Origin of the sequence: Mesorhizobium escarrei, from assembly GCF_935825525.1 — a bacterium.
Classification (GTDB): domain Bacteria; phylum Pseudomonadota; class Alphaproteobacteria; order Rhizobiales; family Rhizobiaceae; genus Mesorhizobium; species Mesorhizobium escarrei.
Window position 1 is genome coordinate 36,103 of sequence record NZ_CAKXZT010000157.1, and the last position, 56,136, is coordinate 92,238.

Below are 56,136 nucleotides of genomic sequence, written 5' to 3' on the forward strand. Positions count from 1 at the left end.
CTACTGCCCTACTGCCCTACTGCCCTACTGCCCTACTGCCCTACTGCCCTACTGCCCTACTGCCTCGCATTTTAGGGGGTTACATCCGGCAAAACTCTTCCCTATAAGGCCCTCCTAGCCTGATACCAGAATCGCGAGCACAACCGGCCGGGTCCTCCCGTCCGGTTTTTCGTGCAAGCCGCCTGCCGAACGGACCCTCGATATGCCAAGACGCACCGACATCAAGTCGATCCTGATCATCGGGGCCGGCCCCATTGTCATCGGTCAGGCCTGCGAATTCGATTATTCCGGCACCCAGGCCTGCAAGGCGCTGAAGGAAGAGGGTTTTCGCGTCATCCTGGTCAATTCCAATCCGGCCACCATCATGACCGACCCGGAGCTGGCCGACGCCACCTATATCGAGCCGATCACGCCGGAAGTTGTGGCCAAGATCATCGCCAAGGAGCGGCCGGACGCGCTGCTGCCGACCATGGGCGGCCAGACCGCGCTCAACACCGCATTGTCGCTGCGCCGCATGGGTGTGCTCGAACGCTACAATGTCGAGATGATCGGCGCCGACGCCACGGCAATAGACAAGGCCGAGGACCGGGCGCTGTTTCGCGAGGCGATGAAGAAGATCGGCCTGGAAACGCCAAAATCGATGCTGGCCAACGCCACCGACGTCAAGAATGCCGACCGCAAGATGCATGAGGCCGAGCGCGCCGCGTTGAAGGCCGAGAAGCCCGAAAACCTCGACGCCGCGCTCGACGCGCTGGAAACGCGCTGGAACCTCGGCGAGGGCGACCGCAAGCAGCGTTACATCAGCCATGGCATGGCGATCGCCGCACAGGCGCTCGACCATGTCGGCCTGCCCGCCATCATCCGCCCGTCCTTCACCATGGGCGGCACCGGCGGCGGCATCGCCTACAACCGCGCCGAATTCTACGAGATCGTCCAGTCCGGCCTCGACGCCTCGCCGACCACCGAAGTGCTGATCGAGGAAAGCGTGCTCGGCTGGAAGGAGTACGAGATGGAGGTTGTCCGCGACAAGGCCGACAACTGCATCATCGTCTGCTCGATCGAGAACATCGACCCGATGGGCGTGCACACCGGAGACTCGATCACCGTCGCCCCTGCCCTGACCTTGACCGACAAAGAATACCAGATGATGCGCAACGCCTCGATCGCGGTGCTGCGCGAGATCGGCGTCGAAACCGGCGGCTCCAACGTTCAGTTCGCCGTCAACCCCGCCGACGGGCGCCTGGTGGTGATCGAGATGAACCCGCGCGTCTCCCGCTCGTCGGCTCTCGCCTCCAAGGCGACCGGTTTTCCTATCGCCAAGATCGCGGCAAAGCTCGCCGTCGGCTACACGTTGGACGAGTTGGAGAACGACATCACCGGCGGCGCGACGCCGGCCTCGTTCGAGCCGTCGATCGATTATGTCGTCACCAAAATCCCGCGCTTCGCCTTCGAGAAATTCCCTGGCGCCGAGCCGGTGCTGACCACGGCGATGAAGTCGGTCGGCGAGGTCATGGCTATCGGCCGCACTTTTCAGGAATCGCTGCAGAAGGCGCTGCGTGGGCTTGAAACTGGCCTCACCGGCCTCGACGAGATCGAGATCCCCGGCATCGCGCACGGCGCGGCCAGCCACGCCGACGACCGCAACGCCATTCGCGCTGCCCTCGGCACGCCGACGCCCGACCGGCTGCGCATGGTTGCGCAAGCGATCCGCATGGGCACCTCGCTGGAAGACGTGCACGCCATGTGCAAGATCGACCCGTGGTTCCTCGAACAGATCGCCGGCATCCTCAACATGGAAGACCGCATTCGCAAGCACGGCATCCCCGAAGACGCCGCCAATCTGCGCATGCTAAAGGCAATGGGTTTTTCCGATGCCCGCCTCGCGTCCCTGGTCAGGAAAGACGTCGAAGATATTCAAAGGACACGCGAAAAGCTCGACGTTCATCCGGTTTATAAGCGCATCGACACCTGTGCCGCCGAGTTCGCCTCGCCGACCGCCTACATGTACTCGACCTATGAGGTGCCCTTCGCCGGCGCGCTCGCCAACGAGGCGCAAGTCTCGTCGCGGAGAAAAGTCGTCATCCTCGGCGGCGGCCCGAACCGCATCGGCCAAGGCATCGAGTTCGACTATTGCTGCTGCCACGCCGCCTTTGCGCTGCGCGACGCCGGCTTCGAGGCGATCATGGTCAACTGCAACCCGGAGACCGTGTCGACCGACTACGACACCTCGGACCGCCTCTATTTCGAGCCGCTGACGCCGGAGGACGTTTTGGAGATCCTGCGCGCCGAACAGGCGTCGGGCGAACTGGTCGGCGTCATCGTCCAGTTCGGCGGCCAGACGCCGCTGAAGCTGGCGGATGCGCTGGAGAAGGTCGGCATCCCGATCCTCGGCACCTCGCCCGACATGATCGATCTCGCCGAAGACCGCGACCGCTTCCAGAAGTTGTTGCACAAGCTCGGCCTCAGCCAGCCGAAGAACGGCATCGCCTATTCGGTCGAGCAGGCCCGCCTCGTCGCCGGCGAGCTCGGCTTCCCGCTGGTGGTGCGCCCGTCCTATGTGCTCGGCGGCCGCGCCATGCAGATCATCCACGACGAGAGCATGCTGCAATCCTACCTGCTCGACACCGTGCCCGGCCTGGTGCCGGAGGACATCAAGCAGAAATACCCCAACGACAAGACAGGCCAGATCAACACGCTCTTGGGCAAGAACCCGCTGCTGTTCGACACCTACCTCTCGGGCGCCATCGAGGTAGATGTCGACTGCCTGTGCGACGGCAAGTCGACCTTCGTCTCCGGTATATTGGAACACATCGAGGAGGCCGGCATCCATTCGGGCGACAGTGCCTGCTCGCTGCCGGTGCACTCGCTGCCCTCGGAGCTCGTCGACGAGTTGGAGCGCCAGACGGCCGCACTTGCCCGCGCGCTTAATGTCGGCGGGCTGATGAACGTGCAGTACGCGATAAAGGACGGCACGGTCTATGTGCTGGAGGTCAATCCGCGCGCGTCGCGCACCGTGCCCTTCGTCGCCAAGACCATCGGCCGGCCCATTGCCAAGATCGCCGCCCGCATCATGGCCGGCGAGAGCCTGGAAGACGCCTTTGCCCATTACGGCGCCATGCCCGACCCGCGCAACCCCGGCCATATCGCGGTCAAGGAAGCGGTGTTCCCCTTCGCTCGCTTTCCCGGCGTCGACATCCTGCTCGGCCCGGAAATGCGCTCGACCGGCGAGGTCATGGGCCTCGACCGCGACTTCGCGCTGGCTTTCGCCAAGAGCCAGCTAGGGGCGGGTGTTGATCTCCCCCGCGCGGGCACGCTGTTCGTCTCGGTGCGCGACGAGGACAAGAAGGGCATCTTACCGGCGGTTAAGCGCCTTGCCGGCCAGGGCTTCAAGGTAATGGCCACCTCAGGCACCGCCCGCTTCCTCGCCGAGAACGGCGTCGCCGCTGAGAAAATAAACAAGGTGCTGGAAGGCCGCCCCCACATCGAGGACGCCATCCGCAACCGCCAGGTGCAGATCGTCTTCAACACCACGGACGGCCAGAAGGCTGTGTCGGACTCGAAATCGCTGCGCCGCGCCACGCTGATGCAGAAAGTGCCCTATTATACGACGCTCTCGGGGGCTGCGGCAGTCGCGGAGGCGATCGCGGCGCTGCGGGCGGGGAACCTGGAAGTGCGCCCGCTGCAGGAGTATTTTGCGTGAGCGATTAGCCAATCTCCCTCCTTGTGGGGGAGATGCCAAGTGCTGGCAAAGAGGGCAGGCCAGAGGGGGTGCGTCCCGCCAACGTCGCGATTCTAACTGCACCCGATCTCCGTCCAGGACTATCGCACCGAGCCGCGGCACCCGAGGATCATGCGAAATCCCTGATGAAGGGCACGCTGTGCCGTCGCTCGGCTCAGTTGAGAAACCCAATAAACCGTCCGGCGAACAGCACCGACGTCCACAGCACCAGCGACAGCACCGCCAGGATGGTGACGGTTCCGCCGGCCGGCTCGTCGCCGCCTTTTGCGTGGCGCATGAAGACGAGGAAGTTGGCGCCGGCGAGAAGGATGAGTGTCATCTTGGTGAGGAAAATCGGCATCGCCGCGTACTCGCTCGCCCTGACTGAAAAGAGCAGCGATCCCGTGACAAGCGCGCCGGCAAACGCGGCCAACGCGGTGCGACGCAGGAGCGCGATGAACGCCGCCTGCGGCAGCGAACGGAAGGCGCCCAAGATCCTGAGGTCCATCAGCCAGACGCTGGTCAGCAGCGCACCGATCGACATGATGTGCAGCGCATTGACCATGGGGTAGGCGACGAAGGAGGCCTTCAGTGCCCGCACCAAGGCGAGTTGCTCGATGCCGGCGAGGTACCAGTCCATTCAAGCCGGCGGGACGCGGTCGGGATAGACGTCATAAGCCTTGCCGTTGACGATGATGCGGGCTGCTTTCATCCACTTCTCGGTTTCGTCGCGCGAGCGGTGGCCGATCGCGGTCACCTCGTCGCCGACTTTGGCGACCTCCTCTGTGAAGCCGGCGGCGATCGTGCGGGACGGCGGCGCCAAATCCACCCGCCAGGCTTCTCCCTCGGCGTCGACATCCAGTGTGGCGTGCGGATTGCCGATATAGATGGCTGTGATCTTGCCCCGGAGCTCAAAAAACCCTTCCTGGGTCCACGACCAGCCGTGATGGGCATAGGCTGCGGTGGCGGCGGCAAGGATCACTGCCGCTGTCAGCGTGACGGTCCGAATCCCGTTGAAAGGTGACTGCATTGCTCGCCTCCTCGGCTCATCCCGCTAATCGAGAGTAGGTCACGGCGCGACAACGTCAAATCACATCGGTGCGAAGGCCTACCGTGACGGACGCCACGTGCCGTTCGTCCAAGCGCCGCCCAATCAATCACCGCAATGAACGGTCCGGTCTTGCTTATGACATCCATGCGCGCCATGTTCGGCCCCTACCCGCCGCTCTTCTTCTCCATTGAATGAAGGTCGGAGACTCAGATCTGAACGAGGCACATCATGAGCAGTATGAGAGACCGTCAGGAAGGCTTCGAAAAGAAGTTTGCGATGGACGAGGACACGAAGTTCAGGGTCATGGCGCGCCGTAACAAGCTGCTCGGCCTATGGGCCGCCGAGAAGCTCGGCAAAACCGGCGAGGACGCCGACGCCTATGCGAAAGAGGTGGTGCGCGCGGACTTCGAAGAGGCCGGGGACGACGACGTGTTGCGCAAGCTACGCGCCGATTTCGACGCGGCGGGCGTCGCCCAGTCGGATGTTCAGATTCGCGGCGTCATGAACGACCTGCTGGCGACGGCGGTCGAGCAGATCAAAAACACCTGATAGCAGTTCCAGCTTAAAGCGCGCCCCGACGCGCTTTAAGCTCTCTTTTATGCGTTTTCCCAAAACCGCTGCGCATCTCGGGTCAGGCCCGAGGGCATGCGTTTCGGCGACATGCATTAGCTGTGGGCGGCCACCAGATCCTTTAAGCGCTCTTCGTGCATCCGTAGCGTCGGTAGCATCTTCTTGGCGAATTCCTTCAGCGCCGGATCTTCGCCCGACTGCGCATAGGTTGAAAACAGCGCCAGCGCCTGCTTGTGCGCCTCGGTCTGCAGGAGGATGTATTTCGCCTGGAATTCATCGCCATCGAGGTTCTTGAGCTGGTCCAGCATCGCTTGATCCTTTGGCAACAGGGCGGGGCCGCTCGCTGTCACCGAGGCCGTGGTCTGGCTCTGTTCGAGAGCTGCCTTGAAATCCTCGCCAGCCTTGGTGTGATCCCTAACCATCAGCGAGGCGAAATCCTTCACATCGGCGGCGACATTCTTTTGTTCGGCCAGCTTGCTGCTTTCAATCTCGAACCGGTTGGCGCTGGGGACGGTTCTGGAGAAGGTCTCGGTGTCGATCCTGGTTTCATCGACAACAGGTATATCGGCCGGCGCGGTGGACTGGGCGAAGGCCGCCGGCGCGCCGGCAAGCAAGGCGACCATGGCGAGCGTGAGATGCGTTTTCACAGGAAATCTCCAAGTGTGTGTGTCCTCGGAGACTCCAACGCGACACAAGCGGCGAAGTTGCGCGACGGAGATAAGGTCAGTGGCAGCACGCGCCGTCATACTGCAACTGCTCGTCCCAGTCCGGCCGGCCCTCCGGTGTGAAATCCATCAGGTTCCACAACGGCTCGCAAGTCCCGATGGCGCGCGGATCCTGACCGGGTTCGGACGGCGCGAAGCCAAGCTCCGAACTCCAGAAATGCCGGATGCCATCGGCGTCGCGATGGAATACCGACAGCATCGGCAACTGCGCGCCGTCGTCGGCCTCGGCGTGGTAGTCGCGCTTGAAGCTGTTGCCGGCCGATGAGAGCAGCCGCATGTTCGTCCAGCCGCGATCGCGGCCAAGCGTGATCAGGTTTTCAAGCGCGGTCTTGCCCACAACGGCGAAATTGAACCCGGCGGCCTCGAGATGGCCGATGGCGCCGTCGAACTGGTCGAGCAGCGCCGTGCAGGAGGGGCATGGCTGGTCCGGACGCGGGAGCTTGGCCGTGCCGCCGCTTGTTGCCACGTCGCGCGTCTCCTGCGGGTGGCGCGGAAACATCATCGAGTAGACGATCAGCGTGTCCTTGCCGGGCGAAAACAGCTCCGACAGTTTTATGCGGGCCGGCTTGCCGTCGGCGCCTAGCCCGTCGAACACATAATCCTGTGGCACCAGCCCACCCGGCGGCAGTGCCCGGCGGGCGACGGCCACATCCTCCATGGCGCGGCGCAGCTCGATCTCCTTCTGCAAGAGGATTTCGCGGGCGGCGCGGTATTCCTGGGTTTCGTTGGGAAAGGTGATCATCGTCATCTCCATCTGCCGTGCTTTTGGCGGCGCGCGCCCTAAGCGGCAGCGCACCTTACCTCTCAAGGACGCATCGCGAAGCAGAGTTCCGACATTTTGCACGCCTGGCCCGGCGATGAGGCCTTAACGGCTCCGCCTTGGCCAGGGACAGAGGCTACTGCGGCGGCACTGGGCAGCTTGCATCGCCCTCCTGGCAGTTGAGATAGTCTTGAAAATCCTTCAGCCTGATGTCGGTGAGGCTCTCCTTGCAGCTGGCGATGACCATCGGATACACGCTGCCTGCCATATCGGGCGGGCCGCCCTGGAAAGCGCATTCGGCATCGCGAAAGGCGACCCAGGCGCGCTGCGCGCCGACCAGCAGCTTCTTCGTCGCAGCGTCGTCCTTCAGCCGGCCCTCGATCTGCCTGTAAGCGTGGTTGAGCTTCTTGTCGGCTTCGGTGAACGACTTACCGGCGCATTCGTTCATGGCCGCCTGGTCCTGTGCGTCTGCGCAATCGTCGGCACGCGCAACGCCCGCAAGAAGCGGAAGGGCGAGGATCACCAGACCGGTTTTGGCCAGACCGGTTTTGAAATGTAAAAGCCGCATCGTGTTTCTCCGGTTTCGGTCGAGACCCCGCCCGCGGCACGAAAGCCGCAGGATCGCAGCTTAACGCCCGAACGGTTGCCGGCAAGATGCAGCCTGCCGCCTTGGTGGACACTTCGTTTCCGCACAATGCTCGCTGATCGGCTTCGCCAACCGCTCCTCACCCCGCCCAGTCGACTTCGAACATCCCCAGCCGTTCATAAAGCCTGACCGCGGCAGCATTCTCAACCGTGTTGGTTTTGAGATCGACATGCGCAGCGCCCCGTGCGTGAAAGGCGGTGAAGACGTGCCACATCAGCGCTTCGGCGATGCCTCGGCCGCGCGCCTCGGGGTGGACGGCAAGGTCTTTCACGAACGCTCTCGTCCAGCACAGTGCCGCCCCCGCCAGCCGACCCTTGCCGTCGATAACCAGGAAACACAAGGCAGGGTCGAACTCTGCGTCGCTTGAAATGCGCGGCCACCATTCGTCGAACGGCCCGTCGGCGCCGTCGTCGAAGACGGTGGTCAGCAGCGTATGCAAAGCGAGCGCGTCGGCGGCCTCAAAGCCGCGCATGACAAAACCTTCCGGCCAGCGCGGCGGGACGAGCGTGTCGTCGAGGATCTTGCGCAGCCTGATGTCGTTCGGCGCCGGCGGGCGCGGCTCAGGCATGGTGTTCAATGCCTGTCGCGCAAAAGTGCGCAGCGGTTTTGCGATAACGACATGCATAAAAACAAGAACAAAAAGCGTGTCGCATGTATCCGTTCACACGCGACGCGCTTTTAGGCGTCGGGCTGCAGGCGACGCCGAACCCGGTCGCGGCCAAGGCCGGTTTGTTCCAGCATGCCCTTGCGCTTGGCGTCGTAATAATAGCCGCTCTGGTAGAGCCGGTCGGCGCGCTTGGCGTTGCCGCCGGCCACCAGCCAGGCGCCGCGCAGATATTTCACCGCATATTTCAGATTGGTCTCGGCGTCGAACAACCCGCTCGCCGGCCCATCATAGCCCATGCCGCGCGCCGTCGCATGCTTGATCTGCATCAGCCCCCAATGGCCGCGATTGTAGGCCTTGGGATTGAAGGTGCTCTCGCGCTTGACGACGCGGCGCACCAAATCGACCGGAACCTGATAGAGGACGGCATATTTCTCGATCAGCCGCTCGATCTCGCCGCGCGGGCCCGCCGAATACTCCTTGGCAGGGCTGGTCGAAAGCAGGGCGGACGGATTCTCAGGCACGACATAGGCGGCCTGCTGAACGCCTGGCATCGTTTTGCCTGTCTCGCCGGTGACCGGCATCGCAACGGCGGCGGTCGCATAGACAGGTGCTGCGCTGGCTGGCGCGGCATCGGCCGTCATGGCTGCAGGTGCAGTTGCGGCCAACGGAGTCGGGCCGGCAAAGGCGGCTGGCTGGGCAGGCATCGCGGTGGGATCGACCGTCAGCGCCGCCGTCTGGACGGGCGCCATGCCGGACGATTCCGGCAGCACCGAAACCGTGTCGGGCAGCGCCAGCGCATAGCCGGCATCGCTACCAGCTGCGGCGGTTTCAGTCAGCGAAGGCACGGCCTTGGTCTGCGAGGTCGAAGTGCAGCCGCTGAGACCGGCCGCAGCGAGCATCACGCCGATCGCGGGAAAGATGATTTTTGCTGGCAAGCCGCGCTCGGGTCCGATTCGTCTGTTAAGAAGTCCTTACACCAGCGGCTTTCCCCCGGCAATCCGCAGCCAGTTGGGATTTCGAATGGTTTTCGGGTGGCAACAGACCCCTGAAAATGCGATATCCGTTCTCGATATGTACTGATCGTCACCCGTTTCTTCGGAAAGGAGCGCATCATGGAAAGCACTTCTCAAGCCATCGTCGGCCACGCCGTCTTCGAAACCGTGATCGGCTTCATGGGCATCGCCTGGAGCGAGGGTGGCCTGACCCGGCTCTGCTTGCCCCAGCGCAGCCGCGACGCCGTGGAACGGCGGCTACTGCGCCATGCCGGCAACGCCGCTTCGAGCGCCCGACCGCAATGGGTTACCGAGCTGATCGCGTCGATAAAGGCCTATGCCGCCGGCGAGGACGTGGATTTCTCCGGTGTGCCGGTCGATCTCACCGGCGTCGACGATTTCCGCCTCGCAATCTACGACGCGGCGCGCAAGCTCGCCTTCGGCGAGACCACCACCTATGGCGAACTGGCCAAGCGCGCCGGCCATGCCGGGCTGGCGCGAGAGACGGGCGCCGCGCTCGGCGCCAACCCGGTGCCGCTGGTCATCCCTTGCCACCGCATTGTTGCCGCCGGCGGCAAGATCGGCGGTTTTTCAGCGCCAGGCGGCTCGACCACCAAGGAGAAGATGCTGGCGATGGAAGGCGTGCGCGTCGGTCCGCCGCCCCCAGCGCAGGTCTCTTTTGGATTTTGAGGCCCGTCACAGCTAGTCAGGAAAGATGCGCCGGCGGAAATGCCGGTCTGTTTCCACGCGCTTGCACTTGTAGACGATGCAGGAGTTGGTATCGGCGCTCGGCACCGAAGCGCGTGCCCTGACCTCGCCCATGTCGCAGAAACTCTGGCTCCGCACATAACGGTCGTAGAGCGGCAGCCCCGGCGTGCGCGTCGACTGATAACGCAAGATGACGGCGCCTTCCCGTGCGATCGTCGCGCGCACCGTGCCGCAGCTCATGCGGCTCGGGTCATAGCGCGAGATCGCCTGCGCCTCGGCGGCGACCAGCGTCAGGCAGGCGGCAAACAGGACAGTTTTCATGGTCCTCTCCCCAAAACAGGACCGGACGCTCGGAGGCGGCACGATCCTTCCCCGCAGCGTGCGCATAGGCGATGCGACCCGCCGCAACGCGCGACGTTGCAACGCTTTCACGCGATTGGGGCGGCCGTTGGGCAGCGCCGCATCAGCGCCTTTTTTCGTGCAGTCTTGTTTTTTGCGGAGAAGCGGACTATATGAGGTCCATTGATATTTCGGCCGATCGATCCGGGCCTCGCGATATTCGCGTTTGCTGACGTCTATCTCCAAAATCTCGATACAAACCGGCTGGACTTCGGTTCAGTCAAGCTAAAGCAAACGTATAAGGACTATCGAAATGGCAACAGGTACGGTCAAGTGGTTTAATTCCACCAAGGGTTTCGGCTTCATCCAGCCTGACAGCGGCGGCGCGGACGTTTTCGTCCACATCTCCGCAGTCGAGCGCGCTGGGCTGTCGACCCTGGTCGAAGGCCAGAAGATCAACTTCGAGATCGAGCAGGACCGCCGCACTGGCAAGTCGTCCGCTGGATCTCTGAGCAAGGCAGCCTGATTTTGCGAATGGCGCGCGCCGGGCGATAGCTCGGGGCGCGCGGCAAGTCACGGATGTACTGACGGTCGCGTGAGAAGCGCGCCGGAGCGAAAAACCCCGACAAGCCGAAGCAGCAGATTGCTGCCGGCCCGGCCAAAGCGCTCCCGATCAGGCTACCAAGCATGGGAAGGCGGGATTTTGTCCCGCCTTTTTGCTGTCCGGATTCCGGATGAAACAGCTATCTTGGCCCTATTGTGCCAATCATGGTATTTTTTCGCCCATGAGCAAGCTTGAACAGATCGAAAAATCCGTTGCCGAACTGAGTCCTGAGGGACTGAAGGCATTTGCCGCCTGGTTCGAGGCACTGAAAGCGGACAAGTGGGATCGGCAGATCGAAGCCGACGCCAAGGCTGGCAGGCTGGATAAACTTGCCGAGCAGGCCTTGGCTGACCATCGCGCCGGCCGGACCCGCCCCTGTGAATCACACGGCTAGGCCTCATCACCCAATTCGAATTCGCGCCACGGCCGAAGGCCGCAAGCCCGACCGGGCGTCGCCCTTTGGCGCGCCCTGTCCGGAGCGAGCCGCGAAGCGGCGACGAGCGTGAGGACAGAACTAAGGCAGCCACTCCATCGGCACATGCCCAGGATCGGCCTCGACCCGTTTCAGCCAGGCCGCCACCGCCGGGTAGGCGTCGAGCTGAAAACCGCCTATCTCGGCCGTATGCGTATAGGCGTAGAGCGCGATGTCGGCGACGCTCAAGGCCTCACCGGCAAAGAACCCACTGCCCGCCAGATGCTTGTTCATCACGCTGAGCGCCTTGTTGCCGCGCTCGAGCGTAACCGCGAGCCGTTCCGGCGTCGCGTCCCTGGCCCGTTCGGGAAAGGTCAGCAGCGCCTTGCGCACCGCAATATAGGGTTCGTGGCTGTACTGCTCGAAGAACAGCCATTGATAGGCCAGGGCACGCTCGTATTTGTCGGCCGGCAGCAACCGCGTGCCTTCGGCGAGATAGAGCAGAATGGCGTTGGATTCGGCAAGCCTCCGGCCGTCGTCGAGCTCGAGCAGCGGCACCATGGCGTTCGGGTTCTTGGCGACATAGTCTGGCTTGCGGGTGTCGCCGGTGTGCGAGCTGACTTCGACATTGGTGAACGGGATGCCGAGCTTGGCCATCAACAGGCGCGGCTTGTAGCAATTGCCGCTGTCGATCATTCCATAGAGTATGGTCATTGGTGCTCCCATCGCCGCTCCCCTCGGAGGAGGCGCCTTTACCGGCAATTATCCCGGCAGCGACGGCTTCATCCAGTGATTTGTTTTGGCGCAACCATCAGCGCCGCTGATAGATCACCCAAACAACGGCACGACGTTGTTGGCCATGCCAAGCAGCCTGTCGATGGGCAGCGGCTCCTCGTCGAAGACCGTGCCGGCCAGCGCAGGCCGGGCAAGGTAAAAACCCTGCATCAGGTCGACGCCGCCGTCCAGCGCGACGCGCAGATGCGTGGATTGCTCGATGCCTTCGACCAGCACCTTGGCGCCGCGGTCATGCAGCGCCGAGACCAGCGGCCGGAAAAACCGTTCGGCGGCGGCATGGCGGCAGAATTCCGCGAACCAGGTGCCGTCGATCTTGACGATGTCGGGCTGGACAAGCGCGACCCGCTCTTCCGTCGAATGCCCGGTGCCGAAATCGTCGATGGCGATGCGGATGCCGTCACGCCGCATCTCGCGCCCGAGGTTAACGAGCACCTTGTCGTCGGCCGCCTGCTCGGTGATCTCGCAGACCAGCATGCCGGGGTGCAGGTCGAATTCGGCGAGACGCCTGGTCATCAGCCTGATTTCAGCCAGCGCCCGCCGGGGGTCATCATTGATCAGCGGATTGTAGTTGAAAAACAGGTCGAGCCCATCGACGCCGATGTTGCGGAAATTCCGCAGATGCAGCACCCGGCACATGGTCTCGACGAATAGGCGATCCGGCACGGGGATGCCCTCGAAGAATACGCGCGGCGCGACCGGCCTGCCGGCGCGGTGCGGCTCGATCAGGCCTTCGACGGCGACGGCCTTCAAAAACCTGCCGCGCGGCGCAAAAATCGGCTGGTAGGCGCTCCTCAGCCGGAACGCGCCATAGACGCCATATTCGATCCCGACTTCGTCGGCAAAGATTGCCTCGCCGACATTGCGCCGCCTTTCGGGTCGCCCGGTCACGGCACCACCTTGCGCCCGAAAGCCCGTTTCGGCCGTAGCGAAGGCGAGACGGTCGCAGGCGCCTCGCCGGCATCGGGCACCGTCACCAGCGTCTGCCTTTCCTTGCCGAAGACGTGAAAGCTGGTCGGTGCAAGCTCCGGGCGCGCCAGCGCGAATCCCTGCACCATCGACGCTCCCGATTTCTCGGCCAGTTCAAGCTGCCAGCCCTCCTCGATGCCCTCGAACACGGTGCGGATGCCTTGCTGTTCGAAGCTTGCCACCATGGCGGTCAGCAGCGCGAAGCCGGCGCCGGACTCCATCAGTTGCATGATCCAGTGGGCATCGAATTTGACGATGTCAGGCCTGAGCTCCTTGATCCGGTTGATATCGGACTCTTCGGCGCCGTAGTCGTCGACGGCGATGCGAAACCCGTTGGCCCTGAGCGCCTCGACGAAATTGTAGAGCGTTTCCTGCGACGCCGATTTTTGCTCGGTCACCTCGCAGACGACGCGGTTCGCATCGATCCCAGCCTCATGCAGCACCAGCCGCATGTCGCGCAGCGCCTTGTCGGCGATGCTGCGATCGGTGAACACCGACGGATCGAAGTTGATGAAAATGAATGCCTCCTGCGGCAGGCAGGCGCCGGCGTTCAAAAGGTGCAGCGTCCTTGTCAGCGCCTCGATATGCAGGCGGTCGACCGTCGGACAGGAGTTGAAAAAACTCACCGGCGACTGCGGCTCGGCGTCGCGGAACGGCCGGATCAGGCCCTCGAATCCGGTGATGGACAATTTGCCGTTGCTGAAGGCAAAAATCGGCTGGAAGGCGCTTTGCAGCGTATAGTTGCCCCAGACACCGCTGGCGGTGCCGTCGTCGTGACGGACGATATGGGCAAGCCCGATGCTGCGCGACACGGTTCCTCCCGTTGCGAGACTGGTGGAATGGGTCGTGATCCAGCCACCCCGGGTTTTACCGCGTGTAAGTGAATTTATTGTTGCCGGATTTGCCGGGATGCGAGGTCTGGCTCATCCGACAATGCTTGCGCTTGGCGGGATGATGCGACATGAGAGACGCCGCGGTCGGACGCACCGCCTGGCCCTACAAGGAGACAACGCCGTCATGGCCTTTCTTGCCGACGCCCTTTCCCGCGTAAAGCCTTCCGCGACCATCGCAGTGACGCAGAAAGCGCGCGAGCTGAAAAACGCCGGCCGTGACGTGATCGGGCTAGGTGCCGGCGAACCGGACTTCGACACGCCGGACAACATCAAGAACGCTGCGATCGAGGCCATCCGCCGCGGCGAGACGAAATATCCTCCGGTTTCCGGCATCGTGCCGCTGCGCGAGGCAATCGCCAAAAAATTCAAGCGAGAGAACAATCTCGATTACCGGCCGGAGCAGACCATCGTCGGCACCGGCGGCAAGCAGATCCTGTTCAATGCCTTCATGGCGACGCTGAACCCCGGCGACGAGGTCATCATTCCGAGGCCGTACTGGGTCAGCTATCCCGAGATGGTAGCGATCTGCGGCGGCACCCCGGCATTTGCCGACACCTCCATCGACAACGGCTTCAAGCTGACGGCGGCGGCGTTGCAAAAGGCGATCACGCCGCGCACCAAATGGCTGTTGATGAACTCACCGTCGAACCCGTCGGGCGCCGCCTACAGCGAGGCTGAATTGCGCGCTCTGGCCGACGTGCTGCTCGAACACCCCAATGTCTGGGTGCTGACCGATGACATGTACGAGCACCTCATCTATGGCGATTTCGTCTTCACGACCATCGCCGGGGTCGAGCCGAAGCTTTATGAGCGCACGCTGACCATGAACGGCGTGTCGAAGGCCTATGCGATGACTGGCTGGCGCATCGGCTATGCGGCCGGGCCGGTGGCGCTGATCAAGGCGATGGATATGATCCAGGGCCAGCAGACCTCCGGCGCCTGCACCATTGCCCAGTGGGCATCGGTGGAGGCGCTGAACGGTCCGCAGGATTTCATTGCGAAAAACAAGGCGATTTTCCAGGCGCGGCGCGATCTCGTCGTGTCGATGCTCAATCAGGCGCGCGGCATCACATGTCCGTCCCCCGAAGGTGCTTTCTACGTCTATCCGTCCTGTTCCCAGTTGATCGGCAAGAAGACCAAAGCCGGCAAGCTGATCGACACCGACGAAGCCTTCTGCTCGGAACTGCTCGAGGCCGAGGGCGTGGCGGTCGTGTTCGGTTCGGCATTCGGCCTCGGCCCGAACTTCCGCGTCTCCTATGCCACGTCGGAGGCGCTGCTCGAAGAGGCCTGCGCGCGCATCCAGCGCTTCACTGCCTCGCTGACCTGATCAGGCGCATCTCGAACTCCAAACCCGTCTCGCAATCGGGTTTAGTGGGCTCAAAAGCCTCAGCCGCCATACTGCTCGTCTGTCACCTTCTCCAGCCAGTCGGCATGGACGCCGTCGAGCGCCTCCTGCATGGCGATATGGGCCATCGCCGATTTCGGACCGGCGCCGTGCCAGTGCTTTTCGTCAGGCGCAAACGAAATGACGTCACCGGCCCTGATTGCCTGTATCGGCTCGCCCCAGCTTTGCGCAAGGCCGGCGCCTGACACGACATAGAGCGTCTGGCCCAGCGGATGCGTATGCCAGTGGGTACGCGCGCCGGGCTCGAAACCAACCATGATGGCGCGTAGTCGGGCCGGCGCTTCCTTCTCGATGATCGGCGTCTGCCACACGCGGCCGGTGAAGTACTTTTCCGGCGCAATGACGGTCGGCACGCTGCCGCAAGCAATTATCTTCATCGTCGCGAGTCCTCAAGCTGATGGCGGATCGGTCGGCGACGACCGCTCCTTTTGGTCGCAGGAAGGGGCACTTTCATCCGATAACCATCATGGCGCAACCGCTTTTGCGGCCGTTCGGCGACGGTCCCTGTCGCGAGATTGACGGGAAGGCCAGGCCCGCATCCGACGGCTTCGCCGGCTCACATCCGCGACATCAGGCGATCCTCAAATCACTTGCCCTCCAGGCGAACCCGTGGGACGATGCTTTTGGGTAGGTGGCAAACTGAAAAAGCCCCGCCCGCGACGGTCGACAGGCCGGCCGCCGCTCCCAGGGAAACGCCTGAGTGGAGGTCAGTCATGGGAACTCGCGCCGGAGGACGACGCACGGGACCGAAATGCATTGCCATAGTCGGTCCCTTTGCAAGCGGTAAGACGACACTTCTCGAAGCCATATTGGCCCGCACGGGCGCCATCCCCCGCCAGAATCCGGTCTCCTCGGGAAACACAGTTTCCGATCATTCGCCCGAGGCACGCGCCCACGCCATGAGCGTTGAGGCGACGTTTGCCACCACCGACTTCATGGGCGAGCAACTCACCTTCGTCGATTGCCCTGGTTCCATAGAATTCTCCTTCGAGGCAGAGCCGGTTCTGGCCGCCTGCGACATCGCCGTGGTCGTCGCCGAAGCCGACGAGAAGAAGATCCCTGCCCTGCAGCTGATCATGCGCAAGCTCGACGATCTCGGCGTGCCGCGCATCATGTTCCTCAACAAGGTCGACAAGGCGACATCAGGCGTGCGCGAGACGCTGAAGATGCTGCAGCCGGCTAGCTCGGTGCCTTTGCTGCTGCGCCAGATCCCGCTGCGCAAGGACGGCGTGGTGATCGGCTCGATCGATCTGGCGCTGGAGCGCGCCTACATCTATCGCGAATATGCCGAAAGCGAAGTCGCCCAGATTCCCAGCGACGACAAGGCGCGCGAGCTCGAAGCGCGCTTTTCCATGCTGGAGACGCTCGCCGACCATGATGATCAACTGATGGAGCAGCTGCTCGACGAAATCGAGCCGCCCAAGGACGCCATCTTCGACGACCTCGCCGCCGACTTGCGCGATGGTGCCGTGACGCCGGTGCTGATCGGCACCGCAGAGAAGGGCAATGGTGTGCTGCGGCTGCTAAAAACGATCCGCCACGACGCGCCCGATGTCGAAGCAACACGCAAGCGCCTCGGCGCACCTGACGGCAATGCGACCGTTGTCCAGGTGATGAAGACCATCCACACCGCGCATGGCGGCAAGCTGTCGATCTCGCGCATCTTGTCCGGCCAGCTTGCCGACGCCTCCGAGCTCTCCCTTTCGAATGGCGCAACGGCAAAGGTCTCCGGCATCTACAGAATGCTCGGCAAGGACCAGACCAAGGTCACCTCGGCCCCCGCCGGCGACACGGTCGCGCTCGGCAAGATGGACGAGGTCACGACCGGTCAGACCTTGAGCTCGGTCAAGGGCGGCATCAAGCCGTTGGTAACGCTGACGCCGCCGCAACCGGTCTTTGCCTTTGCGTTGCGACCGAAGGAACGCAAGGACGAGGTCAAGATGTCGGCGGCCATCCAGCGCCTTGCCGAAGAAGATCCCTCGCTCAGCGTGCGCCACAATCAGGATTCGGCTGAAACCGTGCTGTCGGGCCATGGCGAAATGCATCTGCGTGTCGTGCGCGAGCGGCTGGAGGGCAAGAACCAGATTCCGGTCGAAGGCCATCCGCCGGCCGTGCCTTACCGCGAGACGATCCGCAAAGCGGCGCAGCAGCGTGGCCGGCACAAGAAGCAGTCGGGCGGCCATGGCCAGTTCGGCGACGTGGTGATCGAGATCAAGCCGCTGCCGCGCGGCTCCGGCTTCCAGTTCACCGACACCATCACCGGCGGCGCCGTGCCGAAAACCTATATCCAGTCGGTCGAGACCGGCGCGCGCGATTATCTGAAATCGGGCCCGCTCGGCTTTCCAGTGGTCGACGTCGCCGTCAACCTGTCCGACGGCTCCTATCATTCCGTCGATTCGTCGGACATGGCCTTCCAGATGGCGGCAAAGCTGGCGATGAAGGAAGGCATGGCCGCCTGCTCGCCGGTGCTGCTTGAACCGATCATGAAGGTGGAAATCGTCACGCCGTCCGACGCGACATCGAAAATCATCGCCCTGATCCCGCAGCGGCGCGGCCAAATCCTCGGCTACGATGCGCGGCCCGGCTGGCCAGGATGGGATGTCGTCGAGGCGACCATGCCGCAGGCCGAGATCGGCGATCTGATCATCGAGCTGCGTTCGGCCACCGCGGGCGTGGCCAGCTATCGTGCCAGCTTCGACCATATGGCCGAACTCACCGGCCGCCTGGCCGACGAGGCGTTGAACGCCAATGGCAAGGCCGCCTGACACTGGAACTTGGCGACAGTCAGGCTGCAGAACACAAGGAAACGGCGTCCGGAAATGATCCGGACGCCGTTCTCTTGCGGACCGTCTTCGTGGGAGGCGAGACGGCAGGTCCGCCGCATATGCCGCCAACGCTTGACAGCCTCGGCGGAAGAATGGTTCGGACGCGGTAGCCGCCTGAGCCCGGATCGTCCGAGTGATGCCCCCATCTCCCGCACGAACCACACCGCGTCCTATGATCTGCTTAGTCGATGCTGCGCGCCTGCGACATGTTACCTGAGGTTACATGTCACTGTTACATGACAAATTCGGTCGGCTTTGCGTCAGCTCCGGCAGGTTCGGGATACAAAAAAGCCGGATCAACGAAGATCCGGCTGAGTTTGATTGGAAGTGCCTGTTAAGGCTAACCTCCAGAGGGGAACACTCGAGGGCGCTAATGGGAGGAGAACGCGCCCAGGAGATAATCCATATATGTGCTCATCATGCCCAAGAAACAAGCATCTATTTTGCAACACTCGCATGCAAAATGACACAGGCTGTGGTCTAACCCGTTGCTTGGCCTCGTAGGACCAGAAGAATCGCGAAATGCGGTGCGCAGCCAGTCAAGAATCATTGCGAAATAGCGAATCAGCGCCGATTTTCGGTCCAGAACCCAGAAAACAACGAATGACGGCGAATCAGGCAGCGCGCGTTTATTTTTGCGGCAGCGATTATTTTTGCGGCAGACATGCATGGGCCCGAAAATCGCGACCAAGGAAGCCCCGATGAGGACCCGTCAGGCGATCGCCGGCAGCGCGCTGTTCTTCATCGCAGCGCCCGGTGTGGTCGCGGGATTGCTGCCTTGGCTGTTGACCGATCGCTATCGTCTGCCATGGTCGACCCTGCCCGGCCTGGTCCCGGTCGGCTGGGTCCTGATTGTCGTCGCAACGGCCCTGCTGCTTCATGCCTTCGCCCGTTTTGCCCTCGAAGGCCGAGGCACGCCCGCTCCGGTCGCGCCAACCGATCGACTGGTGGTCGGCGGCATCTACCGCCATGTCCGCAACCCGATGTATGTGGCTGTGCTGACGATCATCCTTGGCCAGGCGCTGCTGTTTTCGAGCGCGGCTCTCGTCGCCTATGCCGCTATCGCCGCCGTCGCCATGGTCTCGTTCGTGAAGTTCCATGAGGAACCGACGCTTGCCCGCCGCTATGGCGCCGAGTACGAGGCCTACCGCCATGCCGTTCCAGGCTGGCTCCCCCGCCTGACGCCATGGCGCGGGTGAGTCGGGAAAACGGAGCTGCGCCGTTTCGGGTGTGTTGAGATTTAGGTCAGGCCGAGTCGAGAATGGTGGGTTCCGAGAACAGGAACGGAGCGGACATCGGGTCCGCGAGTACCGGAAGCGCTGGTATCAGCCGTTCGCCGGCATCACCTGAATATCGACATACCTAATGCGTGTCGCCCAAAAGCATGCCCTCGGGCCTGACCCGAGGGTGCGCAGCGGTTTTTGGGACACCGACATGCAAAAAAACAAGAAACTTAAGCGCGTCGCATGTATCCGTTCAAACGCGACGCGCTTTAGAACGACCAGCTTCGGGCCTTGGCGATGATGAAATCGCGGAAGACATGCAGTTTCGCCTGGTTCTTCATCGCATCGGGATAGGCGAAATAGGTGTCGAAAGACGGCACTTCGGTCTCCGGCAGCAATTGCACCAGCCCTGAGTCCTTGCTGACCACATAGTCGGGCAGCATGGCGATGCCGGCGCCACCCTGTACAGCGCGCTTTATCGACAATATGTCGTTGATCTGCAGCGTCGGCACCCTTTGCCCGCCTTCGAAATCGCCGACCGTTTCCAGCCAGTTCAATTCCGACAGATGCGCCGGCACCGGCACGCCGAAGGTGACGATGCGATGGCTCTTCAGCTCGGCGACCGACGCCGGCTTGCCATATTTGTTGACGTAAGAAGGGGCGGCGTAGAGATGGAAATGCACGGTGAACAGCCGGCGCTGGATGAGATCAGGCTGCTGCGGCTGGCGCAGCCGGATCGCGCAGTCAGCTCGGCGCATGGTGAGGTCGAGTTCCTCGTTCGCCAGGATCAGCTGCAGGCTGATCTCGGGATAGAGCTCGATGAATTCCTGCACGCGCTCGGTCAGCCAGCCGGCACCGAGCCCCACCGTGGTCGTCACCCTGAGCACGCCGGAGGGCCGGTCCTTGGCCTCGGTCAGCCGCGACTTGATCGTCTCCAGCTTCATCAGCACGTCATGCGCCGTGCGGAACAGCATCTCACCCTGCTCGGTCAGCACCAGGCCACGGGCATGGCGATTGAACAGAGGCACGCCGACATCATGTTCGAGCGCGCTGACCTGCCGCGAGATTGCCGATTGTGACAGATGCAGTGTCTCGGCGGCATGGGTGAACGACCCAGCTTCCGCCGCAGCGTGAAACACGCGTAGCTTGTCCCAGTCTAACGCCATAATACCCCTCGCTCTGTTTTCTGGCGTCTGAATGAAAAATCAGGCTTTTGCGCGGCTTTTCTCGGCCGCTTCCTTACTCCGCCGCTTCGCGGTGAACTTCGATCCCGGCGAGGTACTTTTCCGCCTCGAGCGCAGCCATGCAGCCGAGCCCCGCCGCCGTCACCGCCTGGCGGTAGATGTCGTCGGTCACGTCGCCGGCGGCGAACACGCCCGGCACGTCGGTGCAGGTCGAATCCGGCGCCGTCCACAGATAGCCGTTCGGCTTCTGCTTCAGCTTGCCGGCGAACAGCTCGACCGCCGGCGCATGGCCGATCGCCACGAACACGCCGTCGACCGTCAGATGCATCTCCTGGCCGGTTACAACATTGCGCAGCTTCAGCCCTTCCACCGACGGCGGCAGCGGCATCTTGCCGGACTGACCGGTGATCTCGTCGACGACGGTGTCCCAGATGACGCGGACATTGTCTTTCTTGAACAGCCGCTCGCTCAGGATGCGCTCGGCGCGGAAGTCGCTGCGCCGGTGGATGACCGTCACGCTCTTGGCCAGGTTGGAAAGGTAGAGCGCCTCCTCCACCGCCGAATTGCCGCCGCCGATCACTGCGACATCCTTGCCGCGATAGAAGAAGCCGTCGCAGGTGGCGCAGGCCGATACGCCGAAGCCCATGAAGCTCTGTTCGCTCGGGATGCCCAGCCACTTCGCCTGCGCACCGGTGGCGATGATCAGCGCATCGGCGGTATAGATGGTGCCGGAATCGCCCTTGGCGCGGAACGGCCGCACATTGAGATCGACCTCGGTGATGATGTCGTTGATGACTTCGGTGCCGACATGCTCGGCCTGTTTCAGCATTTGCTCCATCAGCCACGGACCCTGGATCGGATCGGCGAAGCCGGGATAGTTTTCGACATCGGTGGTGATCATTAACTGGCCGCCCTGCTGCAGGCCGGCGACCAGCATCGGCTTCAGCATGGCGCGGGCGGCGTAGATTGCTGCCGTATAGCCGGCGGGACCGGAGCCGATGATGAGAACGGGTGCGTGCTTGGACGTCATATCAGGGCTTTCACAACAACCGGACGCGAATGAAGCGTCCGGCACAGGGATCGATTTCGGCCCTAATCTAGGTGTTGCGGACGGCGCCAGCAAGACGACCTGGCCTTCGTCCCCGGAAAGCTTCCGCACAAACAAACGATCCATGAACATCCTGGCGCGCGATTGCCCGAAAATCACCGGGGATGGAATGGACACCGAAGTGGTTTAATTACAAAATCACGAAAGATTCTTGCGTGAAGCGCCGAAGGTATCCATGCCGCTCAAAGCCGATCTCGATGCCATCGACTGGAAGATCCTGCGCGAGCTTCAGCACGACGGGCGCATGACCAATGTCGAGCTGTCCGGCCGCGTTGGCATTTCGGCGCCGCCATGCCTGCGTCGCGTCAGGCGGCTGGAAGAGACCGGCATCATTCGCGGCTATCGCGCCTTGCTCAATGCGCCGGCGCTCGGCCTGGATGTCGTCGCCTTTTGCCTCATCGGCCTGCATCACCAGGCCGACGCGGAACTGAAAACTTTCGCCGAACGCACCCGCGGCTGGCCGATCGTTCGCGACGCCTGGATGGTGTCGGGCGAATCCGACTTTTTGCTGCATTGCGTGGCGAGCGACCTCGGCGCCTTTCAGACCTTCGTCATCGAGGAACTGGCCTCGGCGCCGAATGTCGACACGGTGCGGACGGCACTGACCATCCGTCGCGTCAAGGACGAGGGCCTGGTGGCTTTCAGCGAAATGAGACCCTAATCCCGGCCGAGCTCGGCGATTGCGTCGCAGAGTTTGCTGTGATCGTTATCGGTCGTAAGGTTGCGCGTCCTGAACATACCTTCGGCGGAAGTCCGATTGGAGCTGCCGTTCACCAGCCAACCCTCGCATAGCCCGGCTCGCCGCCCGGCTTCCATGTCATCGGCCTTGTCGCCGACGATGATTGATCGGCTGATATCCACGCCCAGCAGATCGCGGGCGCGCAGAAGCATACCCGGATTGGGCTTGCGCATCGGATGATCACCTGCTGCCAGTTCACCCGTCCCGCTCGAATGGTAGGCGCAGGCGAGCACCAGATCGATCCGGCAATTCTGTGCTTCGAGAAGTGTCAGCAGCCGAGCATTGACTGCGGCGAACTCCGGCCAGCCGAAATAGCCGCGGGCTATGCCTGACTGGTTGGAGACCACGATCGCAGGAACGCCTACGATGTTGGCCGTTCGGATCACCGGCAGCATCTCCGGCCGCAGCACGATGTCAGCAGGATCGCTGGGATAGCCGCTATCGACATTGATGGTGCCGTCGCGGTCGAGAAACAGCGCCGGCGTGCCAGCTGCAAAAACCGAGCTACCGATCCGCTCGACCCACAGGCCCGGCGCATCGAGCGGGTAATGATCAGACCTCACGACCGGGCCGATGTCAGCCATCACAGAGACGCGCTTCGACCATTTCGCACAGATGATGATAGAGGCACAGATGCCCCTGCTGGATGATCGGCGTCGAGGTCGAAGGCACGTTGAGCAGGATGTCGGAGAGCGGCTTGAGCTTGCCGCCGCTGTCGCCGGTCAGGCTGATTACCGTCATATCCATCATGCGCGCCTGTTCGGCGGCGGCGAGGATGCTGGCCGAGTTGCCGCTGGTCGAGATGGCGAGCAGCACAGCACCCGCGGCGCCATGCGCCTCGACCTGGCGTGAAAACACCGTGTCGAAGCCGTAATCATTGCCCCAGGCGGTCAGCACCGCCGCATTGGCCGGCAGCGCGATGACGTTGTAGGCCTTGCGCTCCTTCAGGAAGCGGCCGACCAGCTCGCCGGCGATGTGAATGGCGTCGCTGGCCGAGCCGCCATTGCCGCAGATCAGCAGCGCCTTGCCCTGCGAAAGCGCGGCGACGACGGCGGTAACCGCCCGCTCCATCTCGCTGGTGAGGTCGCGCTCGACCATCGCGGTGATCGCGGCCGCCGAGCGGACCAGATATTCGTTCAGTTCCGACATGAAAACCTCAGTTTGTGCTGCCGGCGCGCAACTTGCCGATGGTGCCGGTGGTGCTCTTGCCGGCGACGAGATCGACCAGCACGACGCGGCCGCCCGCCTTCTGCACGATTTCGGCGCCGACCACCTGATCGATCGTGTAGTCGGCGCCCTTGACCAGTATGTCGGGCTTCAGCGCCTCGATCAGCGCGAGCGGCGTGTCTTCCTCGAAGACGACGACGGCATCGACCGAGGCAAGCGCCGCCAGCACGCAGGCGCGATCATGCTCGTCGTTGACCGGGCGTCCAGGCCCTTTCAGCCTGCGCACCGAGGCATCGCTGTTGAGGCCGAGAACCAGCCGGTCGCACTGGCTGCGCGCCGCATGCAAAAGGCTGACATGGCCGGCATGAAGGATATCGAAGCAGCCATTGGTAAAACCGACGCTCAGGCCTTCATCCTTCCACGTCGCCACCAGCCGTGCGGCGCCAGCGGCATCGAGAATTGCATCCTTGTGGGCAATCGGGCCGTGCGAACGAAACAGCGCGCCGGTAAGCTCTTCGACCGTCAACCGCGCGGTGCCGCGCTTGCCCACCACCACGCCACCCGCCGCGTTAGCGATGGCCGCGGCAATGACGCGGTCGGCGCACGCAGCCAGAGCCATCGCAAACGTAGCAATGACAGTGTCGCCGGCCCCGGAAACGTCGAACACCTCCCGCGCCTGCGTGGAAATATGCCGGGCATCGTCCGCGTCGACGACGCTCATGCCTTTTTCGCTGCGCGTCGCGACGACGAAATCGAAACCATGTGCCGAGATCAGCTGACGCGCCGCTGCCACGATCTCGTCATCGGCAAACACCGCGCGTCCGACCGCCTCGCCAAGTTCCTTGCGATTGGGCGTGATCGCCGTCGCCCCGGAATAGCAAGCATAGTCGCGGCCCTTGGGATCGACCAGCACCGGCTTGTCCGCCTCGCGGCAGATCGAGATCAGCTCGCCGGCGACGCCGTCGAGCAACATTCCCTTGCCGTAGTCGGACAGAATGACGATGTCGGCTTGCGCCAGCCCGGCGCGGAAATGCCGGATCAGCGTCGCCCGCTCCGCGTCGCCCAGCGGCTTGATTTCCTCTTCGTCGAAGCGCAGCACCTGCTGGTTGAGCGCGCTGAAGCGGCTTTTCGACGAGGTCATCCGGTTGGCGTCCTGCGCGAGACCGCCAGTGTCGACGCCAAGCTCGGCGAGCATGCGCATGAGATTGTCGCCGGCCTGATCGGCGCCGATCACCGAAACCGGTATAGCGGCAGCGCCGAGCGAGACGATGTTGGCGACGACATTGCCGGCGCCGCCCATCGCCGACGTTTCGCCACGCCCGCGCAGCACCGGAATGGGCGCTTCAGGCGAAATCCGCTCGATGACGCCGTTGACGAAACGGTCGAGGATGAAGTCGCCGACCACCAGCACGGTGACGTTGCCGAACCGCGAGATGGCGCGGTGAAGCGGTTCGGGAGAAGGCAGATATTGCTCGCTCATGTTATCTTCGACGTGCAATGAGAGCCGGTCCCGATGCTGTGAAAACGCTGGACTGGCAGGGCTGATCGTTCATGGCGAAGCCGATATACCGCAATTCGGCTCAGCGCAACGGCAGGCTCCGAACGGACCACAGGCGACGCCGGTTGGCGGATCAACTTTTCTGCAAAGCCACATGAACACCCAATCCGACCAGCACCGCGCCGCCCGCACGCCTCATCAGGCGTTGCGCGTGGCTCGAGCGTCGCAGCCTGGTGATCAGCGCACCCGCCAGCACCACGCACATGACATCCGCCGAGGAGAACATCAGATTGACGATCGTCCCGAGGACGAGAAATTGCAGCCAGACGGGAAACGTCGCCGATGCGTCGATGAATTGCGGCAGGAACGCCATGAAGAAGATTGCAGTCTTTGGATTGAGGACCTCGACGGCGATACTCTCGAAAAAGGCGCGGCGGGCGGATTTCGGCTCGACACCTGAGATAACAGCATCGTCTTGCGCCCTGGCGCGAAACAGCGACACACCCAGCCAGATCAGATAGAGCGCGCCGGCCAGCTTGACCGCCACGTAGAGCGTCGGCACGGCGTGGAAAAGCACGGACAACCCGGCAGCGGCGGCGACGACGTGCACATAGCCGCCAAGATGGATACCCAACGCCGCCGTCAGGCCGGACCAGCGGCCGCGCGCCATGGTTTGCGCAGCAGCGTAAAGCATCGCCGGACCGGGGATGTAGGCAAAGATCGCCGTGGTGGCGAAAAAAGCGATAAGCAGTTCGGTCGACGGCATTGCCTTGCTCCTGTCGTGCTTCGCCGCTGAATCGCGGACTGAAGCGAAAGCTGTGCGGCGGCACTGAGGCATGCAGCCAACCGCCGGATTGCGACCTGCTTTATCGACAGTCCCGCAAGCCTCCCCTATAAGGGCCGGAATCGGCACAAGATACCAGAGGCTTTCATGATCATCGTCACGGGCGGCGCCGGCATGATCGGCTCAAACATAGTCGCCGCGCTCAATGCCGAAGGGATTAGCGACGTTCTCGTCGTCGACGACCTGACCGACGGCCACAAGATCGCCAATCTCGCCGACCTCCAGATCGCCGATTATCTCGACAAGGACGATTTCCTGCCGCGGATGGAGGCCGGGGACCTCGGCCGCATCGAGGCCGTCTTCCACCAGGGCGCCTGCTCGACCACCACCGAGTGGAACGGCAAGTTCATGATGGAGGTGAACTACGCCTATTCGAAGCGGCTGCTGCATGCCTGCCTGGCGCTGCGGCTGCCTTTCCTTTATGCCTCCTCGGCTTCCGTCTATGGCGGCGGCGCCGAGTTTCGCGAGGAGCCGGACTGCGAGCGCCCGCTCAATGTCTATGCCTATTCAAAGAAGCTGTTCGACGACTATGTCCGCCGCACCGTCTTCGATGCCGACCATTCGCCGGTGGCGGGCCTGCGCTACTTCAACGTCTATGGGCCACGCGAGGCGCACAAGGGCGCCATGGCCTCGGTCGCCTACCATCTGTTCAACCAGGTCGAGCAAGGCCACAACCCAAAGCTGTTCGGCGCCTATGACGGTTTTGGACCTGGCGAGCAGAGCCGCGACTTCATCCATGTCGGCGACGTTGTCGATATCAATCTATGGTTGTGGAAACGGGGCTCAAGCGGCATCTTCAACTGCGGCACCGGCCGAGCCCAGCCGTTCCGCGCTATTGCCGAAACGGTGATCGGCACGCTGGGCAAAGGCGAGATCGAGTTCATCGACTTCCCAGACCATCTCAAGGGCAGCTACCAGAGTTTTACGCAAGCTGATATGTCCCGGTTGCGCGCCGCCGGTTACAATGGTCAGTTTCGCACAGTGGAAACCGGCGTCAGAGACTATGTCGAATGGCTGAAAGCCCAACGATCCTCGTGATCGGCCCACGCTGGGTGGGCGACATGGTGATGGCGCAGTGCCTGTTCTCGGCGCTGAGAGAGCTTCACCCGGACGCCGCGATCGACGTGCTGGCGCCGGCATGGGCGGCGCCACTGGTCAGGCGCATGCCCGAAATACGCCAGCAGGTCGATCTGCCGCTGAAATCCGGCGCGCTGGAATTCCGCATGCGAAGGCGCTTTGGCCGCCTGCTGCGCGGCCACTACGACATCGCTTATGTCATGCCTGGAAGCTGGAAGTCGGCGCTGGTGCCGTTCTTTGCCCGCATTCCGCGCCGTGTCGGCTACCTCAAGGAAATGCGCTACGGGTTGCTGACCGATATCGTTGCCTTGCCCGACGTTGTGAAACGGCGCACGGCGCAGGCCTATTTCGGGCTCGCGCAAGGCGGCACGTTCCGTGCTCCCAAGCTTGCTGTCGACACAAAGAACCAGGCGGCATTGCTGGGTCGCTTCGGGCTGGAGGCAAAAAAATTCGTCGCGCTGATGCCCGGCGCCGAATTCGGCCCGGCCAAGCGCTGGCCGAGCGAACGCTATGCCGGCCTTGCCCGCGACATGATGGCGAAAGGTTTTGCGGTCGCGCTGTTCGGATCGAAGAACGACGCCGACGTAACGGCGGAAATCGCCACGCTTGCACCTGATGTTGTCGATCTCGCCGGCCAGACGCGGCTCGAGGACGCCATCGACCTGATCGCAGCGGCCAGGCTTGCGGTGTCGAACGACAGTGGGCTGATGCATGTTGCCGCCGCGGTCGGCACGCCGATCGTAGCCGTCTACGGCTCGACCTCGCCGCACAATACGCCGCCGCTCGCCGAGCAGCGCGAACTGGTCTGGCTCGGCCTGTCCTGTTCGCCCTGCCACAGGAAAATCTGCCCGCTCGGCCATCTCAACTGCCTGAACACACTCGAGGTGGCACAGGTCGCGGCAGCGGCGGAACGGCTGCTGGAAATGCCGGCCGCCGCATGAGGGTGCTCATCGTCAAGACATCCTCGATGGGCGACGTCATCCACAGCTTTCCGGCCGTCGAGGATGCGCGCCGCAACCGGCCGGACGTGTCGTTCGACTGGTGTGTGGAAGAGGCTTTTGCCGGTATCGTGGCGCTGCATCCGGCGATCGCAACCGTCCACACCGTGGCAATCCGGCGCTGGCGCACAAGCCCGCTCGGCCGCGGCACATGGCGCGGGGCAGCGGGATTGCGCCGCGCCTTGCGGGATTGCCGCTACGATCTCGTCATCGACGCGCAAGGATTGCTGAAGTCGGCCGTGGTGGCGAAACAGGCCGCGGCGCCGATCGCCGGCTTCGACCGGTCGAGCGCTCGCGAACCTTCGGCGACCTTGTTCTACGACCGCCGCTATGCTGTGCCGCGCGATCTGCACGCCATCGAACGCACAAGGCGGCTATTCGGGCTGGCGCTGGGCTATGAACCGGATTTTTCCGGGCTCGAGTCTGGCATCGTGCCGCCCGCCGTCGCTTCGACTTTTGTCGGCGGAAAAACCGCCTTCCTTCTGCACGGCACCAGCCGCGAGGACAAGAAATGGCCGGTCGGCAACTGGATCGAGACTGCCCGACTTCTCGTGGAAAGAGGAATGACGCCGGTCACCACCTGGTCGAACGACAGGGAAAAGGCGGTTGCCGAGGCGATCGCCCAAGCCGTTCCACAGACCGTGCTGGTGCCGAAATCATCGCTTGCCGAGATTGCCGCGATCATCGGCCGGTCGGTGCTGGTCATCGGCGCCGATACCGGCCTTACCCACCTCGCGAGTGCCTTCGGCCTGCCGACCGTCGCCGTGTTTGTGGCGACAGAACCCGGGCTGACCGGCCCGCGCGGGCCGTTCTCGTCAACGCTGCTGGCCGCGCCCGGCAGCAGTGTCGCGCCGATAGAGGTGGTAGCGGAGGCAGAGAAGCTGCTTGGGCGCCAAACGCTTAGTCAGGCCGGCGCCGGCGAGAATTGATTTGTTCAATCAATTCAATCGGAAAGGTCGGCGCTGCCCCTCATCTGGCTGCCGCCATCTTCTCCCCGTACAGTGACGGGGAGAAGGACGTCACCGATGGTTTCGCCAATTGTCAGCGTTGCAAGTAGGCGCCGAGTTCGCATCCAGCCCCTTCTCCCCGTCACTATACGGGGAGAAGGTGCCGGCAGGCGGATGAGGGGCGGCGCCATTCCTGGTTTGGAATAGCGACGTTCAGCACCTCCCCCTCAGATGAACTGCACTTGGACGATCTCATAGCCCCGCGCACCGCCTGGCGCGTTGACCTCGATGGCATCCCCGACTTCCTTGCCGATCAGCGCCCGTGCGATCGGCGAGGAGATCGAGATGCGGCCGGACTTCACGTCCGCCTCCTGGTCGCCGACGATCTGATAGGTCTTCTTCTCTTCCGTGTCCTCGTCGACCAGCACCACGGTCGCGCCGAACTTGACCTTTTCGCCGCTGAGCTTGGTGACGTCGATCACCTCGGCCCGGGCGATGAAGTCCTCGAGTTCGTTGACGCGACCCTCATTGAGGCTCTGCGCCTCTTTCGCCGCGTGGTATTCCGCGTTTTCGGAGAGATCGCCGTGCGAGCGCGCTTCGGAGATTGCTTCGATGATGCGCGGCCGCTCTTCCTGCTGGCGCCAGCGCAGTTCTTCCTTCAATGACGCGAACCCCTCGCCTGTCATCGGGACCTTGTTCATGATGCCTGACCTTTCCTGCCGCCGCCCCCGCATTCCGGGAGCGACCTTGTCGATGGGTACAAAAAGAAAACGGTCCGGCAGCCTCGGGCTAACGGAACCGTGTCACCGCAATTTCCCCCAATATAGCAATCTTCGCGGGTTTTTCACGCCAAAAAAATCGGTTTTGAAAAATTCACCCGCCATTCGTGGAAATGCCGTCACGGCTCGCCCGGCCGGCCGGCCGAGCGGAAATAAAAACCGGCTGCGATTGCTCACAGCCGGTGTGGTCCGGGCTTCGAATCAGCTCTTCATGAAACGGTCTATCTGCTCGGCCAGCATGCCGTATTCACGAGATCCCTTGCCGGTGCGTTTCTCGATCTCGCGGAGCTGTTCCCGGGCGCCGGCGAGATCGCCGATCTGCAGATGCGCCTCGCCGAGATATTCACGTACCAGCGTGTAATCAGGATCGATGCGCAGCGCTTCCTCATAATAGCCGAGACCGACGGCGACGCGTCCGGAATGGCGGTGCGAGTAGCCGAGGTAGTTGAGGATGCGAGGGTCTTTCTTGTCTGCAGCCAGGCTGAGCACGGCGATCGCCTCGTCATAACGTCCGGCCATCGCCAGCGCGCGGCCGGCTTCATAGATGTTGTCGTCGTCCAGCATACCTTGCTTGGGTGCAACGCACTTCTTCAGCTTCTTGTCCCAGACCATGCCTTTCTTGCACTGTGTCGTCTGGCCGCCACTGCCGCCGCCACCGCCTTCACCGGCCGAAAACACCGGAACAGCAAACAGCGGCAGGGCGGCAACCGCCAGAACCTGGATCAGCAATCGTCTGCGCATCGAATCCTCCTTGAAGCATGACAATGCAGGACTAACGCCGGGCAAAAGCCGTTTCATCCCGGAAAAAAGTCATGGCTACTGAACGCTTTTTGAACGATCAGCGCCAGTCGGAAAACAGAAGCGCCGAACAAAACGTGACGAGCGCTGCAAATTCGCTATCATCCGGCGAACGCCAACGGAGTATGCGGAGACGGCCAGTGCAGCGGCGCCTTGAAAAAGAATGGGAGCTTTCGATCGGTCCTGACACGGTGCGCCTGTTCATCCTCAAGGCGAAGGCGTTGAGCGCCGCCGTCAACGATGATTATGCCGATGGCGCCGAGCACGAGGTAGAACTCGATAGCGAGGCGCATGACAACCATCATCATGACGGTCTCGTCGAGGAACGTTCCGAAGACCTCACCGAAGAAGAACTGCGCGAACTGATCAACGACCTCAATGTCGACGAGGCGGCCGAACTCGTAGCACTGGCCTGGGTCGGCCGCGGCGACTATGACGCTTCGGAATGGGCGGACGCGCTGACGGCCGCACGCGAGCGCGCCAACAAGCGCACGGCGAAATATCTGCTCGGCATGCCGCTGCTGGCCGACTGGCTGGAGGAAGGGTTGGAAGCGATCGGTGCGTAACGCCGCGGTTACCGTTCGTGATCGGCCAAAAGCCTCGTCCAGGGCAACTTCCGCGTTCGCCCGCCGTTAACGGCGAATGGCGGTGCTGACCCCTCCCACAGTGATGAGATTGGCCACATCGATCAGATTGGCCGGATTGAGCAGATTGGCGCTGCCTTTGGCGGCGGCGATGCTGTCGGCAGGAGCGGCCCTGGCCCAAGCTCCGGAATTGCCTGAAACCATGCCTGCCCCGGAACTCAATCAGCCGCAATCAGTGCAAGAAGCCGCACCTGCCGACGTGCCGATCCCCGAGCCGCGCCCTGCGAATACGCCAGAGCCCGATCCACCAGCGACCGACAAACTGAACCGGCAGACGTCCGATCAGCATAAGGAAGCCCAGCCGGAGCCGCCGGCAATCGCTCCGACGCCGAGCGAAAAGCCCGCCGAGGCGGAACCACCGGCCGCCGCGCCAAGACCACCGGAGAAGCCGGAGCAAGCGCAGCAGAAAGAAATCCCTCCCGACCCGCGCTCGGCCGCTGTGCCGCAGGAAAAAATGCCGGAGGAGGAACTGGCGTGCCGCAGGCGGCTGATGTCGATGGGCGTCGACTTCGAGGAACGCAAGGCCGAGCACGATGCGGCGATCGGCTGCTCGATCCCCTATCCGATCGTGCTGAAGACACTGGGCAAGTCATTGGATATCAACCCCGAAACCGAGCTGAACTGCCAGATGGCCGAGGCCGCCGCGCGCTTCGCTACCGATATCATCCAGCCGGCGGCCAAGGCCGAGCTCGGCGCCGAACTCAAGTCGGTCGGCCAGGCATCCGCCTTCGTCTGCCGACACCGCAATGGCGGCGGGAAATTGTCGGAGCACGCCTTCGGCAACGCGCTCGACATCGCCAGCTTCACGCTTTCGGACGGCAGGAGGATCGACATTGGCCCGGTGCCGCCGGAAAAGGATGCGAAATTCCTGAACGCAATACGCAAGGCAGCCTGCGGGCCGTTCAAGACGGTGCTTGGCCCGGGCAGCGATGCCGATCATTCGCTGCATCTCCATCTCGATCTCGCACCGCGCCGCAACGGCGGCACCTTCTGCCAGTGACTGACCCGGACCGACACGCGCGCCGCAATTCGGCCGCAGCCGTAAACGCAGCCGCTGATTTTTCCTTTACTCTTGGCGGTTAAGCTCCGTCTCGTCTGATCATGACCCCGAAAAGCGGGATCCGGTTCGCAGAAAGATCATGATCAAACGATGAAATAGAGCCTGATCGGCTCGGGGACTGGGAACCTGCCAATGGCCGGGATATTTCGCGCTGCGTCTGTCGCCGTGCGGCAAATGAGACGCGCGCGCATGATCGCCGGCGGGCTTGCCATCGCAGCGATCTCGGCCTGCACCACCGGCAGCGTGCTTTCGCTGGAACCGGCCGTCGATGTCGGCAGCCAGACATCAGCCGTTCCGAACTACGCTGGGATGCAACGCCTCGTGCCGTCCAACCCCTACATGACCGCCGCCTATCCGCGCATGGACGAGCCGATGGCGCCGACCGAACAGATGCCGGCCAGCGAGGCCGACTGCCGCCAGGAGTTGAAACGCCTGGGCGTCGTCTACACCGACCTTGCGCCGATCCGCGAAGGCCAGTGCGGCATCGACTATCCGGTCAAGATTTCGGCCATCGGCAGCATCCGGATGCAGCCTGCCGCGACGCTGACCTGCGACATGGCCGCCACCTTCGCCGGCTGGGCCAGGAATGAACTGGTCCCGTCCGCCCGCTGGCGTTATTTCTCCGGCGTCAAGACCATTCGCCAGGGCTCGAGCTATTCCTGCCGCAGGATCGCCGGCGAAGGCACGCTGTCGGAGCACGGCAAGGGCAACGCGCTGGACGTCATGAGCATCGAACTCGGCAATGGCAAGGATATCGACGTGCGCAAGCCCGGCCTGTTCGCCTTCCGCACCCGCGGCTTCCTCAACACTGTGCGCGCCGACGGCTGCCAGTATTTCACCACCGTGCTCGGCCCAGGCTACAACTACGACCACCGCAACCATTTCCATTTCGACATCAAGAACCGCAAGAACGGCTACCGCGCCTGCCGCTAATAGAAACGCTCCGTAGCGATCCTTCGCTGTCCGCCGACATCAAAGGTTCTGCACTGCAGCAACGCTCTTCGCAATGTCGCTTCGCTCCTGCTCCGCCCGAGGATGACGAAGGCGTGGTAAGCTCTGGCCAGGTAGACTGGGCGTTTAGCTTTCGCATGAGCCGACGAAGCCTTCGACGACGCGCAACGATCTGGCTGGTGGCGTTCTGTGCCGGCTATCTCGTGCTCGCCTATTTGGCCGCGCCGGAATTCTGGACCCTGCGGGACCGCAATTTCCGTACGCAGCGCTTCGAGATGGTGACGCACACGCCGCAAGGCATTGCGGGCGATCCGATCAATGTCGGCCTCGTCGGCACCAAAAAAGAGCTGGTCCACGCCTTCGCCGTCGCCGGATGGGACACGGCCGACACCCTCACGCTGAAGACCGCGGTCGAGATCGGCGAAAGCGTGCTGTTCGATCGGCCCTATCCCGACGCGCCGGTCAGCCGGCTGCTGTTCGAAGGCCGTGCACAGGATCTGGCCTTCGAGAAGCCGGTCGGCGACAGTGCCGACCGGCGTCATCACGTCCGCTTCTGGCGGGCCGATGCGACCGGAGACGATGGCCGGCCGCTCTGGCTGGGTGCGGCAAGCTTCGATCGCGGCGTCGGCCTCAGCCACGACACCGGCCAGATCACCCACCATATCGGTCCCGACATCGACGCCGAGCGCGACTTCCTGATCCGCGACCTGTCTGCCGCAGGCATGCTGATCTCGACCAGCGAGATATCAGGCATCGGTGCGACAAAGACCGGGCGCAATGGCGGCGGCGATCCCTATTTCACCGATGGCAAGGCGGTAATGGGCGTGCTGCGGCAACTGCCGTAGGCGCAAGACGAACGGCCGGCCTTCCGGCGCATCGACGCCCCTGATCGAGCATTTTTCGTCGCCGCCATGGGATGCCGCATGAGATGGTTGCGGCCGCCGACATAAAAAATGACGGCCGTCTATTTTCGAAGACCGCGCCGCAATGCTATTGACCCCGCATGCTTTACGCTGAAATCGCTATCGTGGTCGTCCTCATCTGCGTGAACGGCCTTTTGGCAATGTCCGAGCTTGCCATCGTCTCGTCACGGCCTGCCCGCCTCAAGGCGATGATCGACCGTAACGTCACCGGCGCCGGACGCGCCTTGGCCCTCGGCTCCAATCCAGGCAAATTCCTGTCGTCGGTGCAGATCGGCATCACCCTGGTCGGTGTTTTGTCCGGCGCCTTTTCCGGCGCCACGCTTGGCGAGCGGCTGTCCGTGTTCCTGGCATCGACCGGCATCCGCGAAAGCCTTGCCGACCCGATCGGCGTCGGCATCGTCGTCGCCCTCATCACCTATTTCTCGCTGATCATCGGCGAACTGGTGCCCAAGCAGATCGCGCTGCGCGATCCCGAACGCGTCGCCGCCAGGGTTGCTCCGGCGATGACCATCGTCGCCACCGTCTCGGCGCCGTTGGTCGTCCTGCTCGACATTTCCGGCCGCGCCATGCTGTGGCTGCTTGGCCAACGCGGTGAAAGCGAGGAGAAGGTCACCGACGAGGAGATCAAGATGCTGGTCGCCGAGGCCGAGCATCACGGCACCATCGAATCCGACGAGCGGCGCATGATCGCAGGCGTCATGCGGCTCGGCGACCGCGCCGTCCGCGCGGTGATGACGCCGCGCACCGAGGTCGACTGGATCAACCTGCAGTCCGACGACGCGGCGATCCGCAAGCTCTTGATGGAGACCCAGCATTCGCGCCTGCCAGCCGGCGATGGCAGCGTCGATGCCATGATCGGCGTCGTCCAGACCCGCGACGTGCTGGCCGCGATGCTCGGCGGTCGCGCGCTCGACCCGCGCCGGCACGTGCGCACCGCTCCCATCGTCCATGACCAGGCCGACGCGCTGGATGTCCTTTCGACGCTCAAGGAATCCAACGTGCCGATGGCGCTGGTCCATGACGAATACGGCCATTTCGAAGGCATCGTCACCCCGGCTGACATACTGGAAGCCATCACCGGCGTCTTCCGGGCGGACCTCGACGCCGGCGACGAGGAAAACGCCGTCAGGCGCGAGGACGGCTCATGGCTGCTCGCCGGCTACATGCAGGCCGACGAGATGGCGGACGTTCTCGGCATCGATCTGCCCGAGAACCGCGACTACGAGACCGTCGCCGGTTACGTGCTGGCGCATCTGCACCATCTGCCGACGACCGGCGAATGCGTCGATGCGCAGGGCTGGCGCTTCGAAGTCGTCGATCTCGACGGCCGCCGCATCGACAAGCTCATCGCCACGCGCCTGCCCGGCGGCCATCGCGAAATCGCGCGGTAGCAGTCAACACAATGTGCCGCGCCGTTGTCGAGGTCCACTTTGACCCTGGGACCCTGAGCGGCCGTCCCGAGACGGAATGGCATCTTGGGAGCGGACGTCACCGAAACGGGACAAAAACCCGCTGCGGCCGCTGAACCGCGAAGGTTTGGATGCCTGATGAGCGACGGCGCAGCCTCAGTTCCAAGTGTGGAGGCAGGCCCTCCAAGATCCATCGCCTTGGCGTCTGAAGATCGTGACGATAGTTCCCTCATAGCGCTGCGTTTCACCGCCTTCGCCCAAAGCGTTAGCCGACCATTTCCCTGTTGCATAGGCAATGTCGCCGACAGCCAGCGCATCGATCATCTCGATGCGATGATCCTTGACTCCAGCTGAGATCAATCCATTCCAGAACTCTTTGATTGCGCTCGTTCCCCTGACGACTGCGTGAGTGGATGGCAACACGACCGCGTCCTGTGTATATAGTGCAGCTACTGCGTCAGCATTGCCGCTGTTGAAGGCCGAATTCCAGCCATCATTTGCTCGCTGAATTTCGTCGCTGATATTCTCAGTTGATTGTGTCATGGCGTCCACCTTGTTTATCGCCTTCCCAATCAATTCGCGGCCCGAAGGCCTTCATTCGTTGTTGCGAGCGTCTGTGCTGCTTGCAGGTCAGGCAACGTCAGGCCCTCAGTAAACCCGGAATAAATCAGTGCGAGCCGCTCGCGCGCGCCAGGCGCGGGACAGTCGGCTCGCACGAGGCTCAGTGCAGCACGCAGTTCCCAGAAACGAGCTCCCTGAGCCCGGGCCGTCGCCAGTGCGTCCAAGAGGCGGTCCCTCGAATCTCCGGTTTTGTCCTCCCCAAGTTGCAGCAGTACCTCCCCCTGCAGACGCAGTATCTCGGCCGCAAACCAACGCTCTTTAGTGCGCTCAATCCCTGCTTGCGCTGCTTCGAGCAGAAGGAGTGCAGCATCGTGATCGCCGCTCTGACCTCGATTTGCGCCTGAAGGGCGATGAAATAAGGAACCATGAATTCTGCGCCAGTCGCGCGCCACTCAGTGAGACCTCGTTGGAGTTCCAGGCGGCCACGATCGAAATCGCCCGCATCGGCGATCGCCCAGGCGCTCAAGATTGTGGCGCCGGCGAGCCACAAGCGGAATCCGGCTTCGCTGGCGATGCGGGTCAATTCTGAACACTGTTCCTGGACGCCCTCGTGATCGCCAATGATCTGGCGGATAACCCCGCCGAAGAATAGCGGCAGCGCGAGGCTGTTGCGATGATCCACAGCATGCGCTTCAGCAACCGCTTCGTCGTTTGCCTGTAGAGCCTGATCGGGAAACCCGAGCGGCAGCAATGTGCGAGCGAGATAGACCAGGCACACGACCCGTGGATCGAAGGCGTAAACAAACGCCGGCGATCTGTGCGCTCGGGGGTCGTAAAGGGCAAGCGCCTCCTCCAGATGGATCCGGGCGCGGGTGAACTCGCCGGCAGGAAACGCACTGACGCCGGCTGCCCGATGAGCAAAAAAGGAGAGCCCGCTATCGTTGCCCGCTTCCGCCAATTCAAGCAGGCGATCCGCGACGCTACGTGCCTCAGTAAATTCGGCAGCATAGACGTGGTAAAGGGATAGGCCGTAAAGCACCGGAAAGAGCTGATGCGTCTCGCCCAACTCTTCACAGAGTTCGCGCGCCCGACCATAGGCCTCTGCTGTTGGAGGTGCGGCGAAGCCATGTGCCGCAACATGCGTGCTGCCAAGCGCCAGCTGAATTGAAAGTTCCCGGCGCGAACGCTCTTCGGACGGGGGTAGCGCCGAAAGCCCGCTCAGGGCGTTGTCGAATCGGGCGAGCGCCTCCGTCAGGACCGAGCGCGAAAGCGCTCGGCGCCCGGCCAGTTCATTGTACTCGACAGCCTTCTCCAAAAGGCCCGCCTGACCAAAGTGGTGAGCAAGCAATTCGGGTTCCGTGGCTACGATTTCGGGGAAGCGCTCCTCGAGAATTAAGGCGATCCGAGCATGCAGCTGCTGACGGCGGCTGTGCAGCAGACTGCTGTACGCCGCATCCTGCACAAGTGCATGTTTGAAGGCATAGCTCGCTTGACTGTCACTGCCACGGCGGAAAAAGGCCCGACGTGACTAACTGATTCGTTGCGCGCTCAAGTTCCAATTCAGGAAGGCCCGTGGCTGCGGCAAGCAGCTCGTGCGTGAACTCGCGCCCGATCACTGCTGCGACCTGCGCCACGTCCCTGATAGAATCCAAACGGTCGAGGCGGGCCATCAGCGAGTCGTGGAGCGTCGCTGGAACCGCCAGCGGAGGTAGCGGGCCAGCCAGAACCAGCTCTCCATCGCGCATTTGAAGCAGGCCTGATTCAAGGACGACCTTGGTCAGTTCTTCGACGAATAGCGGAACGCCCTCGGTCTTGGACAGAATCTGGTCCAGCACTGCGGCCGGCAACTGCTTGCCCCCTGTCATCGCCGCAATGATAGAGGCCGCCTGGGCGCGGCTGAGCCGATTGAGCGTCAAAAATGTCGCGTGCGGGAGACCACTCCAGCGGACTGCGCCTTCCGGTCGCGAAGTTGCAATCAGCAGTACAGGTAGTTGCTGAATCCGGCCTGCGATTTGGTCGAATAGCTCGGCCGAGGTCGGATCTAGAAAATGCGCGTCCTCAAGCAGCATCAGCACTGGTTGGCTGCGGGCAAGAGCCTCTAGTTGCTCGATCAGCAACTCGAACGTGCGCGTCTTCTGTTTTTGCGCCATAAGATCGACCTTGGGATAGCGCCCCTCAGTCGGGATGGACAGCAATGCGGCGATCAGCGGTATTGCCTCGTTTGGGTACTTGGTCGAACCGGCGAGAAGTTGCTCGAGACAGTCAAGCTGACGGTCGGGCGGGTCGGTCCGCCTTATGTCCCCGGCTCGGAGTAACTGATCCGTGACAGGATAAAGGGCGGTTTCTACGTGATAGGGGGAGCAGTAGTACCGCAGTCGCGTGTGTGCCTCGTCTTTCAAGTGCTCCCGCAGCTCTTGCAGAATACGGGACTTGCCAATGCCAGCCTCGCCGAACAGCTCGACTACTTGTCCTTCACCGGACGCCGCGAGCCGCCACCGGTCGAGCAGCAAGGCGATATCGTGTTCGCGCCCGGTAAGCGGCGCAGATTCGTCTGCATGAAGTGCTTCGAACCGACTCTCTGCGCGGCCCTCTCCAATCACTTTGAATGCGCTGACGGGCGTGTCGAACCCTGCTAGCTTCTGCGGCCGGATGCTGGTCACCTCGAACAGGTTTCCGATAAGTCGATAGGTAAGCTCAGAGATGACTACCGTTCCCGGCTCGGCGATGGCCTGGAGCCGCGCGGCAAGATTGGGAGTCTCTCCCACGACCGCGTTCTCCTGCGCTGACCCGATGCCAATGAGGTCACCTACGACCACCACCCCGGTCGCGATCCCGACCCGAACTGAGAGTTGCTGACCGCCCTTGACGGACAGACGGTTGACAGCGCTCACTACCGCAAGCGCCGCACGGACGGCGCGTTCGGCTTCGTCTTCGTGCGCCTGCGGCCAACCGAAATAGGCCAACGCACCGTCGCCCATGAGCTTCGCGACGTGCCCCTCGAAGCGAAGGACTTCGCCCGCCGTGGTATTCTGGAACTGCCTCAGGAGGTCGCGCATCTCCTCGGGGTCAAGCCGCGTAGCGAGCGCCGTAGAACCGACGAGATCCACAAACATGACCGTCAGTTGCCGCCGTTCCGCCTCCCGGGGGCGACCAGGTTCGCCGAACCGCTCAACCGAAGCCGACATCAGAATTGGTGAGGCAGAAGCCGGCTTGGCCGACACTACCTCCGGCTGGCCTTCCATCGCGGCAATCGCCTCAAGTATTCGCTTGCGGTGGCCAAGCGCGCCAACCCCAATTTCTTTCAGGTCTTCGGCGGTGAGGCGGGGCAGGATTTCGGCATCGATTGCGTTGTCGTCGAAAACCGGAACATATTGCTCCAGGCCCAAGCTCTTGAGCCAAACTGCAACGTTCATTTGGCCTCTCAGGGCCATCGACGCCTCCTTCGGCGGGGAACGAGTTTATCATAATGACATTGCGATAACACGCTCCTTCGTGCATCCACGACGCCGGCGCGACGTGCACGAGCCTCTCGCAGCGGTGCCCTCCGCCTTAGCGCTCCGCGCCGGGCTGGACCTTGGCATCTTCACCCGGCTCGATGGCAGCGGTGACTGCTGACAGCCGTGGGGCCGCGCTCAAAGTCGAGCCCAACCGTCTGTCGCGGCTCCTCTACGCGTTCGCCAGCATCGGTCTCCTCGAAGTTGGGCGCTGGCGACGGCACGGGGGCATCTGCGACCATAGCCGGGCGGTTTAGGGAGCCCAGGAATGCTGCCGCCGGATAAGGTCATGGCGGGTCGGGCCGCGAGCGTAGCACAGCGCGCTTCATATTGGCGCGAGCGGTGCTCAAGGTCGCCGCGTTCGCTCAATAAAGTAAGTCATCAACGCGGCTGCCGCCTCGGCGTGGGTTTCGAGCAGGAAGTGGCCGCCGTCGAAGATGTGCGCTTCCATGCGTGGCAGGTCTTTCATCCACGACAGTGTTTCGGCGATATCGAAGAACGGGTCGTGGCGGCCCCACAGCATGAGCGCCGGCGGTTGCCGCGTTTCGATATAGTCGGCGATGAGACTAAAGCGAGCGGCATGGTTGGCGTAGTCGGCGAGGAGCGCGCGTTGCGTTTCCATGCCGCCAGGCTGATTCATCACCCTCCAGTCCTCGATCCAAGGTTCGCCTTTGATCCGGGCGGCGACATCCTCCGGCAAGCCGCCCATGTATTGCTCGCGGGTGCCTTCCAAAGTCAAAAACGCGGTAGCCTGCCTTTCGTTCTCTTCCGTCGGGTTTGACCAGAACTCGAACGTGGCTTGCCATTGCGGTCCGAACCCTGTGCGGTGTGCGTTGGCGCTCTGAATGATGAGGCCGGAGACGAGGTCGGGGGATTGCATAGCGACCTGGAGACCTACAGGCGCGCCCCAATCGTGCAGGTAGATGAAGCGCCGATCGATCGCGAGATGAGTTAGGAGCTCTTGGATTGCGCCGCTGAACGCTTCGAACGAGGGCGCGACCAACGGCGCCGATTGGCCGTAGCCAGGCAAGTCGGGGGCGATGACGAAGGCGACGCGCGCAAGGCCGGGAATGATGCCCTGGAAAGTGCGCGACGAGCTCGGGAAGCCGTGCAGGAGCAGCAGCGCGGGATTGGACGCATCACCCGCGGTGATGAAGGAAAGCTCGGTCCCGCCGGACAGGCGCAGCCGCTGTTGCGTGGGGGATGTCATGCCTGCGCTCCTCACACTGGTCCACGATGGACGGGGCGCCGATCAGGGTGCATCTCCTGTGTTCGCTTGATGAACTCGATCATCAGGGAAAGTGCTGGTTCGGCGTGCGTCTCAAGCAGGAAATGCCCGCCGTCGAAAACATGCGCTTCCATACGCGGCAGATCCTGCATCCAGGACAGCGTTTCGGCGATCTCGAAATAGGGGTCGTGACGGCCCCACAGCATGAGCGCCGGCGGTTGCCATTTCTTCAAATAGGCGGCAATCGCATCGAAACGCGCGGCATGGCTTTTGTAGTCGCCGATAAGCGCGCGGTGGGTCTCCAAGCGGCCGGGAAGATTCATCACCCTCCAGTCCTCGACCCAGGGTTCGCCCCTGATCGTGGCGGCGACATCCTCTGGCAGGCCGCCGATATATTGCTCGCGCGTGAACTCAAAGGTCAGGTCGGGGGTCGCGGCCGCTTCGTTCTCTTTTGTCGGTTCTGACCAGAATTTTAGCACGGCGTCCCAAACCGGACCGAAGCCGGTTCGATGCGCGTTTGCGTTCTGGACGATGAGGCCCGATACCAGCTCGGGCGCTTGCGTGGCAATCTGCAGACCCACGGCGGCGCCCCAGTCATGAATGAGGATGAAGCGGCGCCCGATCGCGAGGTGGGTCAGCAATTCGGAAATCGCCTCGCTGATCGCGGCAAAGGAGGGTGTCGGCGGGACGTCGGACTGGCCATGGCCCGGGAGGTCGGGCGCGATCACATAGGCTCCGCGCGCCATACCTGGAATCACATCGCGGAATGCACGTGCGGAGCTGGGAAACCCATGCAGGAGGAGCAAAGCGGGGTTGGATGGATCGCCCGCAGTGACGTAGGCAAGCTCGGTTCCACCGGAGAGACGCATTTGGCGTGGGGCAGGCGGTCTCATGTCAGATTCCCTTTTTGCCGTCCGGAATTAGAGTTAAGTCCAAACCAGCAGCGCGAGTTCCGCATGTCGCCGACAGCCTTGGCCGGCGAGACGCGGGGTATTGCGGCCGAAAACGTTCCCTACAAGCGGCTGGAAACCCGTGATCCGTTTCGGCCGTCGCTACTCGGCCGAGGATCAGCGGCCGGCTGGTTCAACCGCTGCGACAACGCGCTCTATCGCCGTCGCAAGGGAGACCGTGCCACGCCGGTGCTCGCTGGTGTCCTGGCGCGTGAACAGGCCGTTGGCGATTCCCTCATACATACCGAGCAGCGCGTCTGCCACCTCGCCAGGCACGCCTGCCTCGGCAAGCAGCGCGGCACGCTCCGCCGGCGCAACAAGCACAGGCGTTACCGGCCGGCCGAGAACTTCCGCGAAGGCCGATGCGACGTCGCCGGCGCTCCAGTCTTCCGGTCCGCCCAGCTCCACGACCCGCTTTCCGGTCCATTCCTCGCACAGCACGGTCGCTGCCGCGCGCCCGACATCGATCGTGCTCACCATCGGGATTTTCTGCGAGGGCTCGATAAAGGTCGGCAGCATGCCTTGCGACGGGACCGGTTGCGCCACCTCGCTCCAGGTTTCGACAAAATACCCCGACCGCAGGAAAGCGGTGGCCGGCGTCACGCCGTCGAGCAGCGCCTCGAACCGGTTGAGGGTGGCGATGACGCCGGTGCCGGAGGCATGCTGCGCCCCGATGGACGACAGGACGACCGCCTTTGGCAGACCTGCACGCCGTGCCGCATCGGCAAGCGCGGCGCCGATTTCTTCTGTGCGCTGATAGGGATCACCGCTCACCGGCGGCGGGTTGAGCAGAAACGCCGCCCGCGCGCCCGTCAGCGCATCGGCCATGGCGCCGGCGTCCTCGAGGCTGGCGACCGCCACTTCGGCGCCGAGGGCCGTCCATTTTTTACCCTGCTGTGGGTGACGCAGCACGACACGCACGGCTTTGCCGCCTGCGATCAGGGCGCGCGCTACCTCGCCGCCGGCCCGTCCGTTTGCTCCAAGCACGACATACATCACTTCTTCTCCTTCAGCTCGCCTGATCTTCATCTCGCTTGACCTTCATCTCGCTTGACGGGGGAACAATAGGCGCAGGCCTTCCATGCGTCCAATGCATGGTGTATATAGTCACCATGCGTGAAGTGGATTTACGCCGGATCGACCTGAACCTGCTGGTGGCGCTCGAAGCGCTGCTGGACGAGAAGAACGTCACCCGTGCCGCAAGCAGGCTCGGCATGAGCCAGCCCGCCGCGAGCCGGGCGCTCGGCCGATTGCGCGCGCTGTTTTCGGACGCGCTGCTGGCCGACGGACCGGGCGGCTACGTCCTCAGCGCCCGTGCGGAAGAGGTGCGCCCGGTGCTGCGCAGCATCTTGGCGGGTGTAAGAGAGATGGTGGAGGCGAACACGTTCGATCCCGCCACGGCCACCGGCCGGATCCGGCTGCTGATGCCCGATCTCCAGGCCGCCGTGCTCGCGCCGCATCTGCTCGCCCGCCTTGGACGCGAGGCGCCGTCCCTCGATCTCGATATCGTCGCGCCGGGCACGGACGCGGTCGAAGCGCTGGAGCAGGGTATCGCGGATGCGATGGTGGCGCTGGTCGACGAAGCCCCGGCCGGCATCCGTCGGCGCGGTCTCTATGACGAGAAGCTCGTGACGCTGATGCGCGCAGAGCACCCAGCGCTCGCCCGAAAGCTGACGCTCGAGCGTTTCCTCGAGCTTGAGCATATCGTGGTGAGCGTCACCGGCGTCGGGCCTGCGCCTGTCGACGAGGTGCTTGCCCGCATCGGGCGAACGCGGCGGGTGAAGCTGCGCGTGCAAAACTTCTTCGCGGCGGTCGAGATCGCCGCTCGCTCCGACCTGATCATGACCCTGCCCTCGAGCCTGGCGCGAGCGGCCGCCAATATGAAGCGCTTCGTATCGTTGCCGCCGCCGCTCGATCTTGGCAGCTTCACGATGAGCCTTGTCTGGCACGCTCGCCAGCAGGACGCGCCCAGGCACATATGGTTGAGACGTGCCATTGTCGCGGCGGCGGCGGATATGTCGTCGGCGCTTGACGTTGGAAACTGAGGCCGCAAAGCGGCTCTCTGGAGCACAACGCCTCGAGCCTACCCGCGTTCAGTACAGAAACTGCAGGGCGAGCGATCAGCGCTTGTCCGCCGGCTGGCTGCTGGTCGTCGAAGGGATGCGGGCGATGACCTTGATCTCGAAATCGAACCCGGCAAGCCAGTTGACGCCTACCGCCGTCCAGTTCGGATAGGGAGGTCCACCGATCTCTTCCGCCCGCACAGTCAGCACCGTTTCGATTTGTTCGTCCGGGTTGGTGTGGAAGGTGGTGACGTCGACCACGTCGTCGAAGCTGCACCCGGCGGCGGCTAGGACCGCGCGCAGATTGGCGAAGGCCCGCCGAACCTGGTCCTCGAATACCGGCTCGGGCGAGCCGTCTTCACGGCTGCCGACCTGACCCGACACAAAGAGAAGATCGCCGGAGCGAATGGCCGCGGAATATCGATGAATATCGTATAACGCGTGGCGTTTGGCCGGATAGATGGCGTCACGTGCAGGCATTTCGTGTTCCTTTCTGTCTTGATAACGGCAGCGGTTCGGCAGCGAGCCGGAGCCGCCGAGTTGATCCAGGCAGGAGATAGGGCAATCCCATTGCGCGCATTAGCCGTTGAAATCGGCATGAGATGATGCAAAATCCCCATCAATGCCCCGCCCGTCGCTCAACGATCTCACCGCCTTCGTGGCCGTTGCCACGCACCGCAGCTTCCGCCGCGCAGCGGACGAGATCGGCACGGCACCTTCCACATTGAGCCATGCGATGCGTGCGCTCGAGGAACGCATGGGCGTGCGCCTTCTCAACCGGACCACACGCAGCGTCTCACCGACGGAAGCCGGGTTCCAGTTGCTCGATCGGCTTCAGCCGGCGCTCGCCTCGCTGGACGAGGCGCTCGACAGCGTCGCGGGGTTCCGGGGCAACGTCGCAGGCACGGTCCGCATCAACGCACCGCGATTGGTGGCCGGGCTTCTCGTTCGCTGGGTTCTTCCGCAGATGGCGGAGCGCCATCCGGACGTGACCGTGGACATCGTCGTCGAGGGGCGGCTCATCGATATCGTATCCAGCGGGTTCGATGCCGGCGTGCGCCTCCTCGGATCGATCCCCAAGGACATGATCGCCGTGCCGCTTGCACGCCGGTTGAGGTTCATCTGTGTCGCCTCGCCCGCCTATCTCGATCGCTTCGGCGGCCCGAAAATCCCCGAGGAATTGCAACGCCACCATAGCATCGGCCACCGTATGCCCAGCGGCAAGCTTTACCGATGGGAGTTCGAACGCGCCGGCCAGGAACTCGTGATCGAGGCAAACGGCCCCATCGTCCTCGACGACGAGGAACTGATGGTCGAAGCCGCAATAGAGGATCTGGGCATCGCCTATTGTGGCCGATTGGGCCGCCGAAGCGGCCTTGTCCGACGGCCGGCTGCGAAAGGTCCTGTCCGCGTGGATGCCCGCTGCGGAAGAAGTTGCGGTTTACTACCCCGGACATCGAGCCGTGCCGCCGGCACTGCGGGCTTTTCTCGATGTGGTGAAGGACCTGCGGAACAAAGAACTTTGACCAGAGCGACGAGCAGCCGCGCCGGTCGTTGGGCCAGGGGGATTCGGAGTGCTCGATTCGTTGCTATTGCGCCAACGAACCAGTGTTCTGCTTCTGACCGCAGTGCAGACGAATCCTGCATTGGTCCGATGACCAGTTTCGATCGGTCAGGCTGGAGCAGGCGGTGACGCAAGTGGGGCCGACAGCGGACTGGCAGCTTCAAGCTGCGGATCTTCGAGAGCTAGGTCGGCGTGGGCATCGTCGTGACCTGACCGATAGTGTTGAAAATTCCGCGACGAAGCTCTTGAAGCTGAAGTTGCTGAAGCTTTAGCGATTCTCGGAGCACCGAATGGGCATCCCCAAGAATGCCCGTCTGACGCGACATGGTCGAGAAAATCAAAACCGCCCATCAGCAGACTCGCCCTCGCCGAGGACAACCTTTTGAGGCTCCACATCTAGCTTGAGCCCGGCCGCCAGTGCAGGAGTTCCAAACCAGAGCCGTTCCGTCCTTACGCCGCCTGCACGTTTTTCGAGATCCGCGCCCACTCCGGAATCCAGTCGCGGTGCGCGGCGAGCAGGTCGTCGACCAGCGACCAGATCTGGTCGAGATCGAGCTCGGCGGCGGTATGCGGATCCATCATCGCCGCGTGATAAAGATGCTCGCGGTTTTCCGTCATCAAGGCCGCGACAGTCAGTTCCTGCACATTGACATTGGTACGGATGAGCGCCGTCAATTGCGGCGGCAAGGCGCCGATGAAGGTCGGCTGGATACCGGACGCATCGACCAGGCACGGCACTTCGGCCGCGCAATTTTCCGGCAGCGAGGTAATGCAGCCATTGTTGCGGACATTGCCGTAAATAACGGAGGGCTCGCCGGTCCAGACCGAGTTCATGATCGAGGAAGCATATTCATGGCTCTCCTCGATCTCGATGTTCTCGGCGCTCCGGTAGGCGGCCGCCTGCCCTTTCCAACGCTCGATCTGCTCGATGCAGCGCGTGGGATATTCATCGAGCGGAATGCCGAATTTCTCGATCAGATCGGGCCTGCCGTCCTTGATGAAATAGGGCGTGTATTCGGCGAAATGCTCCGAGCTTTCGGTGACGAAATAGCCGAGGCGGGTCAGCATCTCGTAGCGCACCTTGTTCGGGCAGCGCGGATTCCAGTGGCTGGGTTTCGGAAAACGCCCGTCGCGGTAGCCGCGCACGAGATCCGGATAAAGGTCGCGGTAGCTGCCATCGGCCTGCCGATGCTCGAATTTCAAGTAGAAGGCCATGTGGTTGATGCCGGCGGCGCGGTAACGGATTTCCTCGAGCGGGATTTCGAGATCGCGGGCGAGCTCGAAAGCCGTTCCCTGCACCGAATGGCAGAGACCGACCTGCTTGATGAGCGGATACTTTTCCGCAATCGCCCAAGTATTGATCGCCATCGGGTTGACGTATTGCAGGAGGATGGCGTCGGGGCAGATTGCCATCATGTCTTCGCAGATTTGCCAGAGATGCGGCACGGTGCGCAAACCCCGCATGATGCCGCCGACGCCGAGCGTATCGGCGATCGTCTGGCGCAGGCCGTATTTCTTCGGCACCTCGAAATCGGTGACCGTGCAGGGCTCGTAGCCGCCGATCTGGAAGGCAACGACCACGAAGTCCGCGCCTTCCAGGGCCTTGCGCTGGCTGGAATGCGTCTCGACGGTCGCCGCAGCGCCAAGCGTCTTGACCAGCTTTCCGGCGACGATCTCGCTTTCTTCGAGGCGCTGCGGATTGACGTCCATCAGCGCGATGGTAGCGCCCGAAAGAGACGGCCGCTGCAGCACATCGCCGATGACATTCTTCATGAAGACGGTGGAACCGGCCCCAATGAACGTGATTCTGGGTTGTCTCGTCATGAATTGCGCCTCTTGTTTGCGATTTATGCGGCTACCTCGAACGCGGCCTTGACGAGCCGTTCGGTGTAGGCGGTCCTCGGATGGGAAAGAACCTCGTCGACGGGTCCCTCCTCGACGATTTTACCGTGCTGCATCACCACGACCCGATGACAGAGCGCGCGTACGACCTTGAGATCGTGGGAAATGAAGAGATAGCTCAGACCGCGCTCGTCCTGCAGTTTGCGCAGGAGGTCGATGATCTGGGCCTGAACGGAGAGATCGAGCGCCGAGGTCGGCTCGTCGAGCAGGATGAATTCCGGCTCGAGCGCGATTGCCCGCGCAATGGCGATGCGCTGGCGCTGTCCGCCGGAAAACTCGTGCGGAAAGCGCGACAGGATGTTGTGCGGAAGCCCGGCGCTGACAAGCGCCTGCTCCACGCGCTGCAACCGATCACTTTTGTTGTCGCCTAGCCGATTGACGATCAGCCCCTCCTCGATGATCTGGCCGACCGACATGCGCGGATTGAGCGAGGAGAACGGATCCTGAAAGACGACCTGCATGCGCGATCTGAGCGGCCGCATCTGGTCACGTGTCCTGCCGTGGATCGGTTCGCCGTCGAAGAAGATTTCGCCGCCGTCGGCCGTCAGGAGCTTCACCAGCGCCTGCCCGAACGTCGTCTTGCCGGACCCGGATTCGCCGACCAGCCCCAGCGTTTCGTGCCGGTGAAGCTTTAGGCTGAGGTTGTCGACGGCGACGAGTTCCTTGAGCCGCGGCTTGAAGAACCCGCCATGCTTTAGCATGAACGACACCCGCACATTGCTGCCCTCGAGAATGATGGCTGAGTCCACCGGCGTCGGATTGGCCATGCCCTTTGGTTCGGACGCCAGAAGATGGCGCGTATAGGGATGCTGCGGGTTCTTGAAGAGCGCTTCAGTGGTGTTGTGCTCCTTCACCTCGCCCTGGCTCATGACATAGACGTAGTCGGAAAACTGGCGAACGACTGTCAGGTCGTGGGTGATCAGGATTACCGCCATGCCGAGCTTCTGCTGCAGATCACGGATGAGGTTGAGGATCTGCGCCTGCACGGTGACGTCGAGTGCCGTCGTGGGTTCGTCGGCGATGAGTACGTCCGGATTATTGGCGAGCGCCATGGCGATCATGACGCGCTGGCGCTGACCGCCTGAAAGCTGGTGCGGATATTGGTTGAAGCGGCTTTCCGGGTCCGGAATCTGCACCTGCCGCAACAGCTCCAGCGTACGCTCCGCAGCTTGCCTGCGGCTCATCTTCTGATGAATGCGGATCGCCTCGATGATCTGCGCGCCGACCGTGTAGACCGGATTGAGCGAGCTCATCGGCTCCTGGAATATCATCGAAATGCGGTCGCCGCGCAGCGCCCGGCGCTGCCGGTCGGAGAATTTCAGGACGTTCTTGCCATCATATTCGATCCGCGAGTGCACGGCCACGGTGGCGCGCTTGGTGAGCAGGCCCATGACCGTGCGCGCCGTCACCGACTTGCCGGAGCCGGATTCACCCACCACAGCGATGGTCTCGCCGCGATAGAGCTGAAAGGACACATCCTTGACCGCGTCGACCGTTCCGCCTTCCACCTTGAAGGTCACCGCGACATTGCGGGCGTCGATGATCGGACTGCCGGTCCTCACCGCATGATCGTGACGTTCGTCCGGCGCCATCGAGGTCTTTTCCGTCAGAGCCATGGTGCCGGCCTTCTCAATAGGGATCGACGGCATCGCGAAGACCATCGCCCAGCGCATTGAACGCAAAGACGGTGACCAGCACGAAACCCACGGGGGCAAGGATCCAGGGATAGGACCCGATGACGGAGTATGTCGCGGTATCCTGCAGCATCAGCCCCCAGGAGATCAGCGGCGGCTTCACCGCGAAGCCGAGGAAGCCGAGGAAGGATTCAAGCAGCACGACATTGGGGATCGCCAGCGTGACAGCGACGATGACGTGGCTCATGACGTTGGGGAAAATGTGCTGAAAGATGATCCGGCGGTCGGTTGCGCCGATCGCCATCGCCGCCCGCACATAGTCGATCCGCGCCAGCGCCAGCGTCTTGCCTCGAACTTCGCGCGACAGCTGTGCCCAGCCGAGCGCCGACATGACGAAGATGACGAACGCGAGGAAGACATTGGTCGGCGCCGTCACCGGAATCAGCGAGGTGAGCGCGAGATAAAGCGGCAGTTGCGGAAAGGCGAGCACCAGCTCGACGAAGCGCTGCACCCATGCGTCGAACCTTCCGCCGAAATATCCGGACACCATGCCGACCGTCGTGCCGACTACCGTGATGATGAACACCACGGTCAGGGCGATCATCAGCGAAATGCGCGAGCCGTAGATGATGCGCGACAGCACATCGCGGCCGAATTTGTCGGTGCCGAGGAAATTGACCGGGCTTCCGTCGGTGGCGCCGAAGAAATGCCGCTGCGCCGGGATCAGTCCGAAAAGCCTGTATCCGAACCCTTTGACGAAAAAGCCGAGCGTCTGCGGGTTATCGTAGTCGGGGCCGACGATCGGCTGGAACGTGACGGGATCAAGTTCTTCTGTCTCACGAATTTGATAGGTGCGCGGCGGAAAAACGAAATTGCCGTTGCGGTCCGTCATGCTGATGGTCTGCGGCGGCGCGAAACCGACGCCGGTCAACTTCGGATCGACGGGTGCGAAGAACTCCGCGAATATCGTCATGATCATCAGGAGGCAGACAAGGATCAGCCCTATCATGCCGGTCCAGGATCGCTTCAGACGGCGCCAGACGAGCGCGGTATAGGTTTCGTTGCCATTGCCTTTGGCCGGCGGCACGGAGGCGCAGACTACGGATTGGACGTCGGCTTTCATGCGTCGGCCCCTCCCCCAAGGCGAACCCGCGGGTCGAGCGCTGCAAGCAGCATGTCGGCGATGATGTTGCCGACGATCAGCGTCACCGACAGAACCAGCATGAAGGTCGCCGTGACATAGACGTCGCCGACCCACATCGAGCCGACGATGGCCGGGCCGACCGTCGGCAGGGCGAAGATGATCGCGGTCTCGATCTCGCCGGTCAGCATGTAGGGCAGCACGACGCCCTGATACATGACGAGCGGATGCAGCGCGTTCGGCACGGCGTGGCGCATGACCACGGCGCCCTCGCTCAGGCCCTTGGCCCGAGCCGTTTCGACATATTGGGCGTTCAGCGTATCGAGAAGATTGCCCCGCATGACGCGCATGTTGTAGGCGAGCCCGCCCAAAGTGGCGATCGCGATGACCGGCCAGACATGCTTGACCAGATCGACGAACTTGCCCCACGACCAGGGCGCCCCGCCGTAGCGAGCGGAATGGAAACTGTTGATCTCAGTGACATTGAAGTGGAACACCAGGATATAGACGATGATCAGCGCCATCAGGAATCGCGGTATCGTCATGCCGAGAAACGAGATGCCCGACAGCAGGCTGTCCACCCAGGAATATTGCCGGGTTGCCGCCAGAACGCCGAAGGTGATGCCGATCACCGACGCCAGTATGTGGCAGACGAGCGCCAGCGCCAGGGTGCGGGGCAATCGCTCGCCGACCACGTCGGCAACAGGCTTGTTGTAGAACAGGCTGTGGCCAAAATCGCCGCGGGTGACGATGCCGGTGATCCAGTTGACGTACTGGAGGGGCAAGGGCTTATTGAGCCCGTGGGCGACCTTGTAGGCCTGCGCCTGGGCGTCGGCCTCCTCGAAAGACGCGCCGCCCTGGTTGATCAGTTGCGAGCGGATATAGTCGCTGTAGTCGCCCGGCGGCGCCTGGATGATTGCGAACGTCACGACGCTCAGGACGAAGAGGACCGGAACCGCCGAGGCGATGCGCACAAGCAGAAATCTGAACATGGCCGTGTTTGCTTCTCTTGTGGCTCGTGGCGATCTGCTGCTCCTTCACGAGGCGCGGCACCTCCACGGTTCAATTCGGAACCTCCCCTCCGGCGGATGCCGCCGGAGGAGAAAATCGACTGCGGTCAGTTGGTCGTACCGCGTTCACCGGGCTTGCCGGGAAGCTGCTCGGGGAACAGCTCGTAGTCGCCCTGCTTGTCGGCGGCGACGAAGACCCGCTCGCGGATGATCGTGTCCTCGGCCCAGTTGAACATGAAGATCGGCGTCCCCTCCGGAATGTTGGAAAAACGCTTGTTGATGATGAGCGCGCCCGGATATTCCGTCAGGCCGATCGTATCGAGGTTGGTCGTCGAGACTTTCTGGAACTGCTTCATCAGTTCGGCCCGCTCGTCATTGTCGTTGCTGGCGATGAACTTGTTGACGATGTCCACCATCTCCTGCTCGAAGGGCATCAGATCGACCGATCCGTCCGTTCCCGCCCGATGATGCCAGCTCGTGCGCGGGCCGACCGGAGCAAGCTGGGTCGTGTTCTGCACAACTGAGGTCTGTTCCTGCTCGTTGCGGCGAACAAGCCAGTCGAAGCGCCCGGCGTACTGCGTTGCGTCGCGCTTCGCGCCATCGATTGTGTTCAGCACGACCTTGAGGCCAAGCTGTTCCATCTGGCCGACCAGACCTTCTGCGAGATTGCGATCGGTGCTGTAGTCGGAATTCACGAGAAGCACGATCTGTACGTCCGAGCCGCCAGCTGTACCGGCCGGGAAGTTGACGGCGCCGTTGCCATCCGTGTCCTTCAACCCGACCTTCTCCAGCAGCGCCTTGGCGCCTTCCAGATCGAACGGATAGTACACCGTCGAGGCGCGATCATAGAAGCTCGTGCCAGAGGAAATGCCGCCGGGATAGATCGCGGTGAAGGGTCCTTTGACGAGGGATTCGCCGAGTTTCTTCCGATCGATGGCCATGGTCACGGCCTTACGGAAATCGACGTTGCGGTTGAGCTCGCGCACGGCTTGCGCCCGCTCGTCCGGCTCGCCCCAGCCATTGGCTGAAAAGTTCATGCGCAGATTGTAGCCGATCAGACGGGCGCCAAAGGCCAGCCGCGCGGGAGCCGTTTCCTGTGCGGCGCGCTTCAGCGATTCTACGAAATTTTCCGGTTGCTCCAGGTTCGAGATATCGCCGGACCCGGCGATCGCCTGCACGTCGCGATCGGCCCAAGTCGAAAGCTTGTAGTGCAGTTCGTTGAGATAGGGCAGTTGATTTCCCTCTTCGTCCACCTTCCAATAGTAAGGATTGCGGCGAAGCACGATAACGTCGTCCGAACGGTATTCGATAGGCACCCAGGCGCCCATGACGGGCATATTCAAGTATTCCGGCGGAAAGCCGTTCTTGTACTCGTCATAGGTTGTGCCTGCATATTTCGGATGCTTGGTCTTCAAAATGTGCGAGGGGCCGGGGCAGAAGGTTCCATAGGCCATCGCATAGAGATGCTGGCGCGGGAACGCGTCCTTAAACGTCCATTCGATCGTATATTTGTCAATCGCCTTCAGGGTGGTGCCGTCTCCGAACGTTTCTGGTGTTGCACCGTTCAGCGGCGAGACGTTCGGATCGACGACATTGTCGTCCCAATAAAACATCACGTCATCGGCGTCGAAGGGATCTCCGTCGGACCACTTTGCGCCTTCGATCAACTTCATCGTCAGCGTGTGGCCGTCTTCCGACCACTCCCAGCTCTTGGCAAGATTGGGCAGCGGCTCGACATCCTTGGCATCGACCTGGAAGAGCGGCGCGGTGCGCGTCAGGCATTCGAACATCGCAATGTCAACGCCGCCCCAGCCTTGCGTCTGCCCGGCGCTGTAGTTCCAGCCTTCCGGCCGGCCGCCGACGACGTGGCGCATCGTGTCGCCATAGACGCCTGTTCCGTCAGGCATGTTTCCCGTCTTGAAGACCATCGGTTCCTTCGGCAGGCGTTCGGCAACCGGAGGCAGCTTGCCGGTCTTGACGAATTTTTCGGTGACCCATTCCGGTTCGCGATATTCCGGCAACGTCTTGAACTCGAGGATCGAGTCGCGCGGCACGTAAGTGATCTTGCCTTGCGCCGGAAACGGCGGCTGTTCCGGCACGATCGTCGGCTCGGAGGCCGAGGCCTGGATCGCGAACGCCGATACGCCAAACAGAAGCGCGGCGACGGTTTTCATGCGGCCAAAAATGTTCATTGTCCTGGTTTCTCCCTTATGCTTCAGGCCTGCCGCGATGGCATGGCTCTCCTCCTACAAGCATCGAACGAAGCGGTATTCCGCTTTCTCAGATGGCAGTGCCGTGCTTGCCCGGGCGCATTCGCCGAGGCGCGATCCCGTCCGCCGGTTTTCCGGAACATCGCGGCCAATGTCTCAGCCGGCCGCGTGCAATTTCATGGCTTCCTTTTCGGCCCTGATCTCTTCGATCGAGCGAACCTCGCGGCGGGCGACGCCCTTCCATTCCCGCGTTTTTACGGTCGCGCGGCTCAGCCGCTCCTTGGCGCCGTCGATCGCATGGGCGTATTGCGGCAGCCATTGCGCTTGCGCCACAACCATCTCGTCGACCATCTGCCAGACCTCTTCCGGCGTGCAGATGGCGCCAACCAGCGGATCGTGCAGCACGGCCAGTTTCAGGAGGTCGATGTCGCCGGAGATTGCCGCGTGGACGGACATGCGCTGGACATTAATCGACGAAATGCAGGTCGCGGCGCAGGCTTGCGGAAGCGTGATGCCGGCCACCATGTTGATGCCGAAGCGATCGACGAAACCAGGCGATTCGATGATTGCATCGGACGGAAGATTGGTGATGACGCCGTCGTTCTTGACGTTGAAGTGCCCGCGATAGACCCGACCGGTCTCGAGCGCCTCCAGTATGTGGCTGGCGTGCTCGTTCGAGCGGCGTCCGGGATCGAAGGGCTTTCCCGCATCTTCGAGAAATTGCGGGAACTCGGTTTCGAACCAGTTCCGGGTTTCGGTCGAATAGCGCAGATAACCGCCGGTTTCGCCGTGGATCCAGTCCGACATGTCGATCCACTTGGCAGTCTCCTCAGGCCGTTTGCGGTACCAGGGCAGATATTCCGACAGGTGGCCGTTACTTTCGGTCGAATAGACGCCGAAGCGCTTCAACACGTCGATCCTGAGTTTCTCCTGCCGCGAGAAGACCGGATGCGCCTCGAAGGCGGCGACGAGCTCATCCTTGCCGATCTTGCGGCCCTTGACGCGAACGTCGACGAACCAGGTCTGGTGGTTGATGCCGGAGCAGACATAGTCGAGCTCGCCTTCCGCGGCGCCGAGGATCTCGGCGATCTGCTCGGCCCCATGCTGGACCCCATGGCAGAGACCGACCGTATCGACCTTGCCGAATTCGATCGCCGCCCAGGTGTTCATCGCCATCGGGTTGGCATAATTCAGGAATTTCGCGCCTGGCTCGGCCAGTTCGCGAATGTCCTTGCAGAAATCCAGAATGACCGGGATGTTGCGCTGGCCGTAGAGAATGCCACCGGCGCAGATCGTATCGCCGACGCACTGGTCGACGCCATATTTCAAGGGGATGCGGATATCGTCGGCATAGGCGGCGAGACCTCCGACGCGCACACAGCTAATGATGTAGCGCGCGCCCTCGATCGCCTTGCGGCGGTCCGTCGTCGCGGTCACCCGTGCAGGAAGCTGGCTCGACTTGACGATCCGCAGGAGAATTGACTCGATCATCTTGAGATTGTGCTCGCTGATGTCGGTCAGTGCGAACTCGATGTCGCCTAGCTCCGGCACACACAAAATGTCCGTGAACAGCTTCTTGGTGAAACCGACGCTGCCCGCGCCGATGATTGCGATCTTAAATCTGCTCATTCGAACCTTCTCTGCAAGCGGACTGGGCCGATAGGTAAAATCGGTTCGTGGAAATCCGGTCTAGGCGTGTTATTCGGAAGACACGCAACCAAGCGGCGTGCAACCGGGTTTCATCCTCATCTCTTTTGTTTTTTGGTCAGTATGCGTAAGATCACGTCCCTCCGGTAGGGCGTAGATGTGCTTTGTAGGGTAATTTTGTGCTGCAAAAACTTGTCGACCTTGGACCGGTGATGAAGATGATTTCTCTGCCGCGCGCTCGGCAGCGATTGCACACCATGCCGACGAGCACCGGCTACGACGTGAGAACGGATGCCGGCTACAGCTGGGATGGCCGCAGGCGCGGGCAGACGCCGTTCACAGTTATGCAGCACACCATCAGCGGCACCGGAAACCTGCGTTACGGAACCAGGTCGTACCGCATCGCTCCGGGCGAGACGATGCTGTTGGTTGTTCCGCATTCGCACCGCTACTGGGTCGAAAAGGGCGGGCGCTGGGAATTCTTCTGGATATCGATGCATGGGGCGGAAGCGTTGCGAATCCATAGAGAGGTCCTGGCAACGAAAGGACCGGTGCTCAGCCTGCGGGCAGCGACCGTCGATAATCTGGCCGACTGCGCCTACCGGCTGGTCAAAGGCGACGGGTCAACGCCGGCACGCGCCTCGGCAATTTCCTACGAGGCGGCCATGGCACTCTATGACGACGTGTTCGAACTGCACGGAAATGACGTGGCGGAGAATTCAGTAGTGCGTCAGGTGACTGACTATATCGGTGCGCATCTGCATCTGCCGTTGCCGGTCGATGAGCTGGCGCGGCTTTCCGGTCTCAGTCGCGCGCATTTCTCGCGTGTGTTCGCGGCGCATGAAGGTATTCCTCCGGCTGAGTTCGTCCTCAACAGACGCCTCGACCGCGCCGCAAAGCTACTGACCATGTCCGCCGACCTTCCGGTGAAGGATATTTCCGGCATGTGCGGCTTCGAGGATCCCAACTACTTCGCCAAGGTATTCCGACGTGGCTTCGGCGTCAGTCCGACAGAATTCAGAACCACTGGCATGTATGCAAGCGCCGGTTATCAGCAGGGCAGATTTTGGACGGATGACAAATAGCGCTGACCTGTCACCCCTTTGATGGCTGCTTTTAGCGCGAGAGAGACCGTCAATTTGGTCACGCGGACATCGGGTTTCAGGAGGCGCCAAAGCTGATCTCGACGTCCGATATCAGGCGCAAGGCGGACAAGTTCGACGATCGGCCGGTACGGAGTAATCGACCACACCACTCAAGGTATCAGCACGACCTTGCCGGTCGAGCGGCGCTCCTCCAGCAGGCGATGCGCTTCGTTGGCCTGGTCGAGCGGATAGCGGCCGCCTTGCGTCACGGCAAGCTGGCCG

General features: G+C 62.6%; 54 protein-coding genes and 1 pseudogene (1 of these 55 only partly in view). 20 read left to right on the forward strand and 35 right to left on the reverse strand.

Going from position 1 to position 56,136, the window contains the following annotated elements; translation table 11 throughout:
• Window positions 1-202: 202 nt before the first annotated feature.
• The gene (gene carB, locus NMG80_RS28560) at window positions 203-3,700 is read left to right on the forward strand and encodes a carbamoyl-phosphate synthase large subunit (protein WP_254021199.1); all 3,498 of its coding nucleotides are present in this window, start codon (window positions 203-205) and stop codon (window positions 3,698-3,700) included.
• Between the two features lie 193 nt (window positions 3,701-3,893).
• Here carB and NMG80_RS28565 read toward each other — a convergent pair whose 3' ends face one another.
• Window positions 3,894-4,358 carry a DUF6644 family protein gene (locus NMG80_RS28565; RefSeq protein ID WP_254021200.1) on the reverse strand — a complete coding sequence of 155 codons (465 nt, stop codon included), beginning with the start codon at window positions 4,356-4,358 and terminating at the stop codon, window positions 3,894-3,896.
• Window positions 4,359-4,748: a DUF6152 family protein gene (locus NMG80_RS28570; protein WP_254021201.1), complete on the reverse strand. Its 390-nt coding sequence runs from the start codon at window positions 4,746-4,748 to the stop codon at window positions 4,359-4,361. It lies immediately after the preceding gene.
• 249 nt (window positions 4,749-4,997) lie between these two features.
• On the opposite strand from NMG80_RS28570, the gene NMG80_RS28575 reads away from it, so the two are divergent.
• On the forward strand, window positions 4,998-5,318 hold the full coding sequence (locus NMG80_RS28575) for a DUF1476 domain-containing protein (RefSeq protein ID WP_254021202.1): 321 nt from the start codon (window positions 4,998-5,000) through the stop codon (window positions 5,316-5,318).
• Between the two features lie 116 nt (window positions 5,319-5,434).
• Here the strand turns inward: NMG80_RS28575 and NMG80_RS28580 are convergent, their stop codons facing one another.
• The 5 genes from NMG80_RS28580 to NMG80_RS28600 form a co-directional block, all read right to left on the reverse strand.
• The gene (locus NMG80_RS28580; RefSeq protein ID WP_254021203.1) at window positions 5,435-5,986 is read right to left on the reverse strand and encodes a DUF4142 domain-containing protein; all 552 of its coding nucleotides are present in this window, start codon (window positions 5,984-5,986) and stop codon (window positions 5,435-5,437) included.
• Window positions 5,987-6,062: 76 nt separating this feature from the next.
• A complete protein-coding gene (locus NMG80_RS28585; protein WP_254021204.1) occupies window positions 6,063-6,806 on the reverse strand; it encodes a DUF899 family protein in 744 nt (247 codons plus the stop codon).
• A gap of 154 nt (window positions 6,807-6,960) precedes the next feature.
• Window positions 6,961-7,392: a lysozyme inhibitor LprI family protein gene (locus tag NMG80_RS28590; RefSeq protein ID WP_254021205.1), complete on the reverse strand. Its 432-nt coding sequence runs from the start codon at window positions 7,390-7,392 to the stop codon at window positions 6,961-6,963.
• A gap of 157 nt (window positions 7,393-7,549) precedes the next feature.
• Window positions 7,550-8,038 carry a GNAT family N-acetyltransferase gene (locus tag NMG80_RS28595; protein WP_254021206.1) on the reverse strand — a complete coding sequence of 163 codons (489 nt, stop codon included), beginning with the start codon at window positions 8,036-8,038 and terminating at the stop codon, window positions 7,550-7,552.
• 110 nt (window positions 8,039-8,148) lie between these two features.
• A complete protein-coding gene (locus NMG80_RS28600; RefSeq protein WP_254021207.1) occupies window positions 8,149-9,012 on the reverse strand; it encodes a lytic transglycosylase domain-containing protein in 864 nt (287 codons plus the stop codon).
• A gap of 177 nt (window positions 9,013-9,189) precedes the next feature.
• On the opposite strand from NMG80_RS28600, the gene NMG80_RS28605 reads away from it, so the two are divergent.
• Window positions 9,190-9,759, forward strand: coding sequence for a methylated-DNA--[protein]-cysteine S-methyltransferase (locus NMG80_RS28605; protein WP_254021208.1), 570 nt, complete (start codon window positions 9,190-9,192; stop codon window positions 9,757-9,759).
• 12 nt (window positions 9,760-9,771) lie between these two features.
• Here NMG80_RS28605 and NMG80_RS28610 read toward each other — a convergent pair whose 3' ends face one another.
• A complete protein-coding gene (locus NMG80_RS28610; protein ID WP_254021209.1) occupies window positions 9,772-10,098 on the reverse strand; it encodes a hypothetical protein in 327 nt (108 codons plus the stop codon).
• A gap of 331 nt (window positions 10,099-10,429) precedes the next feature.
• On the opposite strand from NMG80_RS28610, the gene NMG80_RS28615 reads away from it, so the two are divergent.
• Complete coding sequence (locus NMG80_RS28615) at window positions 10,430-10,642, forward strand: cold-shock protein (RefSeq protein WP_023678332.1); 213 nt, start codon at window positions 10,430-10,432, stop codon at window positions 10,640-10,642.
• Between the two features lie 208 nt (window positions 10,643-10,850).
• Window positions 10,851-11,114: a hypothetical protein gene (locus NMG80_RS28620; protein WP_436798707.1), complete on the forward strand. Its 264-nt coding sequence runs from the start codon at window positions 10,851-10,853 to the stop codon at window positions 11,112-11,114.
• A gap of 120 nt (window positions 11,115-11,234) precedes the next feature.
• On the opposite strand, the gene NMG80_RS28625 is transcribed toward NMG80_RS28620, so the two are convergent.
• The 3 genes from NMG80_RS28625 to NMG80_RS28635 all read right to left on the reverse strand — a co-directional run bounded on the left by NMG80_RS28625 (window position 11,235) and on the right by NMG80_RS28635 (window position 13,705).
• Window positions 11,235-11,846: a glutathione S-transferase family protein gene (locus tag NMG80_RS28625; RefSeq protein WP_254021210.1), complete on the reverse strand. Its 612-nt coding sequence runs from the start codon at window positions 11,844-11,846 to the stop codon at window positions 11,235-11,237.
• Window positions 11,847-11,960: 114 nt separating this feature from the next.
• The gene (locus NMG80_RS28630) at window positions 11,961-12,815 is read right to left on the reverse strand and encodes an EAL domain-containing protein (protein WP_254021211.1); all 855 of its coding nucleotides are present in this window, start codon (window positions 12,813-12,815) and stop codon (window positions 11,961-11,963) included.
• Window positions 12,812-13,705 carry an EAL domain-containing protein gene (locus NMG80_RS28635; RefSeq protein WP_254021212.1) on the reverse strand — a complete coding sequence of 298 codons (894 nt, stop codon included), beginning with the start codon at window positions 13,703-13,705 and terminating at the stop codon, window positions 12,812-12,814. The genes NMG80_RS28630 and NMG80_RS28635 overlap by 4 nt, the downstream gene beginning before the upstream one ends.
• A 205-nt stretch (window positions 13,706-13,910) precedes the next feature.
• Between NMG80_RS28635 and NMG80_RS28640 the strand changes: the two genes are divergently transcribed.
• Window positions 13,911-15,113 (forward strand): pyridoxal phosphate-dependent aminotransferase, encoded by a 1,203-nt coding sequence (locus NMG80_RS28640; RefSeq protein ID WP_254021213.1) that lies wholly within the window; start codon window positions 13,911-13,913, stop codon window positions 15,111-15,113.
• A 59-nt stretch (window positions 15,114-15,172) separates the two neighbouring features.
• Here NMG80_RS28640 and NMG80_RS28645 read toward each other — a convergent pair whose 3' ends face one another.
• Window positions 15,173-15,568, reverse strand: coding sequence for a (R)-mandelonitrile lyase (locus NMG80_RS28645; protein WP_077379863.1), 396 nt, complete (start codon window positions 15,566-15,568; stop codon window positions 15,173-15,175).
• Window positions 15,569-15,904: 336 nt separating this feature from the next.
• Between NMG80_RS28645 and NMG80_RS28650 the strand changes: the two genes are divergently transcribed.
• Complete coding sequence (locus NMG80_RS28650; protein WP_254021214.1) at window positions 15,905-17,956, forward strand: elongation factor G; 2,052 nt, start codon at window positions 15,905-15,907, stop codon at window positions 17,954-17,956.
• Window positions 17,957-18,717: 761 nt separating this feature from the next.
• Window positions 18,718-19,215, forward strand: a complete 498-nt coding sequence (locus NMG80_RS28655; RefSeq protein ID WP_254021301.1) for a methyltransferase family protein — start codon at window positions 18,718-18,720, stop codon at window positions 19,213-19,215.
• A 293-nt stretch (window positions 19,216-19,508) separates the two neighbouring features.
• Here the strand turns inward: NMG80_RS28655 and NMG80_RS28660 are convergent, their stop codons facing one another.
• Both NMG80_RS28660 and trxB read right to left on the reverse strand, forming a co-directional pair.
• A complete protein-coding gene (locus tag NMG80_RS28660) occupies window positions 19,509-20,405 on the reverse strand; it encodes a LysR family transcriptional regulator (protein WP_254021215.1) in 897 nt (298 codons plus the stop codon).
• Between the two features lie 73 nt (window positions 20,406-20,478).
• Entirely contained in the window at window positions 20,479-21,453 is a 975-nt protein-coding gene (gene trxB / locus NMG80_RS28665; protein ID WP_254021216.1) for a thioredoxin-disulfide reductase, read from the reverse strand.
• Window positions 21,454-21,706: 253 nt separating this feature from the next.
• On the opposite strand from trxB, the gene NMG80_RS28670 reads away from it, so the two are divergent.
• Window positions 21,707-22,192 (forward strand): Lrp/AsnC family transcriptional regulator, encoded by a 486-nt coding sequence (locus tag NMG80_RS28670; protein WP_254021217.1) that lies wholly within the window; start codon window positions 21,707-21,709, stop codon window positions 22,190-22,192.
• On the opposite strand, the gene NMG80_RS28675 is transcribed toward NMG80_RS28670, so the two are convergent.
• The 4 genes from NMG80_RS28675 to NMG80_RS28690 all read right to left on the reverse strand — a co-directional run bounded on the left by NMG80_RS28675 (window position 22,189) and on the right by NMG80_RS28690 (window position 25,701).
• The gene (locus tag NMG80_RS28675; protein ID WP_301943398.1) at window positions 22,189-22,854 is read right to left on the reverse strand and encodes a D-glycero-alpha-D-manno-heptose-1,7-bisphosphate 7-phosphatase; all 666 of its coding nucleotides are present in this window, start codon (window positions 22,852-22,854) and stop codon (window positions 22,189-22,191) included. The two genes, NMG80_RS28670 and NMG80_RS28675, sit on opposite strands and share 4 nt — an antisense overlap.
• Window positions 22,847-23,419: a D-sedoheptulose-7-phosphate isomerase gene (locus tag NMG80_RS28680; RefSeq protein WP_254021218.1), complete on the reverse strand. Its 573-nt coding sequence runs from the start codon at window positions 23,417-23,419 to the stop codon at window positions 22,847-22,849. The genes NMG80_RS28675 and NMG80_RS28680 overlap by 8 nt, the downstream gene beginning before the upstream one ends.
• A 7-nt stretch (window positions 23,420-23,426) precedes the next feature.
• Complete coding sequence (rfaE1, locus tag NMG80_RS28685) at window positions 23,427-24,917, reverse strand: D-glycero-beta-D-manno-heptose-7-phosphate kinase (protein WP_254021219.1); 1,491 nt, start codon at window positions 24,915-24,917, stop codon at window positions 23,427-23,429.
• Window positions 24,918-25,068: 151 nt separating this feature from the next.
• Window positions 25,069-25,701: a LysE family translocator gene (locus NMG80_RS28690; RefSeq protein WP_254021220.1), complete on the reverse strand. Its 633-nt coding sequence runs from the start codon at window positions 25,699-25,701 to the stop codon at window positions 25,069-25,071.
• Between the two features lie 165 nt (window positions 25,702-25,866).
• Between NMG80_RS28690 and rfaD the strand changes: the two genes are divergently transcribed.
• Genes rfaD through waaC form a run of 3 tightly spaced genes read left to right on the forward strand, consistent with a single transcriptional unit; the run spans window position 25,867 to window position 28,783 of the window.
• Window positions 25,867-26,817 carry an ADP-glyceromanno-heptose 6-epimerase gene (gene rfaD / locus NMG80_RS28695; protein WP_254021221.1) on the forward strand — a complete coding sequence of 317 codons (951 nt, stop codon included), beginning with the start codon at window positions 25,867-25,869 and terminating at the stop codon, window positions 26,815-26,817.
• The gene (gene waaF, locus NMG80_RS28700; RefSeq protein ID WP_254021222.1) at window positions 26,790-27,797 is read left to right on the forward strand and encodes a lipopolysaccharide heptosyltransferase II; all 1,008 of its coding nucleotides are present in this window, start codon (window positions 26,790-26,792) and stop codon (window positions 27,795-27,797) included. Before rfaD ends, waaF begins: the two co-directional genes overlap by 28 nt.
• Window positions 27,794-28,783, forward strand: coding sequence for a lipopolysaccharide heptosyltransferase I (gene waaC, locus NMG80_RS28705; RefSeq protein WP_254021223.1), 990 nt, complete (start codon window positions 27,794-27,796; stop codon window positions 28,781-28,783). Before waaF ends, waaC begins: the two co-directional genes overlap by 4 nt.
• A gap of 245 nt (window positions 28,784-29,028) precedes the next feature.
• Here the strand turns inward: waaC and greA are convergent, their stop codons facing one another.
• Both greA and NMG80_RS28715 read right to left on the reverse strand, forming a co-directional pair.
• Window positions 29,029-29,502, reverse strand: coding sequence for a transcription elongation factor GreA (gene greA, locus NMG80_RS28710; RefSeq protein ID WP_065012064.1), 474 nt, complete (start codon window positions 29,500-29,502; stop codon window positions 29,029-29,031).
• 279 nt (window positions 29,503-29,781) lie between these two features.
• The gene (locus NMG80_RS28715; protein WP_254021224.1) at window positions 29,782-30,321 is read right to left on the reverse strand and encodes a tetratricopeptide repeat protein; all 540 of its coding nucleotides are present in this window, start codon (window positions 30,319-30,321) and stop codon (window positions 29,782-29,784) included.
• 197 nt (window positions 30,322-30,518) lie between these two features.
• On the opposite strand from NMG80_RS28715, the gene NMG80_RS28720 reads away from it, so the two are divergent.
• Window positions 30,519-30,944: a DUF3775 domain-containing protein gene (locus tag NMG80_RS28720; protein WP_254021225.1), complete on the forward strand. Its 426-nt coding sequence runs from the start codon at window positions 30,519-30,521 to the stop codon at window positions 30,942-30,944.
• 66 nt (window positions 30,945-31,010) lie between these two features.
• On the opposite strand, the gene NMG80_RS28725 is transcribed toward NMG80_RS28720, so the two are convergent.
• Window positions 31,011-31,166 (reverse strand): hypothetical protein, encoded by a 156-nt coding sequence (locus NMG80_RS28725; RefSeq protein ID WP_254021226.1) that lies wholly within the window; start codon window positions 31,164-31,166, stop codon window positions 31,011-31,013.
• Between NMG80_RS28725 and NMG80_RS28730 the strand changes: the two genes are divergently transcribed.
• The 4 genes from NMG80_RS28730 (at window position 31,165) to NMG80_RS28745 (ending at window position 35,347) form a co-directional block, all read left to right on the forward strand.
• Complete coding sequence (locus NMG80_RS28730; protein ID WP_254021227.1) at window positions 31,165-32,022, forward strand: extensin-like domain-containing protein; 858 nt, start codon at window positions 31,165-31,167, stop codon at window positions 32,020-32,022. The two genes, NMG80_RS28725 and NMG80_RS28730, sit on opposite strands and share 2 nt — an antisense overlap.
• Window positions 32,023-32,214: 192 nt before the next feature.
• On the forward strand, window positions 32,215-33,015 hold the full coding sequence (locus NMG80_RS28735) for an extensin-like domain-containing protein (RefSeq protein ID WP_254021228.1): 801 nt from the start codon (window positions 32,215-32,217) through the stop codon (window positions 33,013-33,015).
• Between the two features lie 155 nt (window positions 33,016-33,170).
• Complete coding sequence (locus tag NMG80_RS28740; protein ID WP_254021229.1) at window positions 33,171-33,878, forward strand: LssY C-terminal domain-containing protein; 708 nt, start codon at window positions 33,171-33,173, stop codon at window positions 33,876-33,878.
• 158 nt (window positions 33,879-34,036) lie between these two features.
• Window positions 34,037-35,347, forward strand: a complete 1,311-nt coding sequence (locus NMG80_RS28745) for a hemolysin family protein (RefSeq protein WP_254021230.1) — start codon at window positions 34,037-34,039, stop codon at window positions 35,345-35,347.
• A 174-nt stretch (window positions 35,348-35,521) separates the two neighbouring features.
• On the opposite strand, the gene NMG80_RS28750 is transcribed toward NMG80_RS28745, so the two are convergent.
• From NMG80_RS28750 to NMG80_RS28775, 6 genes are all read right to left on the reverse strand, one after another.
• Window positions 35,522-35,908 carry a YybH family protein gene (locus tag NMG80_RS28750; RefSeq protein WP_254021302.1) on the reverse strand — a complete coding sequence of 129 codons (387 nt, stop codon included), beginning with the start codon at window positions 35,906-35,908 and terminating at the stop codon, window positions 35,522-35,524.
• Between the two features lie 178 nt (window positions 35,909-36,086).
• A complete protein-coding gene (locus tag NMG80_RS28755) occupies window positions 36,087-37,388 on the reverse strand; it encodes an ATP-binding protein (protein WP_254021231.1) in 1,302 nt (433 codons plus the stop codon).
• Window positions 37,389-37,422: 34 nt separating this feature from the next.
• Window positions 37,423-39,339, reverse strand: coding sequence for an adenylate/guanylate cyclase domain-containing protein (locus NMG80_RS28760; protein WP_254021232.1), 1,917 nt, complete (start codon window positions 39,337-39,339; stop codon window positions 37,423-37,425).
• Between the two features lie 427 nt (window positions 39,340-39,766).
• The gene (locus tag NMG80_RS28765) at window positions 39,767-40,645 is read right to left on the reverse strand and encodes an alpha/beta fold hydrolase (protein ID WP_254021233.1); all 879 of its coding nucleotides are present in this window, start codon (window positions 40,643-40,645) and stop codon (window positions 39,767-39,769) included.
• Complete coding sequence (locus NMG80_RS28770; protein WP_254021234.1) at window positions 40,642-41,541, reverse strand: alpha/beta fold hydrolase; 900 nt, start codon at window positions 41,539-41,541, stop codon at window positions 40,642-40,644. The genes NMG80_RS28765 and NMG80_RS28770 overlap by 4 nt, the downstream gene beginning before the upstream one ends.
• Before the next feature lie 174 nt (window positions 41,542-41,715).
• A complete protein-coding gene (locus NMG80_RS28775) occupies window positions 41,716-42,594 on the reverse strand; it encodes an NmrA family NAD(P)-binding protein (protein ID WP_254021235.1) in 879 nt (292 codons plus the stop codon).
• 116 nt (window positions 42,595-42,710) lie between these two features.
• On the opposite strand from NMG80_RS28775, the gene NMG80_RS28780 reads away from it, so the two are divergent.
• Entirely contained in the window at window positions 42,711-43,643 is a 933-nt protein-coding gene (locus NMG80_RS28780) for a LysR family transcriptional regulator (protein ID WP_254021236.1), read from the forward strand.
• Window positions 43,644-43,718: 75 nt separating this feature from the next.
• Here the strand turns inward: NMG80_RS28780 and NMG80_RS28785 are convergent, their stop codons facing one another.
• The gene (locus NMG80_RS28785) at window positions 43,719-44,141 is read right to left on the reverse strand and encodes a RidA family protein (RefSeq protein ID WP_254021237.1); all 423 of its coding nucleotides are present in this window, start codon (window positions 44,139-44,141) and stop codon (window positions 43,719-43,721) included.
• 142 nt (window positions 44,142-44,283) lie between these two features.
• Between NMG80_RS28785 and NMG80_RS28790 the strand changes: the two are divergent.
• Window positions 44,284-45,187, forward strand: a pseudogene (locus tag NMG80_RS28790) (LysR family transcriptional regulator).
• Between the two features lie 488 nt (window positions 45,188-45,675).
• Here the strand turns inward: NMG80_RS28790 and NMG80_RS28795 are convergent.
• The 6 genes from NMG80_RS28795 to NMG80_RS28820 all read right to left on the reverse strand — a co-directional run bounded on the left by NMG80_RS28795 (window position 45,676) and on the right by NMG80_RS28820 (window position 54,751).
• A complete protein-coding gene (locus NMG80_RS28795; protein WP_254021238.1) occupies window positions 45,676-47,049 on the reverse strand; it encodes an alpha-glucosidase/alpha-galactosidase in 1,374 nt (457 codons plus the stop codon).
• A gap of 23 nt (window positions 47,050-47,072) precedes the next feature.
• Window positions 47,073-48,743, reverse strand: coding sequence for an ABC transporter ATP-binding protein (locus NMG80_RS28800; protein WP_254021303.1), 1,671 nt, complete (start codon window positions 48,741-48,743; stop codon window positions 47,073-47,075).
• 13 nt (window positions 48,744-48,756) lie between these two features.
• Window positions 48,757-49,884: an ABC transporter permease gene (locus NMG80_RS28805; RefSeq protein ID WP_254021239.1), complete on the reverse strand. Its 1,128-nt coding sequence runs from the start codon at window positions 49,882-49,884 to the stop codon at window positions 48,757-48,759.
• Entirely contained in the window at window positions 49,881-50,894 is a 1,014-nt protein-coding gene (locus tag NMG80_RS28810) for an ABC transporter permease (RefSeq protein WP_254021240.1), read from the reverse strand. Before NMG80_RS28810 ends, NMG80_RS28805 begins: the two co-directional genes overlap by 4 nt.
• Before the next feature lie 125 nt (window positions 50,895-51,019).
• Window positions 51,020-53,104, reverse strand: coding sequence for an ABC transporter substrate-binding protein (locus tag NMG80_RS28815; protein ID WP_254021241.1), 2,085 nt, complete (start codon window positions 53,102-53,104; stop codon window positions 51,020-51,022).
• A 174-nt stretch (window positions 53,105-53,278) separates the two neighbouring features.
• Window positions 53,279-54,751, reverse strand: coding sequence for an alpha-glucosidase/alpha-galactosidase (locus NMG80_RS28820; RefSeq protein ID WP_254021242.1), 1,473 nt, complete (start codon window positions 54,749-54,751; stop codon window positions 53,279-53,281).
• A gap of 230 nt (window positions 54,752-54,981) precedes the next feature.
• Here NMG80_RS28820 and NMG80_RS28825 point away from each other — a divergent pair, with 230 nt between their 5' ends.
• Entirely contained in the window at window positions 54,982-55,854 is an 873-nt protein-coding gene (locus NMG80_RS28825; RefSeq protein WP_254021243.1) for an AraC family transcriptional regulator, read from the forward strand.
• 170 nt (window positions 55,855-56,024) lie between these two features.
• On the opposite strand, the gene NMG80_RS38015 is transcribed toward NMG80_RS28825, so the two are convergent.
• On the reverse strand, window positions 56,025-56,136 hold the 3' end of the coding sequence (locus NMG80_RS38015; protein ID WP_436798708.1) for a zinc-binding dehydrogenase. The gene runs 218 nt beyond the window's last position; only the last 112 of its 330 coding nucleotides appear in the window; its start codon lies beyond the right edge, outside the window; the stop codon is at window positions 56,025-56,027.

Bases quoted from the DNA above. Each gene is read 5' to 3' on its own strand.
- carB (WP_254021199.1), top strand. From the start codon at position 203: ATGCCAAGACGCACCGACATCAAGTCGATCCTGATCATCGGGGCCGGC.
- NMG80_RS28565 (WP_254021200.1), bottom strand. From the start codon at position 4,358: ATGGACTGGTACCTCGCCGGCATCGAGCAACTCGCCTTGGTGCGGGCA.
- NMG80_RS28570 (WP_254021201.1), bottom strand. From the start codon at position 4,748: ATGCAGTCACCTTTCAACGGGATTCGGACCGTCACGCTGACAGCGGCA.
- NMG80_RS28575 (WP_254021202.1), top strand. From the start codon at position 4,998: ATGAGCAGTATGAGAGACCGTCAGGAAGGCTTCGAAAAGAAGTTTGCG.
- NMG80_RS28585 (WP_254021204.1), bottom strand. From the start codon at position 6,806: ATGATCACCTTTCCCAACGAAACCCAGGAATACCGCGCCGCCCGCGAA.
- NMG80_RS28590 (WP_254021205.1), bottom strand. From the start codon at position 7,392: ATGCGGCTTTTACATTTCAAAACCGGTCTGGCCAAAACCGGTCTGGTG.
- NMG80_RS28595 (WP_254021206.1), bottom strand. From the start codon at position 8,038: ATGCCTGAGCCGCGCCCGCCGGCGCCGAACGACATCAGGCTGCGCAAG.
- NMG80_RS28605 (WP_254021208.1), top strand. From the start codon at position 9,190: ATGGAAAGCACTTCTCAAGCCATCGTCGGCCACGCCGTCTTCGAAACC.
- NMG80_RS28610 (WP_254021209.1), bottom strand. From the start codon at position 10,098: ATGAAAACTGTCCTGTTTGCCGCCTGCCTGACGCTGGTCGCCGCCGAG.
- NMG80_RS28615 (WP_023678332.1), top strand. From the start codon at position 10,430: ATGGCAACAGGTACGGTCAAGTGGTTTAATTCCACCAAGGGTTTCGGC.
- NMG80_RS28620 (WP_436798707.1), top strand. From the start codon at position 10,851: ATGAAACAGCTATCTTGGCCCTATTGTGCCAATCATGGTATTTTTTCG.
- NMG80_RS28625 (WP_254021210.1), bottom strand. From the start codon at position 11,846: ATGACCATACTCTATGGAATGATCGACAGCGGCAATTGCTACAAGCCG.
- NMG80_RS28640 (WP_254021213.1), top strand. From the start codon at position 13,911: ATGGCCTTTCTTGCCGACGCCCTTTCCCGCGTAAAGCCTTCCGCGACC.
- NMG80_RS28645 (WP_077379863.1), bottom strand. From the start codon at position 15,568: ATGAAGATAATTGCTTGCGGCAGCGTGCCGACCGTCATTGCGCCGGAA.
- NMG80_RS28650 (WP_254021214.1), top strand. From the start codon at position 15,905: ATGGGAACTCGCGCCGGAGGACGACGCACGGGACCGAAATGCATTGCC.
- NMG80_RS28655 (WP_254021301.1), top strand. From the start codon at position 18,718: ATGAGGACCCGTCAGGCGATCGCCGGCAGCGCGCTGTTCTTCATCGCA.
- NMG80_RS28660 (WP_254021215.1), bottom strand. From the start codon at position 20,405: ATGGCGTTAGACTGGGACAAGCTACGCGTGTTTCACGCTGCGGCGGAA.
- trxB (WP_254021216.1), bottom strand. From the start codon at position 21,453: ATGACGTCCAAGCACGCACCCGTTCTCATCATCGGCTCCGGTCCCGCC.
- NMG80_RS28670 (WP_254021217.1), top strand. From the start codon at position 21,707: ATGCCGCTCAAAGCCGATCTCGATGCCATCGACTGGAAGATCCTGCGC.
- NMG80_RS28675 (WP_301943398.1), bottom strand. From the start codon at position 22,854: ATGGCTGACATCGGCCCGGTCGTGAGGTCTGATCATTACCCGCTCGAT.
- NMG80_RS28680 (WP_254021218.1), bottom strand. From the start codon at position 23,419: ATGTCGGAACTGAACGAATATCTGGTCCGCTCGGCGGCCGCGATCACC.
- rfaE1 (WP_254021219.1), bottom strand. From the start codon at position 24,917: ATGAGCGAGCAATATCTGCCTTCTCCCGAACCGCTTCACCGCGCCATC.
- NMG80_RS28690 (WP_254021220.1), bottom strand. From the start codon at position 25,701: ATGCCGTCGACCGAACTGCTTATCGCTTTTTTCGCCACCACGGCGATC.
- rfaD (WP_254021221.1), top strand. From the start codon at position 25,867: ATGATCATCGTCACGGGCGGCGCCGGCATGATCGGCTCAAACATAGTC.
- waaF (WP_254021222.1), top strand. From the start codon at position 26,790: ATGGCTGAAAGCCCAACGATCCTCGTGATCGGCCCACGCTGGGTGGGC.
- waaC (WP_254021223.1), top strand. From the start codon at position 27,794: ATGAGGGTGCTCATCGTCAAGACATCCTCGATGGGCGACGTCATCCAC.
- greA (WP_065012064.1), bottom strand. From the start codon at position 29,502: ATGAACAAGGTCCCGATGACAGGCGAGGGGTTCGCGTCATTGAAGGAA.
- NMG80_RS28715 (WP_254021224.1), bottom strand. From the start codon at position 30,321: ATGCGCAGACGATTGCTGATCCAGGTTCTGGCGGTTGCCGCCCTGCCG.
- NMG80_RS28730 (WP_254021227.1), top strand. From the start codon at position 31,165: ATGCCTGCCCCGGAACTCAATCAGCCGCAATCAGTGCAAGAAGCCGCA.
- NMG80_RS28725 (WP_254021226.1), bottom strand. From the start codon at position 31,166: ATGGTTTCAGGCAATTCCGGAGCTTGGGCCAGGGCCGCTCCTGCCGAC.
- NMG80_RS28735 (WP_254021228.1), top strand. From the start codon at position 32,215: ATGGCCGGGATATTTCGCGCTGCGTCTGTCGCCGTGCGGCAAATGAGA.
- NMG80_RS28740 (WP_254021229.1), top strand. From the start codon at position 33,171: ATGAGCCGACGAAGCCTTCGACGACGCGCAACGATCTGGCTGGTGGCG.
- NMG80_RS28745 (WP_254021230.1), top strand. From the start codon at position 34,037: ATGCTTTACGCTGAAATCGCTATCGTGGTCGTCCTCATCTGCGTGAAC.
- NMG80_RS28750 (WP_254021302.1), bottom strand. From the start codon at position 35,908: ATGACACAATCAACTGAGAATATCAGCGACGAAATTCAGCGAGCAAAT.
- NMG80_RS28760 (WP_254021232.1), bottom strand. From the start codon at position 39,339: ATGAACGTTGCAGTTTGGCTCAAGAGCTTGGGCCTGGAGCAATATGTT.
- NMG80_RS28770 (WP_254021234.1), bottom strand. From the start codon at position 41,541: ATGAGACCGCCTGCCCCACGCCAAATGCGTCTCTCCGGTGGAACCGAG.
- NMG80_RS28775 (WP_254021235.1), bottom strand. From the start codon at position 42,594: ATGTATGTCGTGCTTGGAGCAAACGGACGGGCCGGCGGCGAGGTAGCG.
- NMG80_RS28780 (WP_254021236.1), top strand. From the start codon at position 42,711: ATGCGTGAAGTGGATTTACGCCGGATCGACCTGAACCTGCTGGTGGCG.
- NMG80_RS28785 (WP_254021237.1), bottom strand. From the start codon at position 44,141: ATGCCTGCACGTGACGCCATCTATCCGGCCAAACGCCACGCGTTATAC.
- NMG80_RS28795 (WP_254021238.1), bottom strand. From the start codon at position 47,049: ATGACGAGACAACCCAGAATCACGTTCATTGGGGCCGGTTCCACCGTC.
- NMG80_RS28800 (WP_254021303.1), bottom strand. From the start codon at position 48,743: ATGGCTCTGACGGAAAAGACCTCGATGGCGCCGGACGAACGTCACGAT.
- NMG80_RS28805 (WP_254021239.1), bottom strand. From the start codon at position 49,884: ATGAAAGCCGACGTCCAATCCGTAGTCTGCGCCTCCGTGCCGCCGGCC.
- NMG80_RS28810 (WP_254021240.1), bottom strand. From the start codon at position 50,894: ATGTTCAGATTTCTGCTTGTGCGCATCGCCTCGGCGGTTCCGGTCCTC.
- NMG80_RS28815 (WP_254021241.1), bottom strand. From the start codon at position 53,104: ATGAACATTTTTGGCCGCATGAAAACCGTCGCCGCGCTTCTGTTTGGC.
- NMG80_RS28820 (WP_254021242.1), bottom strand. From the start codon at position 54,751: ATGAGCAGATTTAAGATCGCAATCATCGGCGCGGGCAGCGTCGGTTTC.
- NMG80_RS28825 (WP_254021243.1), top strand. From the start codon at position 54,982: ATGAAGATGATTTCTCTGCCGCGCGCTCGGCAGCGATTGCACACCATG.